The organism is Mesorhizobium mediterraneum, from assembly GCF_002284565.1.
In the GTDB taxonomy this organism is placed as follows: Bacteria; Pseudomonadota; Alphaproteobacteria; order Rhizobiales; family Rhizobiaceae; genus Mesorhizobium; species Mesorhizobium mediterraneum.
Window position 1 is genome coordinate 789,515 of sequence record NZ_NPKI01000015.1, and the last position, 56,985, is coordinate 846,499.

Sequence of the window (56,985 nt, forward strand, 5' to 3'; positions counted from 1 at the left end):
GATTGGCGAAATTCTTTTCGAAGGCGTCCTTCTCCCCGTCACTATACGGGGAGAAGTGCCCGGCAGGGCGATGAGGGCAGCGCAAACCTGAAGCGATCAGGGAGATGTCCGCCGGGCTTCGAACGGCGTGTCAGACCGTGGCCTTGGGCTTCCTGGTCTTCTTGACGGGCGCCGGCGGGGCGGCCTTACGGCCGAGGCCGATTGCCTTCGCCAGTTGCGAGCGCGAGGCCGCATAGTTGGGGGCAACCATCGGATAGTCGGCCGGCAAGCCCCATTTGGCGCGGTAGGCGTCCGGTGTCAGCCCGAAATGAACACCGATATGGCGCTTCAGGGATTTGAACTTCTTGCCGTCCTCAAGGCAGACGATGTAGTCCGGCGTTACCGATTTCTTTGGGTTGACCGCGGGGATCAGCGGCGCTGCCACCGGAACGGCGGGTTGTCCGAGTCCACCTATCGACGCGCTGACGCTCGCGATGAGATCGCCGAGGCCGGAAGCGGGCAAGCGGTTCTTCTCGACGTAGGCGGACACGATGTGAGCGGTCAGCTCGAGAAGGTCGATGTCCTTGCGGGCCTTGTTGCTGTCGTCGGTCAATCTATTTTCTCCGTCCGTGGGGGTCATAGAGTTCCTAGTCGGCAAATCTGCGTAACGCAATGACGCCGAGCCACGTCGCACATTATTTTGAATAACAATACTAACGGCAGGGTCGGTTCAACAGGTCTGACCCTAAACCGCCATAATATCAGATAATCAGGGATTTGTCGCGCCACAGTCGAAACCCACCTTCGAAGGCGCGTGTGTTGTCGCCGCGCCTGCAACCGGCAGGCAACTCGTCGAGTTCGTCGACATTGCCGCCGCCGATGACCACATAGTCAGGCTGCATGGCGGCGCGAAGCCGCTCGATGACGTCGAAGACGTGCTTGCGCCATTTCTTCCTGCCGCGCTTCTCCAGGCCGCGTTCGCCGACATAGTCCTCGAAACTGCGGCCCTTCTTGTAAGGAAGATGCGCGAGCTCCATCGGCTGGGCGACGTTGTCTACGATCATCGCAGCACCCAGGCCCGTTCCCAGACCCAGGAACAGCATGCGCCCACCCTCGTAGCTGCCGACAGCCTGCATCAACGCGTCGTTGATCACCTTCACCGGCTTGCCGAACTGCGCTGCGAAGTCGCATCCGACCCAGCCCTTTCCGAGATTGGCCGGGTCGGTCAGCGGCCGGTTGTGATGCACCGGGCCGGGATAACCCATCGAGACGACGTCGTAGGGCAAGCCATCGGCGAGTGCCTGCACGGCCGCGATCATCTGCTGCGGCGTCAGCCCGGGTCCGGAATCGGCCTTGCGCTCCTCGCCGCCGGCGCTGGTAAGGATCTTGACATGGGAGCCGCCAATATCGATCGCAAGCACGATCTTTTCGCTGTCCTGTGCCGGCTTTTTCGCCACCTTGGCCATTGCGTCGCCTCTCCAATTCATTTCGCCGGATTGATCCAGCCGTTCGGCGGTCCAAACCCGGCCATCGCATCGGCAGGCCCCCATGTCCCCGGCTCATAAAGCGGGGGCGGCGTGGTGTCGCCAAGCACCGGGCCGACGATCCGCCAGGCAAGCTCGCTGGCGTCTTGGCGGGTGAACAACTGGCCGTTGCCGTTCATGGCATCGCCGATCAGGCGCTCATAGGGCGGCATGTCGTCCTTGCTGTCGTCGAGCGCGGTCAGCTCGACCTGCTCGCCGATCATGTCGTCACCGGCGGCCTTGCGCTGGGCGCCGATCGAGATCGCTACTTGCGGATCGATGCGGAAGCGCACGTGGTTGGCGTCGTCGGGCTTGATCGGGTCGAAGACGTCGAGCGGCGGCCGCTTCAGCCGCACGATTACCTCGGTGGCGTGCACCGGCATCGATTTGCCGGCGCGGATGAAGAAGGGCACGTCCTGCCAGCGCCATGTGTCGACGAAGAAACGCACCGCCGCGAAGGTCTCGACCGGCGAATTCGGCGCCACCCCGGGCTCCTGGAGATAGCCTTTGAATTGGCCGCGCACGACATCGTCTTTGGTCAGTGTCCGGATTGCCCGCAGAACCTGCACCTTCTCGTCGATCAGATCGTCAGCCGAGCGGCCAACGGGCGGTTCCATGGCGAGCAGCAACAGGATGTTGAGCAAATGGTTCTCGATGACGTCGCGGATGCAGCCGACCTCGTCGTAGAAGCGGCCGCGGCCTTCGACGCCGAAATCCTCGGCCATGGTGATCTGCACGCTTTCGACGAAATTGCGGTTCCAGATCGGCTCGAGAAAGGAATTGGCGAAGCGGAAATAGAGCAGGTTCTGGATCGCCTCCTTGCCGAGATAATGGTCGATGCGGAAGATCGACTGCTCATCGAATACCAGATGCAGCACCCGGTTCAGCCAGCGCGCCGATTGCAGATCGTGGCCGAAGGGCTTTTCCACCATCAGGCGCGCACCCTGGGCCGCACCCGACTGCTCCAGCCCCTGGATGACCGTCTCGAACATGGTCGGCGGAACCGCCAGATAGTGCAGGGGATGCTGCGCGGTCCCCAGCACGCTTTTCAGCTTCTCGAATGTCGCAGCGCCACGGTAGTCGCCGCTGACATAGCGAAGCAGCGAGGCGAGTTTCGCGAAGATTTTTTCGTCGACCTTGCCGGTCGCCTTGACGATGCCGTCGCGGGCTCGCGCCTGCAACTGCTGCAGGTCCCAGGCGTCGAAAGCGACGCCGATCACCGGCTCGGTGAGCGTTCCCTTGGCGACCATGGCGTAAAGTGCGGGGAAGATCTTCTTGTGGGCGAGATCGCCGGTTGCCCCGAAAAGCACCAGCGTATCGGACCGTTCCAGGCTCATGAGCGTGTCTCCCCCGTCACGAGCCGGCCTTCGGCTTTTCGACATGGCCGCCGAAAGCGTAACGCATGGCGGATAGCAGCTTGTCGGCGAACTCGGATTCGCCTTGCGAGGAGAAGCGGTCGAACAGGGCTGAGGACAGAACCGGCGCCGGCACGCCGGTGTCGATGGCTGCCTTCAGCGTCCAGCGGCCTTCGCCAGAATCCGAAACCCGGCCGCCGAACTGCGTCAGCCCCGAATCGGCCTTCAACACGCCCGCCGTCAGATCGAGCAGCCAGGAGCCGATGACGCTGCCATGCCGCCAGACCTCGGCCACCTCAGCGATATCGATGTCGAACTGGTAATATTGGGGATTTTCCAATGGACTGGTTTCAGCATCGGCCGTCCGCTGCCGCTTGCCCGCATTGGCCGACTTCAAAATGTTCATGCCCTCGGCATAGGCGGCCATGACGCCGTATTCGATGCCGTTGTGGACCATCTTGACGAAGTGGCCGGCGCCGCTTGGTCCGCAGTGGAGATAACCGAACGGGGCCGTTCCGGCATCCTTTCCCGGAGCAAGTGCCCCGGCATCGGTGCCCGGCGCCAGGGTCGCGAAGACCGGGTCGAGATGCTGGACCGCGCTGTCGGGGCCGCCGATCATTAGGCAATAGCCGCGCTCGAGGCCCCAGACGCCGCCGCTGGTGCCGACATCGACATAGCTCAGGCCTTTCAAGGCCAGACGCGCTGCATGGTCGACAGCCTCGTGATAATAGGAATTGCCGCCATCGATGATGATGTCGCCCGGCTCCATCAATGCGGCCACCTGATCGACGATTCGGCCGGTGATCGCCGCCGGCAGCATCAGCCAGGCGCTGCGCGGCTTGGTCAGCTTGCCGACGAACTCCTCCATCGACGCCGCTCCGATCGCGCCTGCCGTCACAAGGGCTGCGACGCTGGCCGGGTTGATGTCGTAGACCACGCATTCGTGACCATCGCGCAGCAGGCGCCGCACCATATTGGCGCCCATCCTGCCCAGTCCCATCATTCCGATCTGCATGTTTCTCGTCCTGATTCTTGAGGGATAGAAAACCTATTGGCTCTATTGTTGGAGCATGATCTTTTCCGAAAACCGGGTTCCACTTTTCGGGATCATGCTCTAATCCAGCTTGTCGATACCGATAGAAAAGTCGACATTCTCCCAACGGCCGGCATCGGACCAGAAAAAAGTAAAGACGATCGTATTGCCCGGCGAAACATCGGCAACCGGCAGATCCGTGAGATGGATGCCGAAGGCATTCTCGGTCGTCTCGGCGTCATGGGCGGTCGCCCAATTGTCGCTGCTCCAATGCACCACCGCTCGGGCCAGCAGCTCGACGCGCAGCATCTTGCCGGCGGGCAGGATGCGGACCTTGTGGTTGAAGCGCCATGTCCGGCGCGGCGACACGGTCCTGTCCTCCATGTAGCGCTTCACGCCTTGCGGCGGCATGTCGAAGACGGCGCCGTCGCTCAGCGAACGCAGCAGCTTGATGTGCTCCGAATGCGCCCAGACCAGCGGCATGGCGCTGCCCGATGGTCGGCCGCGCCACAATTCCCTTTCCGGCATGTCGGGACCGTCCCAGACCTGCTCGGGCAGCAGGCCGCCAGACCCGGCCGAGGCCTCGAACGTCTTCAGCAGGCTCGCCGCTCTGTCCTTGCGCCCCGCCGCCAGCTCGTAATGCGCGCGCTCGCCGGTGAGCAGCGGCCAAGCGCGACCCTGCCCGGTCCCGTCGAAGGGCGCGCCGTCGGCGTGTTCGCCATAGCCGTCGCCGCTATAGCGATACCAGACAGGCCCCTGCGGCAGGTCGCAGCGCAGCCGCGCATCGATGACCTTGACCGTGTCGACGACGCGCGGATCGTCGGCGGCCCTGAGGCCGAAGCGGACGAGCGCCAGCGCATCCGGGCTGACGATCGCCTCGGCCGGCCGGTCCGTATCGGCGGGCGGTCGGTTCTTGATCGGGACATAACCGTGTTTCGGCGACGCCGCGCCGGCGGTGTCGGGCGGCGCAATACGGACGTAGTAGCCTGCGACGCCAACCTCTTCGCACAGTGGAGTGCCAGTGACATAGGTCCAGCGCTCGATCTGGTCGTTCCAGACATCGGCGGTTTCACGCAGATAATTTGCCGGCTCTGCTTTGCCGCAAACACCGAACATGTCGGCCGCCGCAAGCAGCGCTGCGATCTCGACGGCAAGCGTGAACGGGCTGTAGCCGGCGTCCTCCTCCCAGCGGTCCTCGCCGGTGACCGGACCATTGCGCACGACATAGGAAGCGGCGCGCTCGATCATCGGCATGAAGGCGAGCAGCTTGGCGTGCGGCAGGTGCCCGGCCCGGCGCAGCGCGTCGGCGAGCAGCAGCGGAAAGGCGCATTCGTCCATCTGAATGCCGGGCCAATAGGCTGACCCGTCGAGCCAGGCATTCTGCGGCCAATGGCCGTCAGGCTGCTGGATGGAACGGAGATAGGCGAGAATCTCAAGCGCTTGCGCCGGATCGCCGGCGGCCAGGAAGCCGCCCGCGGTTTCGACCAGGTCGCGCGGCCAGACCAGGTGATAGCCGCCGAGATCGTCGTCGCCCATGCTGAAGCCCCATGGGATCGACAGGCTGGCGACGGCTGCGCCGGATTTCGCGGACGACCGGTGCGCTGCCAAAACAGCCGTGCTGACGCGATAGGTGTTGATCCCGGATACTGCATGCCGGTCGAGCGGAAGCAACCCTTTCTGCCATTTGCACCATTTTTCGACATAGACCTCGGCAGCGGCATCGAAGCCTTGCTTCAAGCTGGCGGAAGCAACCCCCGCCGCCTCTTGCGGTGTTGCCCCAAAACCCAGCGCCAGCAAGACTTTTGGGTTCTCGGCCGAAAAGCCAATCTCCCCTGTCAGCGCTACATTGCCGTTCTCTGCCCTTTGATAAGCCGGATCGAACCGGCCGTCACAATGGAGTTGCTGCCACCCGTCGGAGGCGCCGACATAGCCGGCCGAGCAGGCTCCCCAAGGCAGCGACGAGGCGAGCGCCAAGTAAACACCACGCCCCGATGCAAACAGGACAGGCTTTCCCTCGTAGTCGTCGACCCAGGCGGTATTGCCCATGCCGGCGTTGACCAGATGCGGCGCCAGCAGCGCGTAGACGCGGTGATCGGCAACCGTGCCTCTCAGCAGCGTGAAGCTGATTTCCTGCAGCAAAACGGGACGTTCCGGATCCGTAATGATCCGCTTTTCGATCCGGTAGGTGCCATCAGCCGCGGTGTTGACCAACCTGTAGGCGGGCACGCCGTCCTCGAACGGCTCGATGCTGTGTTCGGCATCGCGCTTCTCTTCCGAGAAATAGCCGCCCGGTCCCGTGACGACCAACCCCATGTCGCGCGTGCAGGCGCTGTCCAGGTGGGGATAGTAGATCTCGTTGAGGATGCCGTGGCTGATCGTGAACCAGACGCGGCTAGCCAGTGAAAGCGCGGTGCCGACACCGCTCTTGGCGCTCGAGGTCCAGCGCGCCGCAATTCCGGGTGCGCCCGGCGCATCAGTCGGCGTCACTGCCATTCGATTTGGGCCTCCAGACCCTTCCCTAGCCCATGAACCAAAGGCTTTTCAATCATGCACCGCAAGTTGATCGCCAACTCTGCGCGGATTGCAGTTGACAGCTTGCGAGCCATCTGCATTTGTCTGACAATAGATAAAAAACAGGGACGCGAATTTAACAACCATCAGCAGTCAACAAAAGATCAGCAACTCAGGGAGGAGTATGACATGAAGAAAATGCTCATTTTGGGGGCATTCGCGGCGATGCTCGCGTCAGGCACCGCACTGGCCGATACCAGCGACAAGAAGATCGCCTTCTCCAACAATTATGCCGGCAATTCGTGGCGCCAGGCGATGCTCGACAGCTATGCCATCGTGACCAAGAAGGCGGTCGCGGACGGGGTGGTGGCAGCCGCGGACATCTTCACGACGGCCGACAAGGAGGTGCCGACCCAGGCGGCCCAAGTCCAGAACCTGATCCTGCAAGGCTATGACGCGATCGTCATCAACGCCGCCTCGCCGGATGCGCTCAACGGCGCCGTCAAGCAGGCCTGCGATGCCGGCATTGTCGTCGTCTCCTTCGACGGCATTGTCACCGAGCCTTGCGCCTACCGCGTGGTCGTCGACTTCAAGGACATGGGCAAGCAGGAAGTCGAGCAGATGGCCAAGTTCCAGCCCAAGGGCGGCAATCTGCTGGAAATCCGCGGCCTTGCCGGCACGTCGATCGATGACGCCATCCATGCCGGAATTCTGGAAGGCGTCGCCGCTCATCCCGAGTTCAAGATCGTCGGTTCGGTGACCGGCGACTGGGATCAGACCACAGCACAGAAGGCGGTCGCGACGATCCTGCCGTCGCTGCCGGAAATCGTCGGCGTCGTCGATCAGGGCGGCGACGGCTATGGCGCGGCACAAGCCTTCGCCGCCGCCGGCAAGCCGCGCCCGACCATCATCATGGGCAATCGTCAGGACGAGCTGCAATGGTGGAAGGAACAAAAGGACAAGGACGGCTACCAGACCTGGTCGGCCTCCATCGCGCCGGGCGTATCGTCGCTGGCCTTCTGGGTAGCGCAGCAGGTGCTCGACGGCCGCACCGACATCCCGCATGATCTTTTGGTGCCATACCTCGCGTTCACCCAAGATGATTTCGAGGCCGCGCTGCCGAAAATCCCCAAGGGTGGTGTCGCCAGCCACGAATACACACAGGAAGACGCCATCGCGGCGATCAAAGCCAACATCAAGTGAGCATGGCACATCCAATGCCGCACGCGTTGCCGACCGGATATCGCTAGGGATGCCCGAGGCCGGCGCAGACATCATCCGGCTGGACGGCGCCGAAAAACATTTTGGCGCCGTCCGTGCCCTCGCCGGCGTCGATTTCCACGTCGGTGCCGGTGAATGCGTTGGTCTCGTCGGCCACAATGGTGCGGGCAAGTCGACGCTCATGCATATGGTGGCGGGCACGCTAGTGCCCGACAGCGGCCAGATCGCAGTGCGTGGCGGCATCGAGAACAATTATTCGGTGCCGCGCGCCCAACAGCTCGGCATACGCTGCGTGTTCCAGGAACTCTCGCTCTGCCCGAACCTCAGCGTTGCCGAGAACACGCGTATCAACCACCCGGCATTGCGCGGCCTCGGCTGGCGACGCAAGGCTGCCGATCTCATCACGGCCAAGCTCGACGAGATCTTCCCGGACCACAGCATCTCCGCCTCCGATATCGCCGGCGACCTCTCCATCGGCAGGCGGCAGATGGTCGAGGTGGCGCGTGCCTTCACTGTGACGCAGGATCCGCTCGAACTGGTCATCCTCGACGAGCCGACATCGTCGCTCGACGCGCATACGGCCGGCCAGCTGCTGGCATTCGTCCGGCGCTTTGTCGCCGAAGGCAAGAGCTGCATCCTGATCTCGCATGTCCTTGGCGAGGTGCTCGGGAATGCCGACCGCATCGTGGTGATGCGCGACGGCAAGGTCGTTGCGTCAGATGCGGCAACGGCTTTCGATCGCGACAGGCTGGTGACGACCATGGGTGGGGCGGAAGCGCGTGAGAAGATCGCGGCCGAAATTGCGACCCAAAAGCCGGAGACCGGCCCGTTGCGGGTCCGGGCCCGCCCAGCGCGGCAGCAGGACGGCAACGAGCTTGTCGCGCATGCGGGCGAGATCATCGGCCTTGCCGGGCTGGCCGGCCATGGGCAAACCGACCTGCTGCTGGCGATCTTCGCCGCTGCGGCGCGCTCTAAAACCGGCATAGAGGTCACCGCGCCGGTAGCGCTAGTGGCCGGTGACCGGCAGTCGGACGGGATTTTCCCGCAATGGTCGATTGCGCAAAACATCGGCATCCGCTCGCTGAAGCGATTGCGCAACGGCCTGCTGATCTCGCCGCAGCGCGAAGCCGAGCTCGCCGACTTCTGGCGAGGGAAAATCGGCATCCGCACTCCGGACATGAACAACAACATCTTCTCGCTGTCCGGCGGCAACCAGCAGAAGGCCTTGTTTGCCCGGGCGCTCGGCTCCGACGCGAAGATCGTGCTGATGGACGACCCGATGCGGGGGGTCGATATCGGCACCAAGCTCGAGGTCTACGACCTCGTGCGCGAAGAAGCTGGCCGCGGCCGCACCTTCCTCTGGTACACCACGGAAACCGAAGAGCTCGACAATTGCCACCATATCTACGTCTTCAAGAACGGCCGGATCGTCGCCAATCTTGGGCGCGACGAGCTGACGGAGGAAAAGATCATCCAGTCCTCGTTCGGCGACGCGGCCTGAGATGACGGCAGCACCTGTCGAGACCGGCCTCAAAGGTTCCGCCGAGCGTGACAGGCTAGCGCGGGCGCGCCTGTTGCGCAGCCTGCTGCCGGCTTTATCGCTGGTGCTTGTGCTGCTGGCGATCGCGTGGCTCAACCCGCGCGCCATCAGCTATTTCGGCTTCAGCCTGATGCTCAATTTGGCGATCCCGATCGCCCTGGCGACGATCGCGCAGATGTTCGTCATCGCCGGCAACGAGCTCGACCTGTCGATCGGCACCTTCGTCGGTTTCGTCGGCTGCGTCACGGCGACGTGGCTGAAGGACGCGCCACTGGTCGGCATCTTGATCCTGCTCGGCTCGATCGGTGTCTACGCGCTGCTCGGCGCGCTGATCCATCTGCGCAACCTGCCTTCGATCGTGGTGACGCTCGGCATGAGTTTTGTCTGGCAGGGGCTCGCCATCCTCATCCTGCCGAAGCCCGGCGGCAAGGCGCCGGACTGGTTGCTGTCGCTCATGGCTTTCAAGCCGCCTTTCATTCCCTTTCCGATCATTGCCGCGCTGCTGATCGCGGCGGTCGTTTATTTCGGACTGATGCGCACCTCCTATGGCGTGATCCTGCGCGGATCGGGCGGCAATGCCGCGGCACTCAGCCGTGCCGGCTGGTCGCTGCTCAAGACCAAGATCATCCTGTTTGCACTCGCCGGCCTGTTCGGAGTGCTGTCCGGCATGGCCTTGATCGGCATCACCACCTCGGCCGACGCCAATATCGGCAATGGCTACACGCTGCTTTCGATCGCCGGCGTCATCCTCGGTGGCGGCGAATTCGTCGGCGGCCGGGTGTCGCCGATCGGCGCGGTGATCGGCGCGCTGACGCTGGCGCTGGCCGCGTCGCCACTGCTGACCTTCATGCACATTCCGCCCGATTGGCAGGTGGCCGCCAATGGCGCCATCCTGATCATCGTGCTGGCGGCCCGGGTGCTGATCAGCCGCAGGGAGAGGTGAGCGATGGCATCGTTGCGATTGCTGCTCGCCAAACCGTGGATCTGGTCCTTCATCGGCGCGCTGCTGGTGTGGTTGGCGACGATTGCCTTCACCGGCGGATATGGCGGCGGCGGCATGATCACGGCAGCACTTTCGCTCGCCGTCTTCACCGTCATCGTCGGTGTCGGCCAGATGTTCGTCATCACGCTCGGGCCGGGCAATGTCGACCTGTCGCTGCCGGCCAATATCGGCCTCGCCAGCGCCGTCGCCATGAAGGTGATGGACGGCAATGATGCGATGATCGCCGTCGGGCTGCTGGCGGCGGTGGCCTGCGGCATGGCGGTCGGCGCGGCCAACTATCTCTTGATCTGGGCGCTGCGCATTCCGCCGATCATCGCCACATTGTCGGCGAGCTTCATTATCCAGTCGATCGACATCAGCTATGGTCGCGGCTTGCAGATCAAGCCGCCGCCGGGCTTCGCCAGTTTTACCAACTGGCAGATTCTGGGCATTCCGATCCTGGCGATCCTCACCGTGCTGTTCACCATCGGCGCTGCCATCGCGCTACAGCGCATGATCTATGGCCGCTCTGTGCTGGCGATCGGCCAGAACATCCGCGCCGCGTGGTTTGCCGGCATCAATGTTGGCCGCATCCGCTTCCTCACCTACACGCTGTCGGGCGCGCTCGGCGGCCTCGACGGGGCGCTGCTTGCCGGCTATTTCCGCGGCGCCAATGTCGATATCGGCAACGAGTACCTGCTGGCCTCAATCGCCGTCGTCGTCATCGGCGGCACGTCGGTGGCCGGCGGCAAGGCCAATGTGCCGGGTGTCTGGGGCGCGGCGCTGTTCCTGGTCCTGCTCCTGACCATGCTCAACACGTTCGGCGTCAGCGCCGGCGTCCGGCTGCTGCTGACCGGACTGATCATCGTCGGCGTCATCACCGCCGCGGGCGGCCAGAAAGCGCTGCGCTAGTTCTTTCGCCAGGCGGTGCAGAATCTTTTGATGCCGGCGGGACAGCGCCCCCCTCTGCCCTGCCGGGCATCTCCCCCACTTGGGGGGAGATTGCGCACACAGCCGCTTTCGCCAATCGCAAACGCCTCAGCAGTAAGAACGCCGACGTTGCAGGGCGAGCGGTGCGGGCGAAGCAGCCGACCTCCCCACTTGTGGGGGAGATGCCCGGCAGGGCAGAGGGGGGCGCGAAGGATCACCACAACAGCCTGGAGCCTTTCCGCGAAAACGGTTCCCATCCGGGCATCGGCCCTTTAAATCGTTCGGCGAACATCATTTTGCGAGAGGTTGCGTGCCCAATTTCGTGAGCGTTACAAGGGACGGCCGCATTGCGGTCGTGACCATCGACAATCCGCCGGTCAACGCGCTTAGCTTCCATGTTCGCGAGCCGCTGATGCAGGCGCTTTTCTCCTTGCGGGAAGAGCCAGATGTCGCGGCCATCGTCATCGCTTGCGCCGGGCGGACCTTTGTCGCCGGCGCCGACATCACCGAATTCGGCAAGCCGGTGCAGCAGCCGGATTTGCGCGCCATCATTGCCGTGCTGGAAACCATCGCCAAGCCGACGGTTGCCGCCATTCACGGCACCGCGTTGGGGGGTGGCCTGGAACTGGCGCTTGGTTGCCATTTTCGCGTTGCGGATACCGGCGCCAAGCTCGGCCTGCCGGAAGTCAAGCTCGGCTTGCTGCCGGGCGGTGGCGGCACGGTTCGGCTGCCGCGTCTCGTCGGCGCGCTGAAGGCGCTCAGCATGATCGTTTCGGGCACGCCGATCGGTGCGGCAGAGGCGCTCGCCGCCGGGCTGGTGGACGCCGTCTTCGAGGATGGCCTGACTGCGCAGGCAGTTCGTTTCGCTAGCGAAATGGTTGGCAGGGGCGGACCGTTCACGCCGGTGCGCCACCGTGACGGCCGTCTCGACCGGGCGGAATTGCCTGAATTCGACAAGCAAGCGGCGGAGCTTGCCAAAAAGGCGCGCGGGCTCGAAGCGCCGATCGCCTGCGCGCAGTCGGTTCGCAACGCCATCACGCTGCCGTTCGACGAGGCGCTGGCGGCGGAACGCGAACTGTTCGTCAAACTCGTTGCTGGTGACCAATCGCGCGCTCAGCGCCATCTGTTCTTCGCCGAGCGCGAGGCGGCGAAGGTTGGGGCTAAAGATATCGTCAGGCGCAAGATCGCGCGGGTCGGCGTCATCGGCGCCGGCACGATGGGCGGCGGCATCGCCATGGCGTTCGCCAATGGCGGCTACCCCGTGACCTTGCTGGAATCAACGCAGGAAGCGCTGCAACGCGGGCTGGCGACGATCGAGAAGAATTATGCCGTCTCGGTCGCGCGCGGTTCGCTGAGCGAAGACGCCAAGCGTCAGCGGCTCGGCCTGTTCGAGGGTTCCACCGACTATGGCGACCTCGCCGATTGCGACCTGATCGTCGAGGCCGTGTTCGAGGAGATGGCGGTCAAGCGCGAGGTGTTCGGCAGGCTAGACGCGGTGGCCAAACCGGGCGCGATCCTCGCCACCAACACCTCCTATCTCGACGTCAACGAAATCGCCGCCTCGACGTCGCGCCCGCAGGATGTCGTCGGCATGCATTTCTTTTCGCCGGCCAACGTCATGAAGCTGCTGGAGATCGTGCGCGCCGAGAAGACCGCGCCCGATGCGCTGGCGACAATCGTCGAGCTGGCACGGCGGATCGGTAAGGTGCCGGTCGTCGTCGGCGTCTGCCACGGCTTCGTCGGCAACCGAATGCTGGCCGCGCGCGGTTCGGAATCCGAGGCGCTTTTGCTGGAAGGTGCAACGCCACAGCAGATCGACCAGGCGTTCACCGATTTCGGCTGGCCGACGGGGCCGTTCCAGATGGGCGATCTCGCCGGCCTCGACATAGGCTGGCGCAACCGCAAGGCGCGCGGCCAGACGGCAATAATCGCCGACACACTGTGCGAACAGGGGCATTTCGGCCAGAAGACCGGCAGCGGTTTCTACCGCTACGAGAATGGCTCACGCACACCGGCTCCCAATCCGCACGTCGAAGCGCTGATCCGCGACAAGGCTGCCGAGAAGGGTATCGCGCCGCGCACGATTGGTGTTGACGAGATCATCGAGCGGACGCTCTATCCCATGGTCAATGAAGGGGCCAAGATCCTCGAGGAGAAAATTGCCGCCCGCGCCTCCGACATCGATGTCGTCTGGGTCAACGGCTATGGCTTTCCGGTAGGCAAGGGCGGGCCGATGTTCTGGGCCGGTCTCGAAGGGATCGACAAGATCATCGGGCGGCTCGACCACTGGCACGAGCGGACCGGCAAGGATGTTTTCAAGCCGGCGCCCCTGCTCAGGCGGATGGCTGAAACCGGCTCCTGGGAAAGCGCTGCCAGCTAAACTGCTTGAGCGAGGCCATTTCGAAATCGTGGATTACCGAATCCGCGCGTCGATGATCTCGACGAAACGCGCGAAGAGACCAGCCTGCGATTTGATCTTGAGCTTGCGATAGATGTTGCGGCGGTGGACCTTTACGGTTCCCGGCACGATGCGCATCGCCCTGGCTATCGATTCCGTCGAATGGCCCTGAAGCACCAGATCGACGACATGCTTTTCGCGCGGCGTGAGCGAAAGGCTCTTCCAGATATGAGCACGCTCGAACTCGTTGACCGGCGCAATCGCCTCGTCCTGCTTCGTCGCTGCCGGTTGGTCGGCCGGAAGGGCCGGCCAGCGCAGCCTGGCGAGACCGATCACCGCCGGCGCCATGTCACGCAGCAACCTGGCGTCGGCGGTTCCGAATGGTCCCGAAGCGTGCAATCGCATCAGCGAGACCACCAGCGCGTCCTTTCCCTTAAGCGGCACGAAGAAGCCGACCTCCTCGGCCAGCTTGGTCTGGCTATAGTAGGAGCGATAATATTCGCTGGCATAGAAGCGGTCCGGCGCCAGCTCGCGCATGCGCCAAAAACCTTCCTTTCGCTCGACCGCTGCGTGATGGAACGGGTCGAGCAGATAAGGCCCTTCCTGATAGAGCGCGACGAAGACGTGGCTTTCGGCCGGCGAGAACGTCTCGAACAGCAGCGGCGGGCGCGAGGCGCCGCGATAGCCGAAGATCACACAGTGATCGAAGCTGACATGCCGCCGGAGCCAGGCGACCATCGCCTTGCCGAAAAGCTCGCCGCTCGTCTCCCGTGTCGCCGCGATGAGCGCAGCGAGCTGATTGTATTCGTCGCCGCGCGATCCGCTCAATTTATACCCCTTTAAACGAGAAAATAGACCAAATATACCACCTGCGAGGTATATACTAGTCACCGTTGGCTCTGATAGCGTCTTGAAAATCGCCTTCGCTGGAGCCCGCAGCTTTGACCGCAGTGCCAGATATCGAGTTTCGCGGGGTCACCAAACGCTACGGCAGCGTGACTGCGGTCAGCGGCATCGATCTAGCCATCCCGCCGTCTGCCTTTGTCGCCTTGCTCGGGCCGTCCGGCTGCGGCAAGACAACCTGCCTGCGCATGATCGGCGGCTTCGAACAGCCGAGCGAAGGCGCGGTCTTCATCCGCGGCCGCGACATGGCCGGCACGCCGCCCTACCGGCGGCCGGTCAACATGGTGTTCCAGCAATATGCGCTGTTTCCGCATCTGGATGTCGAGGACAACATCGCCTACGGGCTGCGCCAGGCAAGGCCGCGGCTGTCGTCGCGGGAGATCAGCCTGAGAGCAGGCGAGGCGCTCGCCATGGTGCGGCTTGCCGGCTACGGCCGCCGCAAGATCCACGAGCTTTCCGGCGGCCAGCAGCAGCGTGTCGCCCTGGCGCGGGCGCTGGTCAACAAGCCGGCGGTGCTGCTGCTCGACGAGCCGCTGGCGGCGCTCGACAAGAAGCTGCGCACCGACATGCAGATAGAGCTGCAGAACCTGCAGCGCGAGATCGGCATCACCTTCGTCCTTGTCACGCACGACCAGGAAGAAGCACTGTCGATGAGCGATTTCGTCTGCGTCATGAATGGCGGGCGCATCGTCCAGCTCGGGCAGCCAAGCGAAATCTATGACGAGCCCGCCGACCTCTTCGTCGCCGACTTCGTCGGCAAGACCAATCTGTTGAGCGGCAAGGTCGCCGGGCACTCGGGCGACCTCGTCGAGGTGGCGCTTGCCGACGGCACCGTCATTGCCGCGCGCAAACGGACTTCGCTGCGCCAGGACGAAGCCGTTGCCGTCAGCCTGCGTCCTGAAGCCCTAAGCCTCGGCGCGCCGGGAAGCGGTCGGCTGAACGGCATTGTCCGCAACCGGATCTTTCTTGGCTCGACCGCGGAATATGCGATCGAGGTCGGCGGTATCGGAACGCTGCTCGCCAAGGCCGATCACCTGATCGGCGGTCGAAATCTCTTCAAGCCGGGTGAACCCGTCGCCATCGGCTTTACATCAGGAACGCCGCTCGCGTTCCCGGACCCCAAGAACAACGGGACCAACCAGAGGGAAAACAAACATGTCGAAATCATATCGTGACGGACTGCCGATAAACCCCGAAAAATTCGTCGACCATTTGATGCGCCTCAAGCGCGGTTCGATCGGCCGCCGTGAGTTCCTTGGCCTCACCGGTCTTGGCGTGGCAACGGCGGTGATGGCCCGCGAACTCGGCATCATGCCCTCGCCCGCCTTCGCCCAGGAGGGTCTTGGCGACCGCATGTCGATCGCCACCTGGCCCAATTATCATGACCCGGCGACGTTCGAGAATTTCAAGGCGGAGACCGGCGTTGCTGTCGAGGTCAATGTGTTCGGGTCAAACGAGGAGATGCTGGCCAAGCTGCAGGCTGGCGCCTCGGGCTGGAGCCTTTTCGTGCCGACCAACTACACGATCTCCACCTACAAGAAGCTCGACATCATCGAAACGCTCGACATGGCCAAGCTTGCCAATTTCGACGGCTCGCAACAGGACCCGCGCTTCACTGGGGAAGGCACGATCGACGGCGCGACCTACGCTGTGCCGAAGAACTGGGGCACCACCGGATTTGCAGTCAACACCAAGAAGCTCACCAAGCCGATCACGAGCTGGAAGGAATTCTGGGACACGGCCATGGCGGACGGCGACGGCCGGACCATGGTCCATGACTACCAGCTCACCACGATCGGCAATGCGCTGAAATATTACGGCTTCTCGTTCAACTCACTGAAGCAGGACGAACTCGCCAAGGCGGAGGAACTGCTGCTGAAGGTCAAGCCGCACCTGTTTGCCGTTTCCAGCGATTACCAGCCGTCGATGCGTGCCGGCGACGCCTGGATGACGATGTGCTGGACCAATGACGGGGCGCAGCTCCACCGCGACATTCCCGAGATCGCTTATGTGCTTGGCAAGGAGGGCGGCGAGATCTGGACCGACTTCTACGCCATTCCGAAGGACGCGCCCAATAAGCCCGCCGGCTATGCCCTGCTCAACTACCTGATGGACCCGAAGGTCGCGGTCAAGGAGCACCTGGCCAATGGTGCGCCTTCCACCGACGCGCGGGTCAACGCGCTGCTGCCCAAGGAGGTGCTGGACAATCCGATCCTCTACCCCGCGGCGGAACTGTTGACTCCGCTGGAATTCGGTGCGGCTGCAACGCTGACCGATCCGGCCCGCGCCGAACTGATGGCACGCTTCAAGTCGGCTTGAACCGGCCATAGGTCCGATGCAGGCAACTCACCCGGCGGGCAGATGTCCGCCGGCACCGGGGCGATTTTTCAATGCGCAGAAATGTCCTTCGTCATAATCTGCTGACCGCGCTGCTGCTCGGTCCAGCAACCGCTTGGCTGGTGGTGTTTCTGGTCCTGCCATTCGTCGCGATCGCCGTCTTCAGCGTCGGCGAGCGGGCGCCTGAAGGCGGCTATCAGGCTGCTTTCACGCTCACGCAATATGCCAATCTTCCGGCACGGGCGACCGCCTTCTGGAACACGATGGTGCTGGCGCCAGCGGGCGCCTTGGCCTGTCTGCTCGTCGCCTATCCGGTCGCCTATTACCTCGCCTTGCGGGCGCCGGAGCGATGGCGGCTTATCCTGCTTGCGCTCGTCGTCATTCCGTTCTGGACCAGCCTGCTGATGCGAACCTACGCCTGGATGTATGTTCTGGGCGGGCGCGGCATTCCGGCATTACTGGCCTATGTCGGGTTCGACGACGTGCGGCTGATCAACACGCCGGGCGCGGTCCTGCTCGGCATTGTCTACGGCTATCTGCCGCTGATGATCCTGCCGATCTATGTCAGCCTCGAGCGGCTCGATCGCCGGCTGCTGGAAGCCTCCGCCGATCTCGGTGCAACGCCGATCTCGACCTTCCTTGGCGTGACGCTCAGGTTGTCGCTGCCAGGTGTGATGACCGGCTTCTCGCTGGTCATGATCCTGCTGCTTGGCGAATATCTGATCCCGACGCTGCTCGGCGGCGGCAAGGTCTTCTTCATCGGCAACGCGCTGGTCGATCTGTTCCTGCAATCGCGCAACTGGCCGTTCGGATCGGCAATCGCGATCACGCTGGTTCTGGTTTCGGTGGTGGTGCTGCTTGTCGCCAACCGCATTTCGACCCGGCTTTCGGGTGCCCGCCGGGTGGACCTGATCTGATGCGCGCCTTCGTCGTCGCGGTCTTCGCATTTCTCTACCTGCCGATCGCGCTGGTGGTGCTGTTCTCCTTCAATGCGGGCCGCCACGCCAGCGAGTTCACCGGCTTCTCGGTGCAATGGTATGGCAAGGCGCTGTCGAACCCGTTCCTGATCGAAGCGCTGAAGAACAGCCTGTTCATTGCCACCACCAGCGCCTTGCTCGCAGCACTGTGCGGCACGGCGGCGGCGCTTGGCTTGGCGCGTGTCGGCGCGCGGACACGAGCCATCTTCGACGCACTTCTCGGCGCTGCGATCGTCGTTCCAGGCGTCGTCATCGGCATCTCCACGCTGGTCGCGCTCGTGCAACTGTTTGGGGTCGTCAATCCGTTTCTCGCTTCGCTGTGGCCGAACGACCAGCCGCCACGCCTGGCGCTCGGCTACGGCTCGATCATCGCCGCGCACGGCCTGTTTTCGATGGCGCTGGTGGCGATGATCGTCGGCACACGGCTCGGCAGCCTCGACCGCAATCTGGTCGAGGCCTCGAGCGATCTTTACGCCACCCCGCTGACGACATTCCGCTCGATCGTGTTGCCGCAGATCATGCCGGCGGTGATCGCCGGCTTCCTGCTCGCCTTCACCTTCTCCTTCGACGATTTCATCGTCGCCTTCTTCGTCGCCGGCGCGCAGACGACGTTGCCGATCTACGTCTTTGCCTCGATCCGGCGCGGCGTGACGCCGGAAATCAAAGCCATCGCGACGATCGTCCTCGTCGCCTCCGTTCTGCTTGTGGTGCTTGCCCAATGGCAATTGCGCCAACGCAAACCATCAAACTGAAAGTCGCATCATGATTCTGAAAGATCGCATCGCCGTGGTGACCGGCGCCGGGTCGGGCATCGGGCGCGCCGGTGCCATGATCATGGCCAGGGAAGGCGCGGTGGTGGTGATCGCCGACAGGGATCAGGCTGCCGGCGAAGCCACGGCTTCCGATATCCGTGCCGCCGGTGGACGGGCCGAGGCGGTCGCGACCGATGTCGGCGACGACGCGGCGGTCGAGCAGCTCATCGCTGGAGCGCTCGACAATTATGGTCGGATCGATATCCTGCACAATCATGCCGGGGTCCAGGTCGGCGGCACGCTGACCGAAGTCGGCCTCGACGGCATGGATGCCTCGTGGCGGATCAATGTGCGGGCGCAGTTCCTCGCCGCCAGGCTCGTCATGCCGGCGATGATCGAACAGGGCGGCGGTGTCATCCTGAATACCGCTTCGAATTCGGGTGTGTTCTACGACCGCGAGATGATCGCCTACGCAACCTCAAAGCATGCCGTGGTGGCGATGACCCGGCAGATGTCGCTCGACTATGCCAAGCACAATGTCCGCGTCAACGCACTCTGTCCGGGCTGGGTCGACACGCCCTTCAACGAGCCGTTCATCGCCCAGATGGGCGGGCGCGACGCGATCGAAAATTATGTCCGCACCAAGATCCCCATGCAGCGCTGGGCCGCGGCGGAAGAGATAGCCGAAGCGATCCTGTTCCTCGTCTCCGATCGCTCGTCCTTCATGACCGGCCAGGCGCTGGTGATTGACGGCGGCGAGAGCATCGGCTGACGCAGCCGTTCGCACCTCATACGTGCTTGCGTCCGCCGGCCTCGCGGAACCAGCTGTCGGGATAAGGATACCACCAGTCCTGGATCGCCGGCTTGTGGTCGATGATCACCATCTTCGAACGGCGGAAGGCATCGAGCCCCTGGCGTCCAAGCTCGCGGCCAAGGCCCGATGCCTTCCAGCCGCCGAAAGGCAGCGCGTCATTGTCGATCAGCGGATTGTTGACCCAGACCATGCCGGCTTCGAGCCGCTCCGCAGCCTCATGCGCCTCGGCAAGGTCGCTGGTGAAGACCGAGGCGCCGAGCCCGAACGGGCTGTCATTGGCAAGCTTTATCGCCTCGTCGAAATCCTTGACCCGGCAGATCGCGGCGACCGGTCCGAAACACTCTTCGCGCACGATCGCCATATCGGGGGTGACGCCGGTCAGGATCGTCGGCTCGTAGAACCAGCCGACATTGTGCGCCGGCGGAATGCGCCCGCCGGTGACCGCCTTGGCGCCGTTACGGATCGCATCGTCGACCAGCCGCATGACTTTTGCCCGCGCCGCCTCGCTGACCAGCGGTCCGATCTCGGTCTTGTCGAGGCCGTTGCCGATGCGCAGCGCACGTGTCTTCTCGGCAAACAGCTCGACAAAGCGATCGTGAACGGCATCGACGACGAAAAAGCGTTCGGCCGAGGTGCAGACCTGGCCCGTAAGATGGAATGCGGCAGTGACGCTGCCGGCGGCTGCGACGTCCAGCAGGGCGTGTTGGCTGATGATCATCGGGTCGCTGCCACCCGCCTCGATGACGCAGGGTTTCATGCGTTCGGCGCAGGCGACGGCGACAGCCTTGCCGGCGGCGACCGAACCGGTGAAGGCGACCGCGTGGGTACGGTCCGAAGCGATCAGCGCCTGCGCGGTGGCCGCCCCGCCGGGCAGGCAGGAAACCAAGCCATCAGGCAGGGAGCGGAACACGGTCATGTAATCCAGCGTCGACAATGTCGTCGCTTCAGCCGGCTTGATCACGCAGGCATTGCCGGCGGCAAGCGAGGCGGCGACGGTCCAGCACATCAGCAGGATCGGGAAATTGTAGGGCATGATGTGCACCGACGTGCCGTAGGGCTCGTAGCGCGCATACTGGAACGAACCGGCCTGCGTCGTGCCAGCAATCTTGCCGGCATCGTCGCGCGCCATCTCGGCGTAGTAGCGGAAGATCGGCGCGCAATTGGCGATCTCGCCAATCGCTTCCGGATAGGGCTTGCCCATCTCGCGCACCATCAGCTCGGCGCAACGCGTGAAATCGGCCGCCTCGATGGCATTGGCTACTGCATGCAGATGCTTGGCACGGCTCTTGGCGTCGAGTTTTTTCCAAGCCGCTTGCGCCTTGGTCGCCGCGGTGAGCACAGCGTCGATCTCGCCATCGGCTGCGGCAGCGATGGCGCCCACGGTTTCGAGCGTCGCCGGATCGATCACCGGTTTTGCTGCACCGGTCATCGGCCGATAATCCGGATTGACGAAGAAAGCCGGCCGGTCAGCGAAGAATTCCATGGTCTTCCTTTCAAACCCGCTCAGCGGATCATGTAGACCTTCTTGATCGTCTCATGGACGGTGCAGACGCCTTTCCAGTCCTGCGGAAAGTATGCCGCCGTGTCCGGCTCGATCTCGATCACCTCGCCGGATTCATGCACATAGGTGCAGCGGCCCTCGAGGAAGTGGCAGAACTCGTCGCGGGTGACGTGGCAGTGCCATTTGCCCGGGGTGCAGACCCACAGCCCGCATTCGGAGCGACCGTCCGGCCCCTTGTGCAGCAGCTTGCCGGAGGTGCGGGATTCGCCCTCGATCATGGTGGGAATGACGCCCCAGTCGACGAGGTCGGTGATGGCGAGCGGCGATTTCATGATTGGCGTTGGCATTTCGTGAAGCTCCAGTGCGGCAGGCGTGAGTCAGGCCAGCATGTAGACGTTGCGGATGGTCTCATGGACGGTGCATTCGCCGGTCCAACCGGCCGGGAACATGACAAGCGTGGCGGCGGAGATTTCTATCACCTCGCCGTCGTCCGATCTGTAGGTCGCGCGGCCGGCAACGAAATGGCACAATTCGTCGCGCGGAATCGCCAGACGCCAGCGGCCGGGCGTGCAGACCCAAATGCCGGATTCCGGCTGGTTGTTCGGTCCCTTGTGGGCGAGCCTGCCGGTGGAGTGGGACGCGCCTTCCAGCGCGTCGGGCTGGGCGCCCCAGTCGACAAGGTCGGTGCGGGTCGAGGCCTGGTGGAGATGCGGCGCGGAGGAGGTCATGCGGGTGCTCCGGTTCGACGCTCATTTTCGAGATGGCTTCGCTCTACGGCGCCCCCCTCTGTCCTGCCGGACATCTCCCCCTCAAGGGGGGAGATTAGCAGCTTCGGCGCCCTGTTCACTCCTGCGATGTTGGTGATTGGCGAAAGCCGAGGTGACATCCAATCTCCCCCCTTGAGGGGGAGATGGCCGGCAGGCCAGAGGGGGGTGCCTTGGCTCCGCACGTCAAACATCGCGCTCATAGAAGTTGCTCCAACAGCCCCGCCGCTTTCTCCGGGCCGTTCTGCGACTGCATCTGCGCCGAGGTTTTCGCCAGCTTGGCCTTCATCTTGGGGTCCGTCAGGCAGGTTTCGATCTTCGCGATCAGCGCGGCGTCGCTCCAGTCGTAGCGCGGCATGCCGAAGCCGTGGCCGGTTTCCTCGACCCGCGTCGCGTTGTCGTGGCCGTCCCAGACATAGGGCATGATGATCGCCGGCTTGCCGAAATAGAGGCACTCGGTGAATGAGTTGTTGCCGCCATGGTGGATCACCGCATCGACCTGCGGGATGACCGAGGGCTGTGGAAACCAGCTCTCGACGATGACGTTTTCGGGCACTTGTGCGTACTGGTCCTTGTAGCCGCCGACATTGACCAGCGCCCGGTAGCGCGTCTTGCCTAGCGTCGCGATAATGCGCTTCAGGAGGTCGACATCACCGGCGCCAAGGCTGCCGAAGGAAACGTAGAGCAGCGGCCCGTAGTTATTCTTCGTAAAAGTCGGCACCGTGTAGGGTTTCTCCTGCCGCACGCAGCCTTCCAGGTACTGGAATTTTGCCGGGTCGAGCGGATGGCGGCGCTTGAACTTTGCCGCCTCGGGATAGAGCAGCAAATTGAGGTAGGGCGAGGCCTCGAAGAACTGGCCGATTGGATAAGGCGCTTCGTTGTTAGCAATCAGGAACGCGTTGAAGTCGTCGTGGATCGGCTTGATGACCGTGTTGAAATGGTCGCGATAGCGCTGATGGCAGGCGTGGTCGTTCTCGCCGCAGCCGGACAGATGCGGCGGGATATCCTCGTCCTCGATCTCGTTCTCCGAGCAGGAGATGACGCGCACCCATGGCTTGCCATACTGCTTGATCGCCGGGAACAGGATGACGTTGTCGACGCAGATGACGTCGGGCTTGATCGTCGCAAGCACACCGGGCAGGTCCTTCTCAGCCCATTTGGCGCTGTCGACGATCGCCGTCCAGCAATCCTTCACGTAATTGTCGACCTGGTCGTAGGGCGATTTGCGGAAGTTCGGGATGTGGCCGTTGATGAAGTCTTCCCAGAACTTGGCCATCTGTTCGGGCGGCATCGGTTCGGACAGGTTCACCGGATGAGCCTCGAAGCCGTAGCCCTTGTAGACGTCGACAAAGCCGGGATCCGACAGGAACACCGCTCTGTGGCCGCGTGCCTCGACCGCCTGGGCGATGCCGACGGAATTGAGCGCCGGGCCATAGGCCGCTTCCGGAAAAAACGCGATCGTCTTCTGCGCCATGACAGCTTCTCCTTCAATCAATCTGCGAAAATTCTGACGTCGGCGGCGTCCCAGCCGAGCTCGACCGCATCACCTGACGCAACTGGGCGTCGGTCGGCGGCGTCGGCGGTAACGCGCACCAGGAACGGCTTTGGCGACAGGGCGGTGCGGACATGCAGCTGCAGGTCGAGCCCCTGATAGGCCAACGCCTCGACGGTGCCGGCAACACGGTTGGCCGTTTCTGGCGACGGGAACAGCCGGATGCGTTCGGGCCGCACTGATGCGACCGCCGCAGCGCCGGGGATAAGTGTTGCGGGAACCCGGCCTGATATCCGCGCGCCGTTGGCCGCCAGCACGCCGTCGCCGGCAGCCTTGCCCGGCACGAAATTCATCACGCCGATGAAGTCGGCAACGAAACGATCGGCCGGATACTCGTATACCGCGTGCGGTGTATCGCATTGCAGCAGCTTGCCGTCCCTGAGCACGGCCATGCGGTCGGCCATGACAAGCGATTCTTCCTGGTCATGGGTGACGATGACGAAGGTGATGCCGACCTCGTGCTGCAGGCGCTTCAACTCGAGCTGCATGGCGCCGCGCAATTTCTTGTCGAGCGCGCCGAGCGGCTCGTCGAGCAGCAGCAGCCGGGGACGCTTGACCAGCGCGCGGGCAAGCGCAACCCGCTGCTTCTGGCCGCCCGACAATTGCTCCGGCTTGCGGTCGGCGAAGGCAACGAGCTCGGTCGTCGCCAGGATGGCGTCGACACGGGAGCGGATTTCCTTTGCCGGCAAGCGTTCCATTTCGAGGCCGTAGGAAACATTGGCCCTGACGCTCATATGCGGAAACAGCGCATAGGACTGGAACATCAGATTGACCGGCCGCTTGTTGGGCGGGGTCCTGGCGATGTCGCGGCCGTCGAGCAGGATGCGGCCGTCATTGGGCGTCTCAAAGCCGGCCAGCATGCGCAGCAGCGTGGTCTTGCCGCAGCCCGAAGGTCCGAGCAGGGCGAAGAACTCGTTCTCGCGGATGTCGAGCGATATGCCGTCGACGGCGGTCACCCGGCCGAAGTTCTTCGACACCTTGTCGATCGCCAGCAGCGTGCGCGGCTCGCTCATTGGCCGATCACCCCACGGTTGAGCCGCTGCGACAGGGTCAGCGCTGTGATACTGACCGCCATGACGATGGTCGCCAATGCGTTGATCTCCGGCGTGATGCCGAAGCGGATCATCGAATAGATCTGCATCGGCAGCGTGGTCGAGGCGCGGCCGGCGCCTGATGTGAAGAAGGCGATGATGAATTCGTCGACCGAGAGCGTGAAGGCGAGCAGCGCACCAGCGACCACCGCCGGCAGGATGACCGGCAATGTCACCCGCCTGAAGGTGGTGAGCGCGGAAGCGCCGAGATCGGCGGAGGCCTCGACGATCGACCAGTCGAAGCTTTTCAGCCGGGCGCGCACCACCGAGCAGACGAAGGCGAGGTTGAACACGACATGGGCGAGGATGATGGTGTGCAGGCCCAGGGTGAAATCGAGCATGGAGAAGAAGCTGAGCAGCGCGATCGCCAGCACGATGTCGGGAATGATCATCGGCGCGAAGATCAGCGCCTCAAGGCCTCTCCCATACTGCCGGCGCATTTCGACGCCGATCGCCAGCAGCGTGCCGAGCAGCGTGGCGATTGCGGTCGAGACAAGCGCCACGATCAGCGTGTTGAGGGCGGCGGACAGGATCGCGGAATTGCCGGCGAGCGAGGCATACCATTTCAGCGAAAAGCCCGACCAAACGGTCGGCAGCCCGCCTTGGTTGAAGGATAGCGCCACCAGCACGGCGATCGGAATGTAGAGGAAGGCGAAGACGAGCGAAAGCGCGAGCCAGAGCATGCGCCGCGTGGCGGGGGACCGCTCAGCCATTGACGCGTCCTTTCGCTTCGGCGATACGGCCCGAGGCGCGATCGGCGGCTAGGGCCTGCGCCGTCAGCACCAGCAGCATGATAGCGATCAGCGCCATCGCCAGCGCCGCGCCGAAGGGCCAGTCATTGGCGGTCAGGAACTGGTCGTAGACGAGATTGCCGATCATCTGGAAGCGACCGCCGCCGAGCAGCGCCGGCGTGACGAAATTGCCGATCGACAGCACGAAGACGAAAACCGCCCCGGCGGCGATACCCGGCACCGTCAACGGCAGAATGACCCGGCGAAATGTTGTCATGGCCGAAGCGCCAAGGTCGCGCGAGGCTTCAGCGAGCTCCGGGTTGAGCCGCGACAGCGGCGCGTAGCAGGCCAGGATGACGAAGGGCAAATAATTGTAAACCAGACCGGCGATGACGGCGCCTTCGGTATAAAGCATCGACGGCGGCTCGCCGGTGTAGCCAAGCCAGCGCAAGAGCTGGGTGATCAGGCCCTCGCGGTTGAGCAGCACGATCCAGGCATAGGTGCGGATCAGGTAGTTCGACCAGAACGGCAGCACGGCGAAGAACAAGAACACCGGCTGCCACCGGCGGGGTGCTGCCGCGATCGCATAGGCCGCGGCATAGCCGATCACCACCGCGATCAGCGTTGCCGTGCCGGCGATGCGTGCCGAATTGAGAAAGATGCCGGCATAGAGCGGATCGAACACCAGCCCGAAATTCTCCAGCGTGAAGGTGTATTCTATGCCGCCATAGATGCCGCGCCGGAAGAAGGCGAGCGCCAGCACCAGCGCACATGGCACCACCATCAAGGCAGTGAGCCAGGCCAGCGCAGGCACCATCAGCAAGGAGGAGCGGGAAGGTTGCGTCAAGTCGCGCCCCCCTCTGGCCTGCCGGCCATCTCCCCCTCAAGGGGGGAGATTAGCAGTTCCAACCTCTCGCTTACCTTCAAATATTGAAGATTGGCGAAAGCGACGCCACAGCCAATCTCCCCCCTTGAGGGGGAGATGGCCGGCAGGCCAGAGGGGGGCGTGAAGGAACGCAAGTTGACTTCCAGTAATCGATTTTACTGCGCGGCCTTGATCTCGCTGACGATCTTTGAATAGTCGCGCTGGGCGTCGCCGACGTCACGCAACTGCTCGAACTTGACGAGCTCGGCCACCGGCATGCCCATATTGGGANCTGCGCGGCCTTGATCTCGCTGACGATCTTTGAATAGTCGCGCTGGGCGTCGCCGACGTCACGCAACTGCTCGAACTTGACGAGCTCGGCCACCGGCATGCCCATATTGGGAAACTTGGCAAGGAAATCGGCCGGCAGGCTTTCCATGGCCGGCTTGTTCGGCACCTTGTAGTCGATGTTCTGGGCCGCCCAGGCGTGGTTCTTGGCGTCCAGCATGAAGTTGATGAATTGGAACGCGGCGTCCTTGTTGGCTGACGCCTTCATCACCACCATCGTGTCGACCCACAGGTCCGAACCCTCCTTGGGGATGACGTATTTGATCTCAGGCTTCTCGGCGATGCCATAATTGCACCAGCCATCCCATGCCTGCACCATCAGCGCCTCGCCCGAGACCAGCTTCGAATAGAAGGTGGTATCGTCATAGGCGAGCAAGGTCTTCTTGGCCGAGATCAACAGGTCCTTGACCTCGGCGAGCTTGGCTGGATCGGTCTCGTTGACCGAATAGCCCTTGGCGAGCTGGCCGGCGGCAAGCAGCCAGCGGTCTGTCGCCAGCATGGTGGTCTTGCCCTTGAGCGCGTCGGATGGGGCGAGAAGATCGTTCCAGCTGGTCGGCTCGGTCTTGACCAGATCCGAGCGGTAGCAAAGGCCGGTCGTGCCCCAGGTGTAAGGCACGGAGAAATTGTTGCCGGCGTCGTGCGGCAGCTTCGCCGCCTCGGGATAAAGATTGGCGAGGTTGGGGATCTTGGCGTGGTCGATCGTCTCGATCAGGCCGAGCTTGTTCAGCACTTCGGCGAAGGGCGAGGAGACGAAGACCACGTCATAGCCCTTGCCGCCCGAAGCGACGAGCTTGCCCATGATCTCCTCATTGGTGGCGTGGACGACGACCTCACCGGAAACGCCGGTCGCGGCCTTGAAGGCGGCCATGGCATCCGGCGCCATGTAGCCATCCCAGTTGGAAATGACGAGGTCGGCGGCAGAAGCCGGCGCCGACAGCGCCAGGGCGAGGCCAAGCGCAATCGAAGATATCTTTAACGGATGGCGCAGGCGGGTTGAGGCGGTCATGACAGACTCCCATTCTGGTTGATCGTCGAATTCAATCAATCGTTGGACCAGCGCTTGCGACCATGCCGCCGCTTCGATCCTGTTCCCCGGTCTTTTTATTGCCGATTGACCTGACAGTACTATTGCAGAAAAAAGTACGTCAATCCATAATTTGGAAAATCGCTGCGAAACCTGGCCGATTGTGTCTGCAAGGGCGATCGGTCAAGCCGCAGCGGTCAAGTCCGTTCATGAGAAATCGCCATGCAAGTCGCTGCCAGACGACCGCGCACCAACCATCTCGATCTCGCTCAGCGCATCCTGGATGTGGCCCGGCAACGCGGCTTCGAAGCCGGTGCTCATCTTCCGGAACAGCAGATCGCGTCTCTCTGCAACGTTTCGCGGACTCCGGTGCGGGCCGCATTGCGCCTGCTCACCGAAAAAGGCGTCGTGCGCTGGGAGGCTGAATCGGGCTACCGCCTTGCGGTGGACCTAACCAGCCAGGCGACTCTTGCCACCGATCTGCCTGTTACCGAGGAGGACGAGCTCGCGGAGATGATCCTGCGTGATCGGTCGGCGCGCCGGCTGGATCAGACGGTGACCATCGGCGCGCTGATGCGGCGGTATGATGCCGAGCGGAAGACGGTACTAAAAGCGTTAAAGAAACTGACAGATGAAAATCTTCTGGACCGCGCGCCGGGTCAGTCCTGGCTGTTCAGGCGGGCGCCCGATGATCCGGAGGCACAAGGGGAAAGCTACGAGTTCCGCCTGCTGCTCGAACCTGCCGCCATTCTGGCGCCTGGCTTCCGGCTGGACGGGACCCGCGCGGCGGCATTGCGCCAGGGCATGGAAGCACTGCTGTCGCTGCCCGATGCCGCATTCGACACCAAAGAGTTCCAGCGCCTGGACATCGACTTTCACGGCCTAATCGCCGATGGCGCCGCCAACCGGTTCGTCACCGACGCGCTGTCCGACCATCTCAGGCTGCGCCGGCTGCCAGGGACCTATGCCGGCGTCAACGTCTTCCGGCTGAAGCAGTCGCTGCGCGAGCACCTGACCATACTCGACCAATTGGAAAGCCGGCAGTATGAGGTTGCGGCCGACCTGCTTCGCGTCCACTTGCGGCTTTCCCGCAGCCAGCGGCCGCAGGCGGCCAGTCGCGGGGCCCCCGCATTGTTCGGCATGATCAGCCGGCCGGCTTGACGAGGACCATAGTGACGCGCAAAGCCAGCCCGACCATCGCGCTGTTTCCCGAAGCGAGCTTTGGCGCGGCGCTCAATTGCGTCGGCATCGCGCAGGCCTTGCGCGCTCGTGGCGCCCGGCCGGTGTTCATCTGCCATGCCGGCTTCTCCGGCGTGTTTGCCGACTATGGTTTTCAGGAATACCAGTTGCCGACCGACGAGCCGCTGACCGACAGCGAACGCCAGAGCTATTGGCAGGCTTTCGTGCGCCGGCATCTGCCGCATTTCAGGCTGAGCCCGATCGACCAGCTCGAGACCTACGTCGCCCCGACCTGGGAAGCGATTGTCGACACCGCCGTCAATGCCGAGGCGCCGCTGCGCCAATTGCTGGCGCGGCTGAAGCCGGACGCGGTCGTGCTCGACAATGTCATCATGTTTCCGGCGCTGGCTTCCGCCGGCTGCCCATGGGTGCGCGTCGTCTCCTGCGCCGAGACCGAGTTGCCCGACCCCGATGTACCGCCTTATCTTTCCGGTCTCGCCGCCGACGACCCGAGCCGCGCAGCCTTCGAGGCGCGTTACCTGGCAGCGGTCGCCCCGGCCCACGACCGCTTCAACCGGCTTCGGGCGGATGCCGGTCTTGCGTCCTTGCCGAAGGGTCTTTTTCTCGAAGCTTCGCCCGACCTCAATTTGCTGCTGACGCCGACGATCGTGCGCAGGGAGCGGGCAGAGCCGCTCGACCCGGCCCGCTTCGTCTATCTCGAAGGCTGTGTCCGTTCGGAAGGGCCGTTCGACGTGCCGGTCTTTCCGCGCAATGACGGGCCGCTGGTCTATCTCAGCTTCGGCAGCCTGGGCGCCATGGATGTCGGCCTGATCGAGCGCATGCTCGCCGTGTTCGACCGGCTTCCGGCTCGCTTCATCGTCAATGTCGGCGGTCTGCGTGACACCTATCGCGCGGTTCCGGACAATGTCTATCTCGATGCCTGGTTTCCGCAGCCATCGGTCGTTGCGAAATCCGACCTCTTCATCCATCACGGCGGCAACAACAGCTTTTGCGAAGCTCTGCGTTTCGGCGTGCCGTCGCTGATCATGCCCTATTGCTGGGACGGGCACGACAATGCGCAACGTGCCGAGGAAACCGGCGTCGGCCGTCACCTCAGCCGCGATGGCTGGAGCGACGATGAACTGGAAAACGCCATCCTTGGCCTAATGGCCGACGGCGAAATGCGCTTTCGTCTCAAGGAGAATGCGGCCACCATGGCACGGGCGCCGGGAACGGACGCCGCCGCCGAAGCCATTCTCGCCCTCGCAAGGACGTGACCTGATGCTCAAGACCACAACAACGGATGCACCTGAAATGACCCCAATGGACGATCCGAAAGGATGGCTGGAGCAGCAGGGGATCAGGGAAGTCGAGTGCCTGGTGCCGGACGTGAACGGCGTGTTGCGCGGCAAGACCTTGCCGACGGCCAAGTTCCTGAAGTCGCTCGAGGATCGCGCGCTCTACCTGCCGAGCAGCGCCTTCCTGGTCTGCATCGACGGCCGCTATTCCGGTTCCAACGACGAGGGTTTTGGCTATCAGGACCCCGATATGCGGATGGTGCCGGATGTCGCGACGCTCTGCCTTGCGCCCGGCGCCGGAGCAGGCAGGGCCTATGTCTTTGCCGATGCGTTTTACATGGACGATCGGCCGTGGATGGCCTCGCCGCGTCATGTCCTAAGGGCCGTGCTTGATCTCTATCGCCAGCGCGGATGGCGGGCGGTGGTGGCGCCGGAGCTCGAATTCTACCTGACCGCTCCCAATCCCGATCCCGATCGGCCGCTGACAGCTCCGGTCGGGCGCAATGGCCGCTCCGAAACCGTGCAGCATCCCTATGACATGGCGGCGCTGGAGGAGTTCGAGCCGGTGATCCAGCGGCTCTACGACTACGCGGCAAAGGCCGGGCTGCCGCTCGACACGTTGATCCATGAGTCGGGCACGGCGCAGCTCGAGATCAATTTCCTGCATGGCGACGCGCTGCCGCTGGCCGACAAGGTGCTGCTGTTCAAGCGAATGACGCGCCAGGCCGCGCAGGAATACGGCATGCACGCAACCTTCATGGCCAAGCCGATCGCAGCACAAGCCGGCAGCTCCATGCATCTCCACATGTCGGTCATCGACGAGGCCGGGAACACGCTGTTTGCCGGGCGTGACGATGCCGACACCGAGATGTTCGGGCATTTCATCGGCGGCCTGCAGAAGTACATTCCCGAGGTGATGCCGCTGTTTGCGCCGAACGTGAACTCGTTCCGCCGCATCCGGCCGAACCACAGCGCGCCGGCCAACATCGAGTGGTCGCATGACAACCGCTCCTGCGGCCTGCGCGTGCCGGCCGGCGGGCGCGCCGCGCGGCGGGTGGAAAACCGGCTGCCCGGCGCCGATTCCAATCCCTATCTGGCGATGGCCGGCTCTCTGCTCTGCGGCTATCTCGGCGTCGAGGAAAAGCTCTCGCGCTCGCCCGAGGCATCGGGCAACGCATATCGCAGCAAGAGCACGCTGCCGAAAACCATGGAGGAGGCGCTCGACCGTTTCGCCGCGTGCAGTCCGGTCCGGGAGTTGCTCGGCGAGGATTTCTTCCAGACCTATCTGCGCGTCAAGAGCGTCGAGCTCGACCTGTTCCAAAGCGTCGTCACGAGCTGGGAACGCGATCATCTGCTGCTCAAGGTGTGATGATGGGCTTCAATTCCGGCCTGGATATCGGCAAGTCCTACTACGTCGCGACGGCCAATCCGGCGCCCGATCATCCGGCGCTGCAAGGCGACGTTGACGCCGATCTGGTGGTGGTCGGCGGCGGCTGCACCGGCCTGTCCGCGGCTCTTCATGCCGCCGAGCGCGGGCTGAAGGTCGTGCTCTTGGAAGGCGGCAAGATCGGATGGGGAGCGTCCGGGCGCAATGGCGGCCAGATCATCCCCGGCCTGCGCAAGGGCGCCAAGGGTCTGGTCAAGCTTTATGGGCCCGAACGGGCGCGGGCGCTGTTCGACCTCGCCTTCGAGGCGCGCGGGCTGGTGCTCGACCTGATCGAGCGCCACGCCATCGATTGCGACCTCCGGCTGACCGGCCACCTCGCCGGTGCGGTCAATAGCTCCGACCTGCGCGACCTCGAAGAAGAGGCCGAGTGCCTTGCCACCGTGATGAATTTTCATGACATCGAGATGCTGTCGGCAGCGCAGGCGCGCGGAATGGTAAACACGCCCTATCACGGCGCGATGTACGAGAAGCTCGGCGGCCATATGCATTCGCTGAACTATACGCTGGGTCTTGCCCGCGCGGCGGCAGCGGCGGGCGTCACCATCCACGAAAATTCGGTGGCGCTGCGGCTGGAGCGGCAACCTTCCATCCGGGTTTCGACGGCCAAGGGCTCGGTCCGGGCTAGGCATGTCGTGCTGGCTGGCGACGCCCTGCTCCAGGGGCTCGAGCCGCGCGTCAACAGCCGCATCATGCCGGTCGGCAACTACATCATCGCGACCGAGCCGCTGGACGACACGAGCGACGTCATCCCAAGCAATGTGGCCGTTTCCGACACGCGCTTCGTGGTCAACTACTACCGGCTGTCGGCGGATGGCCGCCTGCTGTTCGGTGGCGGCGAGCGCTACACGCCGTCGCCGCCAGCCGACATTGCTGGTTTCGTGCGGCCGCATATGGAAAACACTTTTCCGCAATTGCGCGGTCGCCGCATCGACCATGCCTGGGGCGGGCTCGTCTCGGTGACGACATCGCGCCTGCCTGATGTCGGCCACTATGGCGAGGTCTATTTCGCGCATGGCTATTCCGGCAAGGGCGTGATCCTGTCGACGCTGTCGGGAAAGCTGCTCGCCGAGGCGATCACCGGCGATACGTCGGGGCTCGACCTGTTTTCGACACTGAGGCCAATGCCGTTTCCCGGCGGCACCGCCCTGCGCGGTCCGCTGTATGTGCTCGGCATGCTTTGGTACGCCATGCGCGATCGCATCAAGCATTGAGGATCGGCAAGTGAGTCCGCACCAGGGAAACGCAAAAGAGAAAGCTGCATAGATGGCCGAAGCCTACATCTGCGACTACATCCGCACGCCGATCGGGCGCTTTGGTGGGCAGTTGGCATCGGTCCGCGCCGACGATCTTGGCGCGATACCCCTGAGGGCGCTGGTCGAGCGCAATCCCAGCATCGACTGGGCTGATATCGATGACGTCATGTATGGCTGCGCCAACCAGGCTGGCGAGGACAACCGCAATGTGGCGCGCATGGCGCTGCTGCTCGCCGGACTGCCCAAGGAGATTTCCGGCTCGACCGTCAATCGCCTCTGCGGTTCGGGTATGGACGCCGTGATCATCGCCGCGCGCGCCATCAAATCAGGCGAGGCAGAGCTGATGATAGCGGGCGGCGTTGAATCGATGAGCCGCGCGCCCTTCGTCATGCCCAAGGCGGAGACCGCGTTTTCGCGCAATGCCGAGATCTACGACACCACCATCGGCTGGCGTTTCGTCAATCCGCTGATGAAGCAGCAGTACGGCATCGATTCGATGCCGGAGACCGGCGAGAATGTCGCAGAAGAGTATGCCATCTCTCGCGCGGACCAGGATGCCTTTGCCGTGCGCAGTCAGGACAAGGCGGTCGCCGCACAAGCCAGCGGCCGGCTGGCGAAGGAGATCACGCCCGTAACGATTCCGCAGCGCAAGGGCGATCCGGTGGTTGTCAGCAAGGATGAACACCCGCGCGCGGGCACGACGATCGAGGCGCTGGCGAAATTGCCGACGCCGTTCCGGCAAGGCGGCACGGTCACCGCCGGCAACGCGTCGGGCGTCAATGACGGCGCCGCGGCGCTGATCGTCGCCTCGGAAGCGGCCGTGAAGAAATATGGCCTGACGCCGATCGCCCGCATCCTCGGCGGTGCGGCCGCCGGCGTGGCGCCGCGCATCATGGGCATCGGCCCGGTGCCGGCGACGCAGAAACTGTGTGCGCGGCTTGGTCTGAAGCCGACAGACTTCGACGTCATCGAGCTCAATGAAGCCTTTGCCTCCCAAGGCATCGCCGTGCTTCGCCAACTCGGCGTTGCCGAGGACGCGGAGCACGTCAACCCGAATGGCGGCGCCATCGCGCTCGGCCACCCGCTCGGCATGTCGGGTGCGCGCATATCAGGCACTGCGGCGCTCGAACTTCGCGAACGCGGCGGGCGCTATGCGCTCGCCACCATGTGCATCGGCGTCGGCCAAGGCATCGCCGTGGCGCTGGAGGGGCTATAAAACAAGATCAGGCGCCGGCCGCGGCTTGCCATGACGGGCGGCCGGCTGCAGCTTCCCGGCAAATTTGACCATGTGGACAAAGGTCGGACGCCGTTCCATAGTTCCCTCGCTGATAATTCAAAGAAACAGCCGGCTCGACACGGCGTCAATCAGAGGGGCATGCAATGGAAAATGGGAAGAGCAAAATCCAATCGAAACGCGAAGGACTTTCGCGACGCAATTTGCTGGAACTGGGCGCGCTCGGCCTGGCGGCAGCCATGCTGCCGGGCCAAGCCTTGGCGCAGGACAAGAAGCTGAAGGTGGCGGCGATCTTCGCCACGCCGATCGAGGAGCCATGGGACCACCAGATCCATGTCGCCCTGCAGAGGGCCGAGAAGGAACTCGGCATCGAGTACAAATGGTCGGAGAAGGTGCAATCGGCCGATTTCAGCCGGGTCATGCGCGAATATGCGCAAGGCGGCTATGAGCTGGTTCTCGGCGATGCTTTCGCCGCCGAGCGCGAATCCCGCCGAACCGCCAAGCAGTTCCCGAAGGTCGCCTTCCTGTTCGGCTCCGGCGCCGGGCCGGCCGAGCCGAATTTCGCAGTCTTCGACAACTGGATCCACGAGCCGGCCTATCTCTCCGGCCTGATCGCCGGAAAGATGTCGAAATCAGGCACGATCGGCGCCGTCGCGGCAATGGGCATTCCGGAAGTGAACCGGCTGGTCAACGCCTTCTTTGCCGGTGCCAGGGAGGTCAATCCTGATATCAAGAGGAAGGTCGCTTTCATCGGCTCCTTCTTCGATCCGCCGAAGGCAAAGGAAGCGGCGATCGCCCAGATCGACGCCGGCGTCGACGTGATCTATGCCGAACGCTTCGGCGTCATCGAAGCGGCGGTCGAGAGGAAAATCCTCGCCATCTCCAACATGTCCGACCAGTCGAGCCTCGGCCCGGACACGGTGATCACCGGCCCGGTCTGGGACATGTATCCGACGGTCGAGCACGCGATCAAGCTGGTCAAGGCGGGTGTCTTCACCGCGCAGGATTACGGCGATTTCTCGCGCATGGCCAAGGGCGGCTCCTTTCTGGCGCCCTACCACAAGTTCGACAAGACGCTGCCTGCTGACGTCAAGGAGCTGGTCGAGAAGAGGAAGGCCGAAATCCTAGACGGCAATTTCCGCGTCGATGTCGACGAGAACACGCCGGTTTCGGATTAGAGCGCTGTCTTTTTTGGGGATCTGGCGCTTGTCGCACCCCCCTCTGGCCTGCCGGCCATCTCCCCCTCAAGGGGGGAGATTTGCAGCTTCGCCGACAGCGCCTTTTCTTCAGCGTTGACGATTTGCGAAAGCCGAAGTGACATCCAATCTCCCCCCTTGAGGGGGAGATGGCCGGCAGGCCAGAGGGGGGCGCATCCGTCGATCAAAGCTGAATCGTAGAGCCAATTCCGATCAGGAGCACCCGTGCCGAGGCCCGCCCCACTCATCGAAATGCGCGGCATCTCCAAGAGCTTCGGCGCCGTCAAGGCAAACGAAGCCGTCGATCTGAGCGTGGCACCCGGTGAAATTCTCGGGCTGCTGGGTGAAAACGGCGCCGGCAAGACGACGCTGATGAACGTGCTGTTCGGCGCCTATGCGCCCGATGCCGGCGAGATCCTGGTTCAGGGCCGTCCGGTGACGATCAACAGTTCGGCCGATGCGCTTGCCGCCGGCATCGGCATGGTGCACCAGCACTTCCATCTGGCGCCGCGGCTTTCGGTGCTGGAAAACCTGCTGATCGGCATTCCCGGAAAGTCGGGCCGGATCGATCGCGCCGGCGGGCTGGCGCGGCTGGGGGAGATCGGCCGGCAGCACGGGCTCACGCTCGATCCGGACCTTCCCGTCTCGGCACTCTCGGTCGGCGAGCAGCAGCGTCTCGAAATCGTCAAGGCGCTGTTTCGCGGCGCAAGGCTGCTGATCCTCGACGAGCCGACGGCGGTGCTGGCGCCGACAGAGGTCGACGGGCTGTTTTCGGCACTGCGGTCGATGGCGGCCCAGGGCCTCGGCATCATCTTCATCTCGCACAAGCTCAACGAGGTCAGGGCGCTGACCCATCGCTGCGTGGTGCTGCGGCATGGCCGCGTTGCCGGCCGTGTCGACGCGCCTGCCAGCACGACGTCCTCGGAGATGGCGCGGCTGATGTGCGGCCACGAGATCGTTCCGCCGGCCAGGGGACCATCGACGCCGGGTGCCGCGGTGCTGACGCTCGACGATATCTCGACGTCGCGGCATTCCGGCATGGCGCTGCGTGACGTGTCGCTTGCTGTGCGTGCCGGTGAGATCCTTGGCATTGCCGGTGTCTCGGGCAATGGCCAGCGGGCGCTGGCCGAGGTGATCTCCGGCGTTCGTGCGCCCGATGCCGGCCGGATGACCATAGCCGGCAAAATTGTCTCGCGGTTCTCGCCGCGCGAGGTGCAGGCGCTCGGTCTCGGGCGCATTCCGGAAGACCGCATGACGACCGGGCTGGTCACCAACCTGCCGCTCGCCGATTCGATGGTGCTGCCGCGCATCGGCACCGACGCGTTCAGCCGCAACGGCCTGCTCAGGCCCGACGCGATCCGCGCCTTCGCCGAGGCGCAGATCAAGGCCTATGACATACGCTGCCCCGGGCCGATGACACGGGCCGGAGCGCTGTCCGGCGGCAATCTGCAAAAGGCGCTGCTGGCGCGCGAGCTCGCCTTCGACCCAAAGGTGCTGATCGTGTCGCAGCCGACGCGCGGTCTCGACATCGGCGCGGCGCGCTTCATCCACGAAAAGTTCCTCGACATGCGCGCCAAGGGCTGCGGTATCATCGTCCTCGGCGAGGATCTCGAAGAGCTGCTCATGCTCTGCGACCGCATCGCGGTAATGTACGAGGGACGCATCGTCGGCACGCTCGCCAGCGCCGACGCCACCATCGCGCGGCTCGGCCTGATGATGACCGGGGCGGAGGGTCACGGCTGATGTTCCGCTTGGAAGCCCGCACCAACACGCCCGCCTGGTTCAATCTCGCTCTGCCGCTGCTGGCGATCGGGGCAGCGCTGGTGCTATGCAGCGGTCTGATCGCGCTGGCCGGCGCCGGCGTGATCGAGGCCTATGGCGTGATGTTTTCGGCGTCGCTCGGCGACAGCTATGCGATCACCGAAACGCTGGTGCGCGCAACGCCGATGATCTTCACCGGACTTGCCGTCGCCGTCGCCTTCCGCGCCAAATTCTGGAACATCGGCGCCGAGGGGCAGTTGCTTGCCGGCGCGGTGGCGAGCTGCGCGGTCGGCGCCATTCCGATGCCGGGGCCGCTCGCCATACTTCTCATGGCAGTGGCGGGTGCTGCAGCCGGCGCTGCGGTCGCCTTGGTGCCGGCGACGCTGCGCGTAAAATTCAGGGTTGATGACGTGGTCAGCTCACTGCTGCTCAATTCGGTCATCTTCTACGCCCTGATGGCGCTGATCGAAGGCCCGTGGAAAGACAGTTTCAGCGGCTACCCGATCTCACCGCCGATCGAGGATTCAGCGAATTTCCCGGTGCTGCTCGAAGGCACGCGGCTGCATCTCGGCGTCGTGGCGGCGTTCCTTGCCGCGCCGGTCATCTGGTTCCTGGTGATGCGCACGACGCTCGGCTTCAGGATCAGGATCATCGGCGAGAACCCCGAAGCGGCGCGCTATGGCGGTATCCATGTCGAGCGCGTGCTGATCTCGACAGCGCTGCTGTCGGGCGCGCTCGCCGGCCTTGCCGGCGTCGGCGAGGTCGGCGGCGTGCATTTCCAGGTGATGAGCGACATCTCGCCGGGCTATGGCTATTCCGGCATCGTCGTCGCCATGCTGGCGAGGCTCAATCCGCTCGGCGTGGTGCCGGCGGCGCTCTTCCTCGCCGCCGTCATGACCGGGGCCGAAGCGATGTCGCGGGCCACCGGCGTTCCGGCCTTCCTCAGCGACGTCATCCAGGGAACCGCGCTGCTCGCCATGCTGGTGGCGCTGCTGTTCACCGCCTACCGCATCCGCCGCGTGGGGACAGCCAAATGAGCGTGGTGCTCGAACAGATTTTTCAGGTCGGCTTCCTCGCCGCGATCATCCGCATCGCCACGCCTTTGGCTTTTGCGACGCTGGGCGAGATGTTCTCCGAGCGGGCCGGCGTGCTCAATCTCGGCATCGAAGGCATCATGCTGTTGTCGGCGATGACCGGCTTCACCGCGACCAACCTCAGCGGCAGCCTGTGGCTCGGCGTGCTGGCGGCAGTTGTCACCGGTGCGCTGATGGGTGCCCTGCATGCATTGTTCACGGTGGCGCTCGGCCTCAGCCAGCATGTCTGCGGCATCGGTGTCACGCTGTTCTCATCGGGGCTTGCCTATTTCCTCTACCGGCTGATCTTCGGCCAGCAATCGGTGCCGCCGAGCATCAAGAGTTTCGAAACGCTGCCGATCCCTGTTCTCTCCGACATCCCGGTGCTCGGGCCGGCGGTGTTCAATCAATTTTCGCTGGTCTACATGGCGATCCTTGCGGTTCCCTTGGCCGCCTTCGTGCTCTACCGGACACCATGGGGCCTGTCGGTGCGCATGGTAGGCGAAAATCCGCGCGCCGCCGATTCGGCAGGCGTCGGCGTCATTGCGACACGCTTCCAAGCGGTGATTCTCGGCGGCGCCTTGATGGGGCTGGCCGGCGCCTTCCTGTCGATGGCGCAGTTCAACGCCTTCACCTTCGGCCTCGTCTCAGGGCGTGGCTGGGTGGCGATCGCGCTCGTCGTCTTCGGCCGCTGGGACCCCTGGCGTTCGGCGGGGGCCGCCTTGCTGTTCGCCTTCGTCGATGCCTTGCAATTGCGCATGCAGGCGAGCGGACTCGGCCATATCCCCTATGAGGCGTTCCTGATGCTGCCCTTCATCTTCACCATCGTCGCCATGGCGGTGATGTCTCGCAACGCCGTCGCTCCTTCGGCGTTGCTCAAACCGTTTCGCCGGGAGGAACGCTGACAGCCAAGCGAAATGCCGGGTCCTTAGCTGGCGACTGCGGGCTTCAGTACTTCCTCGCACCATTGGCGGAAGCTGGTGGGTGTGGTGGACTCAGGAGTACGCGGCTCGGCGGTATCGAGGTCTTCGTTCTTGGCCTCCAGCATGTCGACCATGGCCTGCGCGAAAGCCTCGGAGGCGCCGCGTTCGATGAAACCCGCTCTGAATGCCTCGAAGGAGACCTGCTCAAAGCGTACTGGTTTTCCCAGCACCTGCGACATGATCTGCGCCATGTCGTTGAAGGACAGGTCCTCTGGGCCGAGGATTGGGACACGGTCTTGTCCGCTCCAGGTGGGGTCGAGCAGCAGCTTGGCGGCGGCAGCGGCGATGTCCCGGGTGGCGCAGGTCGGGAGCTTGCGGTCCCCGGAGATTGGCCCGAAGAACATGCCCTGGTTCCTGATCGGCTCCATCTGGCGCAGGATGTTGTCCATGAACGAAGGCATTGTCAGCGCCCGGTAGCTCACGCCCGTGCTCGCGATCAGATCGTCCATCTTCAGCGACGCCGACACATGCCCAGCCTTCGCGGCCACAGCCGTCCCGCGGCCAAGGGCCGACACCGCGACCACCCGTTTCACTCCCTGGCTCTTGATCGCGTCGCATGCCGGCCGGCTGAAATCCACATAGGCTGCCTCGACGTTTTCGACGCGGACGTTCGGGGGCACCAGCCAGAACACGGCGTCGGCGTCAGCGAACGCCTGGTTGACGACCTCGATGTCGCAATGCGACCCCTGCACCACCTCGACGCGCTCGCGTGTGTGCGAGGACAGACGGGAAGGGTCGCGCGCGATCACCCGGATAGGCTCGCCGCTGCCGAGGAGAGCATCGAGGACTTGGTGGCCGATACTGCCTGTGGGTGTGGTGACGACGATCATATGGATCTCTCACTTCGTGTCGTGACCGCATTTCGCGATCGACGGGAATAGATAGCTCTCGCGTTCCCCGTCCGATGGCGGTCGCTTGAATCATCCAGACGACCGCCATGAGCGCAACGAGGCGAGGGTGAGCACCTCCCAATTCAGGCGTTGAGCGCCGCCAGCACGCGCTCCGGCAGGAACGGATAGTGCCGGAGCCGCACGCCGCCGGTGAGCCGCGCCACCGCGTTGGCGATCGCCGGACCAATCGGCGGCAGCCCGACCTGGCCGATGCCCCCGATCGGTCCCTCGGGCGTTGGAATCACGGTGACCTTGATGTCGGGCGCCTCGGACATGCGTATCACCCGATAGGTGTCGAAGTTCGTTTCCTGCACCTCGCCATCGACGATGTTGATCTGCTCGAACAACGCATGGCTGGCGCCGCCTGTGATCCCGGTAATCATCAGCGCTTCGATGTTGCGTGGTTGTACGGCTATTCCCGGATCGACGGCGCACCACACGGTGTGCACGCGGATCTCGCCGGTCTCGCGGTCAAGCGAGACCTCGGCGATCTCAGCGCAGTGGGAGCCAAAGGCATCGGAATAGGCGACGCCCAGCGCCCACCCGTCGCGTTGGCGGTCCCATTCCGCCATCTGGGCGACGGTCTCGATGACCTTGCGCGCCCGCGGCTGGTCTTTCAGGAGCTCCAGCCGAAGCGCCACAGGATCGACCCCCTTGGCGGTCGCGATTTCGTCGATGACACATTCGATGCCGAACCTGGTGTAGCCAACCCCGACCCCGAACCAGAAGCCTATGTCCAGGCCGTTATCCCTACGGATGTACTCGATCTGATGCGCAGGGACGGCATAGTTGAAATGGGCGCCCTCGGTCACCACACTGTCGTGGCCGCCTTCGCTCTCGAACAGTTGAGGCATTGTGCGGGCAAAAATGGAATCCGCCACGATGCGGTGCCGCCAGCCGATAATGTTGCCGTCGCCGTCGAGCCCGACCTGCACATGTTGCGCTTCGAGCGGCCGGTACTTGCCATGCTGGACGTCGTCTTCGCGGCTCCAGATGACCTTGACCGGGCGGCCCTGCACCGCCTTGGCGAGCGACACTGCATCGATGATGAAGTCGGCCTCGGCTTTGCGGCCAAAACCGCCGCCGAGCAGGGTGGTGTTCACCTTGACCTTGTCAGGGGTGGTGCCGGCCACCTCCGCGGCAAAGCCCTGGGTGCCTGTTGGGCCTTGCGTCGGAGCCCAGATTTCGACCGTATCGCCCGCCACGAGCGCCGTGGCGTTCATCGGCTCCATCGTCGCATGGTGAACATGGTCGCTCATGTAATCGACCGCGATGACCGTTGCGGCCTTCGAGATCGCGGTCTGTGCATCTCCTTCCGTGGCAGCGCTGACGCCGCTTTGGGCGAGGTCGCGGCCAATGCGGCGATACTCTTCCAAAAGCCGATCGCTGGTGTAATTGCGGATCCGCGACGACGTGGTCCACACGATTTTGAGCAGACCCTTGGCCCGCTTCGTCGCCTCGACCGTTTCGCCGATGATGCCGACGCCGTAAGGCAGCGGCACGATGTGCGTGATGCCCGGCACGGTCCTGGCTTCGGCATCGTCGATGATTGCCGGCTGCTCGCCCTGAACGGGCGCCCGCAGCACCGCTCCGTACAGCATGTCCGGAAGCTGCACGTCGATGCCGAAGATCGCGGTGCCGTCGACCTTCGAGGGTATGTCGATACGCGGCACCGTCAGATTTCCGATATAGCGCCACTGATCGCTCGGCTTCAGATCGGCGTCGGTCGCCTGCGGCAGCGGATCCGGAAGCGCGCCGGCCGCGGCGACCTCGCCATACTCCAGCGAGCGGCCCGACCGCGCGTGCACGACTCGGTTGGGCTCCGTGGTGAGTTCGCTCACCGGAACGTTGAGCATGTCGGCGGCACTTGCCAGTATGATCTTGCGGGTCTGGGCGCCGACCAGGCGCAACATTTTGTAATAGCCCCGCGTGGATTCGCTGCCGCCGGTGAGCTGCACGCCGTAAAAGCCAGGGTTGCCGTACTTTTCCGCGTCGGACGGGGCCTGGACGACGCGAACCTTGTGCCAATCGGCATCCATGTCCTCGGCGATGAGCAGCGGCAGCGTCGTCATGATACCCTGCCCCATCTCGGATGCGGGTGACACGATGGTCACGGTGCCGTCGGCAGCGATGGCCAGCCAGGCGTTCGGCCGGTAATTGCCCTCGAGCGCCGGCGCAACGCTGGCGCTCGAGGCATCCTGGAGCAGGCCTCCGAACGCAACTGCGATGCCGGTGGCGCCAACGGTGATGAGGAAGCTGCGCCGCGACAACGTTCTGGTATGCAGCTGCAATGTCTCGGTCATGGCTCAGGCCTCCCGAGCGGCGCGTTGAATGGCGCTGATGATTCGCACATAGGTCCCGCAGCGGCAGATGTTGCCGTCCATGTGTTCGACGATCTGATCGCGGGTGGGGTTGGGGTTGCTCTTGAGGAGCGCCGCCGCCTGCATGATCTGCCCGGACTGGCAGTAGCCGCATTGCGGCACCTGCTCGGCGATCCAGGCCTGCTGTAGCGGATGGCTGGCATCCGGCGACAGGCCTTCGATTGTCGTCACCTCCATTCCGGCCACGTCCTGAAGCAGCGTTATGCAGGAGCGCGTCGGCTCGCCGTCGACGTGAACGGTGCAGGCGCCACATTGCGCGATGCCGCAGCCGAATTTGGTGCCGGTGAGTTTCAGATGCTCCCGTATCACCCATAGAAGCGGCGTATCTGGCTCGGCGGCGAGATCCACCGCCCGTCCATTGATCGTGAACGCTGTCATGGCTATTGTTCCCTTAACCGGCGCAATCATCGGATTTCTTCCAGTGATGATGGCAACGTTATCCGCTCTATCCGTAGACATTTCTGTACTATCCACGACTATGCCATCATGAATATTTTAAGAATTTTATTATTACTTCAGACGTTTCCACATTGTCGGAGACGTTGTTATAAAGTAGCCGGTTGATGAAATGCGATCTATGCTGTAAAGTCCGTATTATCTTCGCAATCGTCCGGGAGGCCCATGGATCCGCTCTCAGATGTGCTGTCGCTGCTTAAGCCACGCAGTTATGTGTCCGCCGGCTTCGATGCAGGGGGAAACTGGTCAATCCAGTTCTCCGATCAGCACGAACTTATCAAATGCTACGCTGTGGTTTCCGGCGGGTGCTGGCTCACAGTGGAAGGTGTTGCCGATGCGGTGCGCCTGGAGAAGGGGGACTGCTTCGTGCTGCCGAGCGGGCGGCCTTTCCGCCTCGCAAGCGACATGACTTTGACGCCTGTCGAAGCCGGCACGATTTTTCCCCCCGCGCGCGCCGGCGGTGTCGTGACGTATAATGGCGGCGGTGATTTCTTTCTTGTCGGTAGCCGTTTTGCCGTCAGCGGCAATCACGCCGGCATCCTGCTGGGCATGCTGCCGCCCATCGTGCATATCCGGAAAGAAACCGATCAGGCGGCGCTGCGCTGGTCGGTGGAGCGGATGATGCAGGAGCTGCACGAGCCGCAGCCGGGCGGCTTCCTGGTCGCGCAGCACCTCGCCCACATGATGCTGGTTCAGGCCTTGCGCCTGCATCTGGCGGAAGGGCTGGGAGGTGGCGTTGGATGGTTCTTCGCGCTGGCAGATAGACAGATGGCTGCTGCGATCAACGCCATGCACGACGATCCGGCGCATCGCTGGACATTGCAGGAGCTGGCGGCGCGTGCCGGCATGTCGCGATCGACCTTTGCCCTGAAATTCAAGGAGATGGTTGGGACGTCGCCGATGGAATACCTGACGAACTGGCGAATGCTGCTGGCGGGAGACAGGCTGGCGAATTCCAGCGACCCAATTTCCGTCATTGCCCTGTCGCTCGGCTACGAATCCGAAAGCGCCTTCAGCACGGCCTTCAAGAGGGTCATGAACTGCACACCACGGCAATATGGCCGTGGCCGGAACCCCGCTTCCCCTTCAACGTTCAACACGCGCCCAGAGGACACGGCCGCTGCCCGCTGGCTGAAAGCCGGTTGATCCGGCCCGAGCCGAAGGGAAATCTCAGCCGCCGCTTAGCGCCCGCACCACATTCGGCAGCGCCGGCAGCGTCAACAAAACCGTGCCGGCAAGCCAGATAGACGAAACGACGATGCTTCTGGGCTGCGCCGACCAGCGCTCATAGAGCGCGGCCGGCACGCCGGCGAGCATGATGGTCATCGTCGACAGGATCAGCGCACTTGCCATGTAGACGATCTGACTTAGGGGGGGCGCCCAGGCCGGATACCAAACCGGATAGAACAGGAACACCATCAGCACCCAAGGCGAAAAGATACCGTTGACGATTGCGACCGCCATGACAGGCACAAGAGCGTTTCTGTCCATCGCCTCAACCCCCCTGTGAAGTCATCGGCGCGATGCCGAAATTGATCAGCAAGACGAGATAGCTGATGCGCAAGGCCATAAGCCAGAGCACGCTGAAGACGATCACAACCGGCTGGGTCAGGATCGACGGCGTGACGGTCCGCACGATCCGCAGGAATGGGTCGGTGACGGTCTTGAAGAAGCGCCAGATGTAGTTATCCCAGCTTTCGGGCACGAAGAGGCCGAGCAGGAGACGCCCCATCAGCGTGTACATCACCGCGGCAAGGATGAAATTCGGTAGGTGGAAATACCAGTAAGACCAGAAATCGTTCATGTGGATTTTCCAAGGAGCGGCGGCGCCGCGTTATGCCAGCGACGCCCCCGAAATGAAAGCGGGGTCCGTCGCCGGACCCCGCCTCGAGCGCCGATCGCTATGCGAGATCAGGCGATCTTTTCTTCCATCATCTGCTTGCCGCGAGGCACACGGATTTCCTCGATGAAATCCTGCATATCCCGGGACGGCGCCTTGGTGAGAAGGCTGACGATGATCATCACGGCGAAGCCCACCGGCAGACCAAAGGCCGCCGACGAAATGTTCTTCACGCCCCACCACAGTTCCATATTGGGCGTCGCCTTGTCGAAGTCGGCGCCGTACTGCGTCATGACGAGATAGAAGATGGTGATGCCGAAGCCAGCGATCATGCCGGCGACAGCGCCAGCCGAATTGGCCCGCTTCCACCAAACGCCGAGCACCAGGGCTGGGAAGAGCCCGCCGGCTGCAAGCGAGAACGCCCACGACACCATCGACAGGATGTCCGACGGCTTGGTCGATGCGACGTAAGCAGCCAGCACCGCGACCATAACCAGCAAGATGCGCGACACGATCAGACGCCGCGACGTCGGCGCGTTCTGGTCGATCATCTTGTAGTAGATGTCGTGGCTGAGCGCGTTGGCGATGGCCAGCAGCAGGCCGTCCGCCGTCGACAGCGCGGCGGCAAGACCACCGGCGGCGACGAGGCCCGAGATGACGTAAGGCATGCCGGCCATTTCCGGCGTGGCCAGCACGATCATGTCGGCGTTGAGGTTGATATCGGCAAACGAAAGTGCCGTCACGCCCTTTTCGGCGCAGGCCGCGACGATCGCCGCGGTGTCTGTCGCCGCCTTGCCGCAGATCTGCACGAGCGTATTGTCGGCGGCGGCCCAGCGCATCATCCATCCGGCTTTCTCGCCGATGTTTTCAGGCGTCAGGCCCGACGCCACCAGGTCGAGCATCGTCCACTTGGCGAACGCCGCATAGGCGGGCGCCGTGAAGTAGAGGATGAAGATGAACAGCAGCGACCAAGCGACCGAGACGCGCGCCTCACGCACCGACGGGGTGGTGAAGTATCGCATCAGGACGTGCGGCAGTGACGCCGTTCCGACCATCAGGCAGAGGATCAGCAGGAAGTAGTTCTTGGCATCATAGCCACCATGCACGAATGGCGTGATGTGGTGCACCGTGATGCCCTGCGCCGTCTCAAGCGCGGTGATGTTCGCCAGCGCCTGGCCCTGCATCAATTGCGGGATCGGCACGCCGGTCTTCACCGTCGACATCCAGATGACAGGGATGAGATAGGCGATGATCAGCACGATGTACTGTGCGACCTGCGTCCAGGTGACGGCGCGCATGCCGCCGAGCATCGAGCAGACCAGAATGCCGGCGAGGCCGACATAGACTGCGACGTTGAAGTCGATTCCCAGGAAGCGGGCCGAGATCAGCCCGGTGCCGAAAATCTGCGCGACCACATAGGTGAACGAGCAGGAGAACAGAACGACCACGCCGATCAGACGGGCAAGATTGCCGCCATAGCGCGCCGACAGGAAGTCGGGAACCGTGTAGGCGCCGAACTTGCGCAGATAGGGTGCAACGAGGATGGCCACGAGCACGTAGCCGCCGGTCCAGCCGAGCACGAAGCCGAGGCCGTCATAGCCGAGCAGGTAGAGCGAACCGGCCATACCGATGAAGGAAGCCGCCGACATCCAATCGGCGCCGGTCGCCATGCCGTTGTAGAGCGCCGGCACGCGACGCCCGGCGACGTAATATTCGCCGACATGCATGGTGCGGCTCAGGACGCCGATCACCGCATAGATGACGATGGTAAAGCCCATGAACAGGTAGCCGATTACAACGTTTTCGACACCCAGGGCGCTCAAGATAGCCATCAGGATGATGAAGGCTATGAAGCCGCCGGTGTAGATGCCGTAGATGCGGCCGAGGTTGGAGGTGAAATCGCCTCCGCCTGCCGTAGTCGCTGTCGTGTTAGCCATTGAAGTCCCCCCAATCATTCTTCATTGACATGATGCTCTTCGTCGATCGCGTTCTGGCGCCGTGCGAACCAGAACAGCATGACGACGAAGGCGATGAGCGAGCCCTGAGCGGCCATGTAGAAACCGAGCGGAAAGCCAAAAATGACGATGGTGTTGAGTTGCTCCACGAACATGTGGATGACGTAACCGAAGAACACCCACAGTCCCAGCATGACGAACATGAGACTCTTGGTCTTGTTCCAATAACTTACGCGGTCTGGCGTCGCCATAGCGTTGAACCTCCCTTGGTTGGCAGCTTGCGAACCGTCTCGAGCGCAAGGCGCCGTTTAAAGCTTGCCTCTTCCGCTAGCGCGGAAGTCCTCCGGCATATGTTGCGGCCAGGTATAGAAACAGCCGACCGTAACTTTATAGGAGTAACACTTCTTGCCGCTGCTGTTCATACGACTTTAGAATCGGTGGGAGGACTGGAGAATCGGTGAGAGGAACTTGGTGCGTAAGAGGGCTGGCGGTGCGGCGTGGCGGAGGCTAAACGGTTAACATCGGTTGGAAACAAAACCGAAGGGAGAGCGCCATGGGCCTGCTGAACGATTTGTTGCCCGAGTTCCTGCGCAAGCCGCAGCCGATCGGCAGCGTCGGCGAACTGGCTGACTTCATGGATTCGCGCGCCGCCTTCCTGGCGCAGAAAAGCATCGTCGAGTTCTGCCGCGTCAGGGCAGGGGTCTACTGGCAGAAGCTGTTCAGCGAGAAGGAGTTCCAGGCGGCGCTCAACCATTCACGCTGGCGCGCCTACCCTGCGTGCTATGCCATCGTGGCGGAAATGGTGGAGGGCGCGCTGCGCGAAACTGCCGGCTTGCGCCAGCGGGGTCTGCCGGCGGCGCTGGAAAAAGTGGCCCTGGCAAGCTTCTCCAAATATGCCGTTCCGGAGGGCTCGCCCCCCACTTTCTGGGAGGACGCCGCCGAGCTCACACGTCAGCGCCTCGCCGCCACGCAGATCGGCCCGCCGCGGCCGGTGCGCGAAATCCCCGAGCCGCTGGCGCGCACGGTTTTCGAGATGGTCCCGATCCACCCCAATCTCCTGACCAACGACTACGACTACATTTTCAACTTCCTGAGAATGAATCTGCTGCGCGCGAATGAGGATTTCCTTGAGCAGGCTGACCGCAGCGCCCTCGTCGATGAACTGCTTGGCGCCGCGCGCATCTGAGCTTTGTTCCTGCGCCGATATCCAAGGCTTCGCCTTCGGCCTTGCACCGTCCAAGCGCCGGCGGTTATGCGAACATCAGGTCCCGCATCAGGTCGGGTGCCGACTGAAGGCGCTTGATGAGGCTCTTGAGCTCTATTTGCTGCTCGCGCGTCAGGGCATTGATCTCGATGCGGTTGGATACCGGTATACCGGCGTAGATGTCATGCGTCTGCTGGCCGAGCAGCAAGCCGATCAGCATGGCGTGGCCAGCCAGCATCGCCTTCATGTCGCGCTCGCCGCCAATGTCCAGCGCGATCAGTTTCTCGAGCCGGGCACGTGTGCTCCGCTCACGGATGCCGTGGCGAATTGCAAGCGTGCGTGCGGTCGCGACGATCGGAAAAAGGCCATGCGTCTTGATGTCCAGCCGGCCATTTTCAAGCTGAAAGCCGCCAAAAACAGTGAAGGGATTGCCGGTTGTCATCTGCTCGCCGAGAAGCTTCGCGAACACCGGTTCGGCGTGGCCACGCTCATACGCATATTCGATGAACTGCGCGGCCAGCGTCGTGTCGCCGTGAACCGGCCGCAGGTCATAGACGATGTCGACGTTGAGCAGGTCCTCCGGCCGTAGGCGGCGAACCCAATCTTCGACGCGCCCCTTCCAGGTGTCGAGACTTCCGCGGAATGGGGCATTCGCGGCCATTACCCCGCCTTTGCAATACGGCACACCGGAAATGTCGAGCATGTCGGCGAGCTTGGCACCGAGAATTTTGAACCAGCGGTCTTCGGGCCCGTCCGGCTCGCCTTCTGCGAAGACGATTGCGTTGTCCTGGTCCGGGGCCATCAGGCTTTCGCCACGGCCGCCTGAGCCGAGCACGAGCGTGGCATAGGCGCAGGGCGGCGGGCCGTGGCCTTCGATTTGAATCTGCTGTTCCGCAAGCACGGCGGCGCGGCGGGTAAGCGAGCAAAGTTCGTCGCTGATGATTTCCGCCACCACGCGTGGGTCGATCGCTTCGCCGATGAGCGAACGCACCACGCCCGGCAGCATCGACCAGGTGGCCGCCAGTTCGGCGGCGTCCTTGGCATGCTCGATCGTGTCGTCGAGATCGATGGCAGCGGCGGCGCGGAGCCTCAGCAGGTCACGCGACGAAAGCACGCCGACCAGCATGCCGCCGTCATCGCGGACGGCGAGGTGGCGGACTTTCAGCCGATCCATGCGGCCGATCGCCCGATAAGCGAAGGCGGCGGCGCGGATGCTTATCAGCGGTCGCGTTGCGATGCTTGCGACCGGCATGTCAAAGGCGCGCTCGGCGTCGGACGATATGCGGCGCAGCAGGTCACGCTCGGTAACGATGCCATAGTCCTCAATCGGCTGATCCGGCGCTCCTCGGTCGGACACGAGGACCGAACTGATCTTGCGCTTCACCATGAGGTCGATGACCTGCCTTGTCGGCTTAGTCGACTTCACCACGACCGGCGGGCCGCTCATCAGGCTGCCGACGCGATGGCGATAGGCATAGGGATCAACCGGCTGAAACGCGGGAGCCTGGGGTCGCGACACCGGCTCGGCCCAGCCGGCGCGATGGCCGGCTTCGAGAGCGTCCGAAAGGGCAAGGCAGGCGACCTCTGCCTCTCCGAGTGTTCGGATGTTGCGCTTGCGCAACTCCGGAATCAGCGCGGCAAAGATGTCTCCCGCCGCGATCGCATCGCCCAGAGCCGAATGGCGGCCAACTATCTCCAGGCGAAGCCAGGCGGCGATCGTTTCCAGCGAATGGTCTGCCAGATTGGGATTTGCTATGGTTGCAAGAAGCCGGACGCACAGCGCCCGAGGCTTTTTCCAGGGCAAACGGGCGCGTCGGCATTCGCGCTCCCATACCGCCAGATCGAAGCCGATCGAGTGGCCGACGAGGATGCGGTCGCCGACGAACTCCTGGAATTGCGCCCATGCGTCCAGGAAGGTCCCGGCCCCGTCAACATCGGCATCCGTGATGCCGTGGACGAGCGAGACCTCGGACGGAATCGCTTCGCCGGGATCGATGAGGAGATCGAGCTGACGTTCCCGGACGACCTTGCCATGCGCGATGCCGACCGCGCCGATCTGGATCACGCGTGCCTTTGTGGCGTCGGGCCCGGTTGTTTCGGTGTCGACGGCCGCAGCCGCAATTGCTATCAGCGGTGTCGCGCCGGTCGCCGGCTTCAATTTCGTCCCTTTCGGCATAGCCGATAGCATTCCTCTGCCGGATGTCCCGGCTTGCCGAGACAGCGCTCTGTCGATGCCGGAAAGGTCGATCTTGCTTGCCCTGCAGCATAGCCGATCCCGGAGAGAAGCGCTGGCCGCGAAAAGACGTTGAACGCCGCGCAAGTGGAGGGCGGCCGCGATGTCGGCTGTAATGCGCCACAAGCGGTCATTTAGGTCCTCGCCTATCTTCGACTAGCTCGGGCCGGAAGTGGGACCGATCGCTTCCAGCGGTAATCATAGCAGACATTCAGTCGTGCAGGAGCGAAGTTATTGGCTGATCGTTGGGGGCCTTTGCCTTCGCTCAGTAGGAACGTCGCTAAGGGGCGAGACGTGACCCTGGTGGCGGCGCAAGGCGGTGGCTGGCGATCTGCCGGCCTCTGACACTAATCCCGGCCCTGACGGTCAAGAGCTTCTCGACTATGCCAAAGGCGGTCACGAATGCCTTGCGATATGTTCGACAAGGCGAGGTGCTTCCTCGGCGATCGCCAAGATGATGCCTGACTTGCGTGTGGAGGCGAAGTCCAGCCCTGCGAAGTAAAGGCCCGGCAGGGCGGCCACGCCATCCGCGTGAACAGGCTGTCCCGCGCTGTCGAGCGCACCGGGAAGCCTCATCCAACTGAAATCGCCCCTAAAACCCGTGCACCACACCACGCTCGTTACGCCGGAGCGGGAGAGATCGAGCGAACCGATCGTCGGGTTCGGCTGACGCATCGCGACCGTCTCCGCCGGGTCGGGCTCCGCAACGGGTGCATCGATCCCGGCGCGGCTGATATAGTCGTCGACATGGCGTTTGACATTTTCGGAGGCTTCATCCGCAAAGCGGGCATTCGCTTCGAGATCGTCGGCGAACGAGAGGCTGCCGCCATCCTCGATGCCGGTGAGGCGCCCAAGAAGCACGACACCCTGGGCGCTCAGCGCCTGAAGGCTTATCGTATGCATCGACCCGAGCACACCACGCGGCGGGATGCGTCCCGCAAATCGAATGACTTCCTCCCGGCGCACGTCGAGAAACCCGCTTTCGAGCAGCCAGACCATGATGTCGCGACCCCGGTAGCGCCGTGGGAGCCGTCCGACACGACTGGTCGCAAGGAAGACCGTTCGACCCACGTCCGCCAATTCCTCCGCGATCTGAACACCAGATTGGCCGCCTCCGACCACCAGCACCGCTCCATCGGGCAGATCGGCAGCGCTGCGGTAGCCGGAGGCGTCGATCTGGTGGAGAGCTGGCGACAACGCGGTGGCCCAGACTGGGCGCACCGGACAATTCAGGCTGCCGCTTGCGACGATCACATTGCGCGCCCAAAGCGTGCCGTGTGAGGTGGTCAGCCGATAGGCGCCATTCTCGTGCGTGAGTTCGCTTACCGCAGTATCCGGTTCGATCGGCAGCGCGTTGCGCCCGGCGAAATCCTCAAGGAGAGTAACGAACTGATCGCGCGTCAGAGCACCATCCGGATCCGGACCGTCATAGCAATCACCCGGCATGACGGTCTGGACGTTGGGAGTATTCATCCGAAATGAATCCCATCGCTGTGTGCGCCAGGTCTCTCCTATGCGGCCCCGCTCCAATACGGCGTGGCGCAGGCCCCGTCGCGCCAGCCAATAGCTGACACCCAGGCCGGCCCAGCCGGCCCCGATGACGACAGCATCGAGAACATCGCCGCCGTCAGTCATTTGCTGCGGTGATCTCATAATCGCCCCCCGGCAATCTCGCCAGCCCCGCGCAGCATTAAGCCCTGTCCATGGCAATGAGTCCAGCACCGCCGATTTCCGCCGCCGGCCGCGTCGATGGCCAAATTTTAGGCTGTGGCGCTCGCAAAGTGCGCCGGTCGGTCCGGAGCTGCGCCCGCACGTCCATCCGAATCCCGGAGGTTCACCCGTCCAGGCGGCATATTCGCCTTAAAGTGATTTGATACGGTCGAAGCGCTCGCACATTGTCGGCCAGTTTGTTGCCGAGGCAGCCGATGGACGAGATCAGGCGGGTTGCTGTGGGATGCATCGGGCGCGCCGTTATGTTCGGATCGCTTGCCATCGGCTGTGTCATGATCGGCTTCTCCTTCAACCCGGTATCCGCCTTCCGCGCCGGCGCGTTCCTCACGCTGACCATGGTTCTGGCGTTGATGTGGAAAGCCACGACCGCAGGCAGCTTCCTGGTGTCGCTCGTGCTGATGCTGTTCGGTCTGGAAGCTTACAGGCCGCCCAGCAGATAGGAGGCCGCTCCGCCCATCCCCGTCCCTCCGCCTGCAGGAGCCCGGGGTTTTTATCACTTGGCCGATCAGGCTCGGAAGCATAGCTCTAAGCAGAAAACAAACCAAATTATCATCATAATTGAGAAAAACATTCTAATAATCGCTGGAAAATAGCACTCGACAAAGTCTACTGATTTTATAGATTAACCGCCGAAGACGGAGGTCGATATGTCCTATTTCCAGAACGCCCGGACTGCCCGCAAAGGCCAAAGGCTTGGTTCTGACCAGACTTGGCGGCCGGCCTATGCAGGCGCCTTTGCCTATCTCGTTTTTGCCCTTGCGTTTGTGTTCACCGGAGCGGTTGTTCTGGGCCTTATCCCTTGACCATGAAGTCCCGAGCCGTCGGGCCCTGAATGATCAGGGGGTAGCGACCTGCCGCTTTCAGAATACCGGAGTTGAATGAACCGAATTCAGGTGCGCTTTTGCGCGCCCGTGATCCCAACGTGATGGAGGAGATGGCAATGCCGATCGAGTTCACGCATGTTCCCGGTAAAACTCACCCCGCCGACTCAACCGTGCCGTTTTTCTACGATTTCGCGGAAACCGCGACAAAGCTGTCGCTGGTCGAGGACATCGGTTTCCAAAAGATCGTCGTCGACGATCCGGCTGGGCTGCTGACCAATATGGATATTGCCGCCCAGGCGCTGAGCCGCACCTCATCTCTGGAGGTCGTTCTCGCACATTGGGCGGGTGTGATCGAGCCGACGGTGGCGGCGCGGCAATTGGCAGCCCTCGACGCAGAAAGTGGCGGTCGGCTGTCGCTCAGGATGCTCAGCGAGCCGCTGAGCGACGACGATGCCGAGGCACGTCCGGTCGGCCATACGGTCGTCTGGCAGCGGATCGACGAATATCTGGTGCTGCTGAAGCGGTTATGGTCGAACGACAGGCCGTTCGATCATGAAGGCGCCTTCTACAGCGTCAGGTCCGGGTATGTGCCGCGCAAGGGACCGCATGGCGCCGACATGACCATCCGCATGGGCGGACAGTCCGGAACGGCCCTCAGGGTCGCCGGGCGGCATGCCGATGTCTTCGAGCTGACGCCAGGTTCGCTCGACGAGATCCGGCAGCTGATGGAGCGGGTGCGCAGTGCCGCCGCCGAACACGGCCGGGCCGGCAAGCTGCGTTTCGCGCTTCCCGTCAGGATCCGTTCGGAGGACAACGCCGCCTGTCAGAAGGCGGTCGAAATTGCCGGGCCTCCGGCGCAGGTCGCGCTGGCGCTGCTTCCTTACGCGGCCTTGGGAATCCAGGAATTCATGATCGTTGGCGTCGACAGGCCACGCGAAATCGCGACGGCTGGCCGCGAGGTGATCGCGCTGTTGCGCAACTCGGTGGCGCGTCGCGAGGCCGATGCCCCGCAGCCCGAGGCGTTTGCGTCCCGCGTGGTCCGGGAAACACGTGCCGCAGGCTGAACGCTGGTTATTTCAGGACGCGTTCGACAATGTCGCCGAAGGTCGGTGGGTCGAACGCCGGCAGAATGAGAGGCTCGACGAAGCCGTCGCGCCGGGCCGTCAGCACATACTGCATCATGGCCTCGTTATCAGGCATTTCAAAAACCTGAACGAAGTCATAGGCGCCGAGCGTGGCATAGAAGGCGACGGATTTGCCGCCAAGGGCTGCAACCCGCTCCTCGCTGATTTTCCGGCGATTGGGGCTGCCGGCAAGCTCAGCCAGCCCCTTGTCGGTCAACCGCATCAGCGAGACGTAAAGCCGGCCGGTCTTGGCTGCGGCGGGTGTGTCGGCAGTATCTTCGGGCATATCAGTGCGCCTTGCCGGAGAGTAGCGACAGCGCCGCGATAACGGCGCTTGAATCGGTCAGCGCGCCGAAAATCCCATTTTCGACCGTCACCATGTGGAGTGCAGCCTCATGCGCATATCTGTCGCCGCTGGCGCAAGCATCCGTGATCGTCAGGCACTGGAAATTCCGGTCGCAGGCCTCGCGCAAGGTCGTGTGCACGCAGACATCGGTCGTGCATCCTGAAAACAGCAGATGCGTGATGCCCTGCGCGCGCAGCACGTGCTCGAAATCGGTGTAGGTGAAAGCGCCATTGCAGGTCTTGTCGACGATGATGTCCTCAGGCGCGACGTCGATCTCGGGAACGATCTGGAAGCCGGGGCTCGAACGCAGCAGGATGTCGGTACCCTCAAGGCCGGCCCGTTTGCGGCGCCATTTCTCATAAGGCGTCATGTCGGCCATGTCGGCCCGGTAGCCTTGCCTGGTGTGGATGATTTTCAGGCCTGCCGCGCGGGCGGCCGCGATCAGGCGGTTGACCGTCGGCAGGATGGCTCGCAGCGGGCTCGGATCGTATCCCTGCTTGGCGAAATAGCCAGATGTCGACAGGAAATCGCCCTGCAGGTCGATGACGACAAGAGCAGTATGTCCAGGCACCAGCCTGCCGTCATAGGGGAAATCGAAAGGTGTCGCCTTGATCATTTTTCTCTCTTCTCCAGCGAGATATGTTTCGTCGGCTCAAGACCCCCGGGTTTCGTTCGGCAGGACGCCGATAGCGGACGGGTCAATGCGGCAGTCGATGACTTGTCCGGGAACGGCCGCGACGGCTGCTTCCGAGCGCAGCGTCGCAACCATCTGTTCGCCGGTCGCCGTCTTGAGCAGGATGCGTTCCAGCGCGCCGACAAAGGAATTCTCGACGACCGTCGCGCGAAAGCCGATCTCGTCGTCCGTTGCCTGCCCGATGCGGATGTCCTCGGGGCGCACCCAGACAGTGAGTGTGTCGCCGGGGCGCTCACGGCGGCCCTTGACGGGGGCAGAACCGAAGCGCGTGCCGAACGCCTCGACCATCGTCTCGTCATCATCGGCACGATGGCCGGACAGGAAATTGTTCTCGCCGAGAAAACCGGCGACGAAGCGCGTCGACGGTTTTTTGTAGAGGTCGCGGGGCAGCCCGATTTCGACGATGCGGCCATGATTGAACACCGCGATGCGATCGGACATGGCGATCGCCTCCTCCTGATCGTGGGTAACGTAGACGAAGGTCACCCCGGTCTCGCGATGCAGCCGTTTCAGTTCCTTCTGCATGGATTCGCGCAGCATGCGGTCGAGCGCCGAAAGCGGCTCGTCGAGCAAAAGGATGCGCGGCCCGAAGGCCAGGGCGCGGGCGATGGCAACGCGCTGCTGCTGGCCGCCCGACAATTCGCGCGGCTTGCGCTCGGCCAGATTGTCGAGGCCGACCAGCGACAGCATTTCGGCCACCCGCGCGGCGATCTTCGGCTTCTCCCATTTGCGGACGCGGAGGGAGAAGGCGATGTTGTTGGCGACGGAGAGATGCGGGAACAGCGCATAACCCTGGAAGACGAAGCCGAAATTGCGGTCCTCGGGGTCGACATGGGTGATGTCCTTGCCGTCGAGGCGGATCGTCCCCTTGCTCGGCGTGGTGAAGCCGGCCAGCGACATCAGCAAGGTCGTCTTGCCGGACCCCGAGGGCCCGAGCAAGGTGACGAACTCTCCCGCCTCGACCGAGAGGTCGATCCCGGTCAAGGCGGTGACCTTGTCATAAGTCTTTTCGAGATCGTCGATGACCAGCAATGCCATCAGTTCGAGACCATATCAGATCGGGTCCCTGATCAGCGGTGCGGTCGAGCAATGCAGGCCGCCGCCGCCGAGTTCGACCGTCTCGTAATTGCAGGTCAGCAAGGTGATCCCGGCCGCGTCGAGCCTGTCGGCCAGGCGCTTCGAGCGGCTGCCATGCATGATCACCCGGCCGGGCGCGACGGCCAGGCAGTTGAGCGACATGGCGCTGTCCTCGGGAGGCAGTTCGATCATCTTGATGCCGCGCTTCTCCAGATATTCAATGAACGGGTAGGGCAGTTCGTTGACATTGACGATCGCCGTCTCGACGTCGACCATAATGAAAGCGCCGTCGATGTGAATACGGTATCCGGGCATCGGCACCTTGATCAGCGTCACGCCGAGGCCGGCGAGGATGCTCTCGACCTGCCGCACGCCTTCCGGGTTGCAGGCGATTGAGACCGTGCAGACGGCGGTCTTGGCATCGATGAAGGCAAAGCCGCCGCCTTCGAAGACGGCCGATCCGTGGATGGTGCCGAGGATCGGGCATCCGGCCTTGGCCAGCGCCCGTGTCACCGGCAGTTCCTCGCCGCGGCGCACCCGCCGCGCCAGGCGGGTGACGATGGCGCCGCCCGGAATGCCGATGACGCTGTCGCGCGTGTAGATCTGCTTCATCGCGCCGGGAGCGGCCTTGTCGACGAGAATGACGTCGACGCCTTCCGAACGCAGCAAACCGGTGAATTCGTCGTGGGCGCGCTGCATGGCGGGCAGGTCGGGCATGGTGCGGCCCATCCAGTACCAGCCTTTTTCCGGATCGCCGAAGCCGCCGACTTCGGGCATCGGCTTGTTCTCGACGACGGAAAGCTCGTCGCCGGGGCGATGCATCAGGACGGCGCGCAGCTTGCCGACATCGTTCGAGCAGCCCCAATGGCGGCCCCATACCGGGATCTGCTCCTCAGCGGTGTCGAAGCCCGGTTCCGGAACGGAGCCGAAGATGCTGAAGAACTTGTTCTCACGGTATTCGTTGTCGCTCATCGCGGTGCTCATGGGTATTCCTTTCCTTTCGATCTGTTTCCGAGGTGTTTGAATTTAGAATTTCCGTTGCCGTTGCCTGCGTTCGATCAGCGCTCGTGCGACCAGCGCCAGCACGGTGACGACGAGCAGGACGGTGGCGATCGCCGCCAGCGCCGGGTCGACGGCATCCTGGATGCTCGTCCAGATGCGGCGCGGCAGCGTGACGACGGCGCGTCCGGTGATGAACAGCGTCACCGTGATCTCGTCCCAGGACGCGACAAAGGCGAGCAGGGCGCCGGCGGCAACGCCGGGAACGATATTCGGCAGGATCACCTTGCCGAACACGGTCATCGGCCTGGCGCCGAGGCTTCTCGCCGCCTGCACCAGCCGCTGGTCGAGGTTGGAGAGCGACGCGCCGATGGCCAGCACGGTCAGCGGCAGGGCCAGCACGACATGCACCAGGACGACGCCGGTGTAGCTGTCGAGCAGCGACAGCCGCGCCCAGAGCTTGACCATGCCGACCGCGTAGATGATCGGCGGCACGATCATCGGCGACAGCAGGAGGATGCGCATCAGGGACGGCCACCAGCCGCCCGCCGCCCAGGCGCCGACGGCGAAGGCGACGCCGAGAGCCGTGGCGATCGCGGCGCAGGCCAGCGCGATGCCGGCGCTGGTCAGCATGCTTGGCAGCCAGCCCTTGCTCCAGTCGGTCAGTGCCGCGAAA

At 63.5% G+C, this 56,985-nt stretch carries 50 protein-coding genes and 1 pseudogene (1 of these 51 running past the window's edge); 23 read left to right on the forward strand and 28 right to left on the reverse strand.

The window, feature by feature from the left end; all coding sequences use genetic code 11:
- Positions 1–130: 130 nt before the first annotated feature.
- From CIT25_RS13345 to CIT25_RS13365, 5 genes are all read right to left on the reverse strand, one after another.
- A complete protein-coding gene (locus tag CIT25_RS13345) occupies positions 131–592 on the reverse strand; it encodes a Ros/MucR family transcriptional regulator (RefSeq protein WP_095485124.1) in 462 nt (153 codons plus the stop codon).
- 148 nt (positions 593–740) lie between these two features.
- Positions 741–1,445, reverse strand: a complete 705-nt coding sequence (locus CIT25_RS13350; RefSeq protein ID WP_095484947.1) for an ROK family protein — start codon at positions 1,443–1,445, stop codon at positions 741–743.
- Positions 1,446–1,462: 17 nt separating this feature from the next.
- Entirely contained in the window at positions 1,463–2,839 is a 1,377-nt protein-coding gene (gene zwf, locus CIT25_RS13355) for a glucose-6-phosphate dehydrogenase (protein ID WP_095484948.1), read from the reverse strand.
- Positions 2,840–2,855: 16 nt separating this feature from the next.
- On the reverse strand, positions 2,856–3,872 hold the full coding sequence (gnd, locus tag CIT25_RS13360) for a phosphogluconate dehydrogenase (NAD(+)-dependent, decarboxylating) (RefSeq protein WP_095484949.1): 1,017 nt from the start codon (positions 3,870–3,872) through the stop codon (positions 2,856–2,858).
- Between the two features lie 99 nt (positions 3,873–3,971).
- Positions 3,972–6,383 carry a glucan 1,4-alpha-glucosidase gene (locus CIT25_RS13365; RefSeq protein ID WP_095484950.1) on the reverse strand — a complete coding sequence of 804 codons (2,412 nt, stop codon included), beginning with the start codon at positions 6,381–6,383 and terminating at the stop codon, positions 3,972–3,974.
- A 207-nt stretch (positions 6,384–6,590) separates the two neighbouring features.
- On the opposite strand from CIT25_RS13365, the gene CIT25_RS13370 reads away from it, so the two are divergent.
- The 5 genes from CIT25_RS13370 (at position 6,591) to CIT25_RS13395 (ending at position 13,454) form a co-directional block, all read left to right on the forward strand.
- Positions 6,591–7,604, forward strand: a complete 1,014-nt coding sequence (locus CIT25_RS13370) for a substrate-binding domain-containing protein (protein WP_095484951.1) — start codon at positions 6,591–6,593, stop codon at positions 7,602–7,604.
- Positions 7,605–7,653: 49 nt separating this feature from the next.
- The gene (locus tag CIT25_RS13375; protein ID WP_095484952.1) at positions 7,654–9,123 is read left to right on the forward strand and encodes a sugar ABC transporter ATP-binding protein; all 1,470 of its coding nucleotides are present in this window, start codon (positions 7,654–7,656) and stop codon (positions 9,121–9,123) included.
- A gap of 1 nt (position 9,124) precedes the next feature.
- On the forward strand, positions 9,125–10,105 hold the full coding sequence (locus CIT25_RS13380) for an ABC transporter permease (protein ID WP_095484953.1): 981 nt from the start codon (positions 9,125–9,127) through the stop codon (positions 10,103–10,105).
- A 3-nt stretch (positions 10,106–10,108) separates the two neighbouring features.
- The gene (locus CIT25_RS13385) at positions 10,109–11,056 is read left to right on the forward strand and encodes an ABC transporter permease (protein WP_095484954.1); all 948 of its coding nucleotides are present in this window, start codon (positions 10,109–10,111) and stop codon (positions 11,054–11,056) included.
- A gap of 328 nt (positions 11,057–11,384) precedes the next feature.
- Positions 11,385–13,454 (forward strand): 3-hydroxyacyl-CoA dehydrogenase NAD-binding domain-containing protein, encoded by a 2,070-nt coding sequence (locus tag CIT25_RS13395; RefSeq protein ID WP_095484955.1) that lies wholly within the window; start codon positions 11,385–11,387, stop codon positions 13,452–13,454.
- Between the two features lie 33 nt (positions 13,455–13,487).
- Here the strand turns inward: CIT25_RS13395 and CIT25_RS13400 are convergent, their stop codons facing one another.
- Positions 13,488–14,300, reverse strand: a complete 813-nt coding sequence (locus CIT25_RS13400) for a response regulator transcription factor (RefSeq protein ID WP_095484956.1) — start codon at positions 14,298–14,300, stop codon at positions 13,488–13,490.
- Between the two features lie 113 nt (positions 14,301–14,413).
- Between CIT25_RS13400 and CIT25_RS13405 the strand changes: the two genes are divergently transcribed.
- From CIT25_RS13405 to CIT25_RS13425, 5 genes are all read left to right on the forward strand, one after another.
- A complete protein-coding gene (locus tag CIT25_RS13405; protein WP_095484957.1) occupies positions 14,414–15,550 on the forward strand; it encodes an ABC transporter ATP-binding protein in 1,137 nt (378 codons plus the stop codon).
- Positions 15,531–16,694 (forward strand): ABC transporter substrate-binding protein, encoded by a 1,164-nt coding sequence (locus tag CIT25_RS13410; RefSeq protein WP_095484958.1) that lies wholly within the window; start codon positions 15,531–15,533, stop codon positions 16,692–16,694. The genes CIT25_RS13405 and CIT25_RS13410 overlap by 20 nt, the downstream gene beginning before the upstream one ends.
- A gap of 71 nt (positions 16,695–16,765) precedes the next feature.
- On the forward strand, positions 16,766–17,629 hold the full coding sequence (locus CIT25_RS13415) for an ABC transporter permease (protein ID WP_095484959.1): 864 nt from the start codon (positions 16,766–16,768) through the stop codon (positions 17,627–17,629).
- Positions 17,629–18,441, forward strand: a complete 813-nt coding sequence (locus CIT25_RS13420) for an ABC transporter permease (RefSeq protein ID WP_095484960.1) — start codon at positions 17,629–17,631, stop codon at positions 18,439–18,441. Before CIT25_RS13415 ends, CIT25_RS13420 begins: the two co-directional genes overlap by 1 nt.
- 10 nt (positions 18,442–18,451) lie before the next feature.
- Positions 18,452–19,213 carry an SDR family NAD(P)-dependent oxidoreductase gene (locus tag CIT25_RS13425; protein ID WP_095484961.1) on the forward strand — a complete coding sequence of 254 codons (762 nt, stop codon included), beginning with the start codon at positions 18,452–18,454 and terminating at the stop codon, positions 19,211–19,213.
- Positions 19,214–19,229: 16 nt separating this feature from the next.
- On the opposite strand, the gene CIT25_RS13430 is transcribed toward CIT25_RS13425, so the two are convergent.
- The 8 genes and pseudogenes from CIT25_RS13430 to CIT25_RS13475 all read right to left on the reverse strand — a co-directional run.
- Complete coding sequence (locus tag CIT25_RS13430; protein WP_095484962.1) at positions 19,230–20,738, reverse strand: aldehyde dehydrogenase family protein; 1,509 nt, start codon at positions 20,736–20,738, stop codon at positions 19,230–19,232.
- Positions 20,739–20,758: 20 nt separating this feature from the next.
- On the reverse strand, positions 20,759–21,103 hold the full coding sequence (locus CIT25_RS13435) for a cupin domain-containing protein (protein ID WP_095484963.1): 345 nt from the start codon (positions 21,101–21,103) through the stop codon (positions 20,759–20,761).
- A 30-nt stretch (positions 21,104–21,133) separates the two neighbouring features.
- Entirely contained in the window at positions 21,134–21,484 is a 351-nt protein-coding gene (locus CIT25_RS13440) for a cupin domain-containing protein (protein ID WP_095484964.1), read from the reverse strand.
- Between the two features lie 235 nt (positions 21,485–21,719).
- A complete protein-coding gene (locus CIT25_RS13450; RefSeq protein ID WP_095484965.1) occupies positions 21,720–22,994 on the reverse strand; it encodes a glycosyltransferase in 1,275 nt (424 codons plus the stop codon).
- Positions 22,995–23,011: 17 nt separating this feature from the next.
- On the reverse strand, positions 23,012–24,085 hold the full coding sequence (locus CIT25_RS13455; RefSeq protein WP_095484966.1) for an ABC transporter ATP-binding protein: 1,074 nt from the start codon (positions 24,083–24,085) through the stop codon (positions 23,012–23,014).
- The gene (locus CIT25_RS13460; protein ID WP_095484967.1) at positions 24,082–24,876 is read right to left on the reverse strand and encodes an ABC transporter permease; all 795 of its coding nucleotides are present in this window, start codon (positions 24,874–24,876) and stop codon (positions 24,082–24,084) included. Before CIT25_RS13460 ends, CIT25_RS13455 begins: the two co-directional genes overlap by 4 nt.
- Positions 24,869–25,711 (reverse strand): ABC transporter permease, encoded by an 843-nt coding sequence (locus CIT25_RS13465; RefSeq protein WP_095484968.1) that lies wholly within the window; start codon positions 25,709–25,711, stop codon positions 24,869–24,871. The genes CIT25_RS13460 and CIT25_RS13465 overlap by 8 nt, the downstream gene beginning before the upstream one ends.
- A gap of 340 nt (positions 25,712–26,051) precedes the next feature.
- Positions 26,052–27,113 (reverse strand): annotated as a pseudogene (locus CIT25_RS13475) (polyamine ABC transporter substrate-binding protein); the annotation flags it as partial.
- Positions 27,114–27,353: 240 nt separating this feature from the next.
- Here CIT25_RS13475 and CIT25_RS13480 point away from each other — a divergent pair.
- From CIT25_RS13480 to CIT25_RS13525, 9 genes are all read left to right on the forward strand, one after another.
- Positions 27,354–28,292 (forward strand): GntR family transcriptional regulator, encoded by a 939-nt coding sequence (locus tag CIT25_RS13480; RefSeq protein ID WP_095484970.1) that lies wholly within the window; start codon positions 27,354–27,356, stop codon positions 28,290–28,292.
- Positions 28,293–28,303: 11 nt separating this feature from the next.
- Positions 28,304–29,587, forward strand: coding sequence for a glycosyltransferase (locus tag CIT25_RS13485; protein WP_095485126.1), 1,284 nt, complete (start codon positions 28,304–28,306; stop codon positions 29,585–29,587).
- A 4-nt stretch (positions 29,588–29,591) separates the two neighbouring features.
- Positions 29,592–30,977, forward strand: a complete 1,386-nt coding sequence (locus tag CIT25_RS13490; protein ID WP_167391051.1) for a glutamine synthetase family protein — start codon at positions 29,592–29,594, stop codon at positions 30,975–30,977.
- Positions 30,977–32,266, forward strand: a complete 1,290-nt coding sequence (locus CIT25_RS13495; protein ID WP_095484971.1) for an NAD(P)/FAD-dependent oxidoreductase — start codon at positions 30,977–30,979, stop codon at positions 32,264–32,266. Before CIT25_RS13490 ends, CIT25_RS13495 begins: the two co-directional genes overlap by 1 nt.
- 52 nt (positions 32,267–32,318) lie before the next feature.
- Positions 32,319–33,524, forward strand: coding sequence for a 3-oxoadipyl-CoA thiolase (gene pcaF / locus CIT25_RS13500; protein ID WP_095484972.1), 1,206 nt, complete (start codon positions 32,319–32,321; stop codon positions 33,522–33,524).
- Positions 33,525–33,688: 164 nt separating this feature from the next.
- Positions 33,689–34,720, forward strand: a complete 1,032-nt coding sequence (locus tag CIT25_RS13505) for a BMP family protein (RefSeq protein WP_095484973.1) — start codon at positions 33,689–33,691, stop codon at positions 34,718–34,720.
- A gap of 270 nt (positions 34,721–34,990) precedes the next feature.
- The gene (locus tag CIT25_RS13515; protein WP_095484974.1) at positions 34,991–36,481 is read left to right on the forward strand and encodes an ABC transporter ATP-binding protein; all 1,491 of its coding nucleotides are present in this window, start codon (positions 34,991–34,993) and stop codon (positions 36,479–36,481) included.
- Complete coding sequence (locus CIT25_RS13520) at positions 36,481–37,536, forward strand: ABC transporter permease (protein ID WP_095484975.1); 1,056 nt, start codon at positions 36,481–36,483, stop codon at positions 37,534–37,536. Before CIT25_RS13515 ends, CIT25_RS13520 begins: the two co-directional genes overlap by 1 nt.
- Positions 37,533–38,477: an ABC transporter permease gene (locus CIT25_RS13525; protein ID WP_095484976.1), complete on the forward strand. Its 945-nt coding sequence runs from the start codon at positions 37,533–37,535 to the stop codon at positions 38,475–38,477. Before CIT25_RS13520 ends, CIT25_RS13525 begins: the two co-directional genes overlap by 4 nt.
- A 23-nt stretch (positions 38,478–38,500) precedes the next feature.
- Here the strand turns inward: CIT25_RS13525 and CIT25_RS13530 are convergent, their stop codons facing one another.
- The 3 genes from CIT25_RS13530 to CIT25_RS13540 all read right to left on the reverse strand — a co-directional run bounded on the left by CIT25_RS13530 (position 38,501) and on the right by CIT25_RS13540 (position 42,204).
- A complete protein-coding gene (locus CIT25_RS13530) occupies positions 38,501–39,385 on the reverse strand; it encodes an NmrA family NAD(P)-binding protein (RefSeq protein ID WP_095484977.1) in 885 nt (294 codons plus the stop codon).
- A 143-nt stretch (positions 39,386–39,528) separates the two neighbouring features.
- The gene (locus CIT25_RS13535; protein ID WP_095484978.1) at positions 39,529–41,748 is read right to left on the reverse strand and encodes a xanthine dehydrogenase family protein molybdopterin-binding subunit; all 2,220 of its coding nucleotides are present in this window, start codon (positions 41,746–41,748) and stop codon (positions 39,529–39,531) included.
- A 3-nt stretch (positions 41,749–41,751) separates the two neighbouring features.
- Positions 41,752–42,204, reverse strand: coding sequence for a (2Fe-2S)-binding protein (locus CIT25_RS13540; RefSeq protein WP_095484979.1), 453 nt, complete (start codon positions 42,202–42,204; stop codon positions 41,752–41,754).
- A gap of 243 nt (positions 42,205–42,447) precedes the next feature.
- Here CIT25_RS13540 and CIT25_RS13545 point away from each other — a divergent pair, with 243 nt between their 5' ends.
- The gene (locus tag CIT25_RS13545) at positions 42,448–43,428 is read left to right on the forward strand and encodes an AraC family transcriptional regulator (RefSeq protein WP_095484980.1); all 981 of its coding nucleotides are present in this window, start codon (positions 42,448–42,450) and stop codon (positions 43,426–43,428) included.
- A 24-nt stretch (positions 43,429–43,452) separates the two neighbouring features.
- On the opposite strand, the gene CIT25_RS13550 is transcribed toward CIT25_RS13545, so the two are convergent.
- From CIT25_RS13550 to CIT25_RS13565, 4 genes are all read right to left on the reverse strand, one after another.
- Positions 43,453–43,773 carry a hypothetical protein gene (locus tag CIT25_RS13550; RefSeq protein WP_095484981.1) on the reverse strand — a complete coding sequence of 107 codons (321 nt, stop codon included), beginning with the start codon at positions 43,771–43,773 and terminating at the stop codon, positions 43,453–43,455.
- Between the two features lie 4 nt (positions 43,774–43,777).
- Positions 43,778–44,086, reverse strand: a complete 309-nt coding sequence (locus tag CIT25_RS13555) for a YggT family protein (protein ID WP_095484982.1) — start codon at positions 44,084–44,086, stop codon at positions 43,778–43,780.
- Positions 44,087–44,193: 107 nt separating this feature from the next.
- The gene (locus tag CIT25_RS13560; protein ID WP_095484983.1) at positions 44,194–46,059 is read right to left on the reverse strand and encodes a sodium:solute symporter family protein; all 1,866 of its coding nucleotides are present in this window, start codon (positions 46,057–46,059) and stop codon (positions 44,194–44,196) included.
- 14 nt (positions 46,060–46,073) lie between these two features.
- Positions 46,074–46,328 (reverse strand): DUF4212 domain-containing protein, encoded by a 255-nt coding sequence (locus CIT25_RS13565; protein ID WP_095484984.1) that lies wholly within the window; start codon positions 46,326–46,328, stop codon positions 46,074–46,076.
- Positions 46,329–46,630: 302 nt separating this feature from the next.
- Between CIT25_RS13565 and CIT25_RS13570 the strand changes: the two genes are divergently transcribed.
- Complete coding sequence (locus CIT25_RS13570; protein ID WP_095484985.1) at positions 46,631–47,263, forward strand: hypothetical protein; 633 nt, start codon at positions 46,631–46,633, stop codon at positions 47,261–47,263.
- Positions 47,264–47,327: 64 nt separating this feature from the next.
- On the opposite strand, the gene CIT25_RS13575 is transcribed toward CIT25_RS13570, so the two are convergent.
- Both CIT25_RS13575 and CIT25_RS13580 read right to left on the reverse strand, forming a co-directional pair.
- Positions 47,328–49,457, reverse strand: a complete 2,130-nt coding sequence (locus CIT25_RS13575) for a DUF294 nucleotidyltransferase-like domain-containing protein (RefSeq protein WP_245329835.1) — start codon at positions 49,455–49,457, stop codon at positions 47,328–47,330.
- Positions 49,458–49,910: 453 nt separating this feature from the next.
- On the reverse strand, positions 49,911–51,149 hold the full coding sequence (locus tag CIT25_RS13580) for a flavin-containing monooxygenase (RefSeq protein ID WP_095484986.1): 1,239 nt from the start codon (positions 51,147–51,149) through the stop codon (positions 49,911–49,913).
- Between the two features lie 290 nt (positions 51,150–51,439).
- On the opposite strand from CIT25_RS13580, the gene CIT25_RS13585 reads away from it, so the two are divergent.
- Together CIT25_RS13585 and CIT25_RS13595 are read left to right on the forward strand one after the other, a co-directional pair.
- On the forward strand, positions 51,440–51,685 hold the full coding sequence (locus CIT25_RS13585; protein WP_095484987.1) for a hypothetical protein: 246 nt from the start codon (positions 51,440–51,442) through the stop codon (positions 51,683–51,685).
- 500 nt (positions 51,686–52,185) lie between these two features.
- The gene (locus CIT25_RS13595) at positions 52,186–53,133 is read left to right on the forward strand and encodes an LLM class flavin-dependent oxidoreductase (protein WP_095485130.1); all 948 of its coding nucleotides are present in this window, start codon (positions 52,186–52,188) and stop codon (positions 53,131–53,133) included.
- Between the two features lie 7 nt (positions 53,134–53,140).
- On the opposite strand, the gene CIT25_RS13600 is transcribed toward CIT25_RS13595, so the two are convergent.
- The 5 genes in view from CIT25_RS13600 to CIT25_RS13620 are tightly spaced (at most 42 nt apart) and all read right to left on the reverse strand, a layout consistent with a single transcriptional unit that may run on beyond the window.
- Positions 53,141–53,479, reverse strand: coding sequence for a GYD domain-containing protein (locus tag CIT25_RS13600; RefSeq protein WP_095484988.1), 339 nt, complete (start codon positions 53,477–53,479; stop codon positions 53,141–53,143).
- A 1-nt stretch (position 53,480) separates the two neighbouring features.
- The gene (locus CIT25_RS13605; RefSeq protein ID WP_095484989.1) at positions 53,481–54,155 is read right to left on the reverse strand and encodes a cysteine hydrolase family protein; all 675 of its coding nucleotides are present in this window, start codon (positions 54,153–54,155) and stop codon (positions 53,481–53,483) included.
- Positions 54,156–54,191: 36 nt separating this feature from the next.
- The gene (locus CIT25_RS13610; RefSeq protein ID WP_095484990.1) at positions 54,192–55,271 is read right to left on the reverse strand and encodes an ABC transporter ATP-binding protein; all 1,080 of its coding nucleotides are present in this window, start codon (positions 55,269–55,271) and stop codon (positions 54,192–54,194) included.
- 15 nt (positions 55,272–55,286) lie between these two features.
- Positions 55,287–56,294 carry a dimethylarginine dimethylaminohydrolase family protein gene (locus CIT25_RS13615; RefSeq protein WP_095484991.1) on the reverse strand — a complete coding sequence of 336 codons (1,008 nt, stop codon included), beginning with the start codon at positions 56,292–56,294 and terminating at the stop codon, positions 55,287–55,289.
- Between the two features lie 42 nt (positions 56,295–56,336).
- Positions 56,337–56,985, reverse strand: partial view of an ABC transporter permease gene (locus tag CIT25_RS13620; RefSeq protein ID WP_095484992.1) — the 3' portion only. The gene runs 155 nt beyond the window's last position; only the last 649 of its 804 coding nucleotides appear in the window; its start codon lies beyond the right edge, outside the window — the gene reads right to left on this strand; it ends in the stop codon at positions 56,337–56,339.

Excerpts from the sequence above, each read along its gene's own strand:
- CIT25_RS13420 (WP_095484960.1), top strand. The coding sequence starts at position 17,629 with ATGCGCGCCTTCGTCGTCGCGGTCTTCGCATTTCTCTACCTGCCGATC.
- CIT25_RS13565 (WP_095484984.1), bottom strand. The coding sequence starts at position 46,328 with ATGGCGACGCCAGACCGCGTAAGTTATTGGAACAAGACCAAGAGTCTC.
- CIT25_RS13490 (WP_167391051.1), top strand. The coding sequence starts at position 29,592 with ATGCTCAAGACCACAACAACGGATGCACCTGAAATGACCCCAATGGAC.
- CIT25_RS13495 (WP_095484971.1), top strand. The coding sequence starts at position 30,977 with ATGATGGGCTTCAATTCCGGCCTGGATATCGGCAAGTCCTACTACGTC.
- CIT25_RS13615 (WP_095484991.1), bottom strand. The coding sequence starts at position 56,294 with ATGAGCACCGCGATGAGCGACAACGAATACCGTGAGAACAAGTTCTTC.
- CIT25_RS13515 (WP_095484974.1), top strand. The coding sequence starts at position 34,991 with ATGCGCGGCATCTCCAAGAGCTTCGGCGCCGTCAAGGCAAACGAAGCC.
- CIT25_RS13425 (WP_095484961.1), top strand. The coding sequence starts at position 18,452 with ATGATTCTGAAAGATCGCATCGCCGTGGTGACCGGCGCCGGGTCGGGC.
- CIT25_RS13550 (WP_095484981.1), bottom strand. The coding sequence starts at position 43,773 with ATGGACAGAAACGCTCTTGTGCCTGTCATGGCGGTCGCAATCGTCAAC.
- CIT25_RS13350 (WP_095484947.1), bottom strand. The coding sequence starts at position 1,445 with ATGGCCAAGGTGGCGAAAAAGCCGGCACAGGACAGCGAAAAGATCGTG.
- CIT25_RS13385 (WP_095484954.1), top strand. The coding sequence starts at position 10,109 with ATGGCATCGTTGCGATTGCTGCTCGCCAAACCGTGGATCTGGTCCTTC.
- gnd (WP_095484949.1), bottom strand. The coding sequence starts at position 3,872 with ATGCAGATCGGAATGATGGGACTGGGCAGGATGGGCGCCAATATGGTG.
- CIT25_RS13605 (WP_095484989.1), bottom strand. The coding sequence starts at position 54,155 with ATGATCAAGGCGACACCTTTCGATTTCCCCTATGACGGCAGGCTGGTG.
- CIT25_RS13460 (WP_095484967.1), bottom strand. The coding sequence starts at position 24,876 with ATGGCTGAGCGGTCCCCCGCCACGCGGCGCATGCTCTGGCTCGCGCTT.
- CIT25_RS13570 (WP_095484985.1), top strand. The coding sequence starts at position 46,631 with ATGGGCCTGCTGAACGATTTGTTGCCCGAGTTCCTGCGCAAGCCGCAG.
- CIT25_RS13450 (WP_095484965.1), bottom strand. The coding sequence starts at position 22,994 with ATGGCGCAGAAGACGATCGCGTTTTTTCCGGAAGCGGCCTATGGCCCG.
- CIT25_RS13595 (WP_095485130.1), top strand. The coding sequence starts at position 52,186 with ATGCCGATCGAGTTCACGCATGTTCCCGGTAAAACTCACCCCGCCGAC.
- CIT25_RS13480 (WP_095484970.1), top strand. The coding sequence starts at position 27,354 with ATGCAAGTCGCTGCCAGACGACCGCGCACCAACCATCTCGATCTCGCT.
- CIT25_RS13585 (WP_095484987.1), top strand. The coding sequence starts at position 51,440 with ATGGACGAGATCAGGCGGGTTGCTGTGGGATGCATCGGGCGCGCCGTT.
- CIT25_RS13370 (WP_095484951.1), top strand. The coding sequence starts at position 6,591 with ATGAAGAAAATGCTCATTTTGGGGGCATTCGCGGCGATGCTCGCGTCA.
- pcaF (WP_095484972.1), top strand. The coding sequence starts at position 32,319 with ATGGCCGAAGCCTACATCTGCGACTACATCCGCACGCCGATCGGGCGC.
- CIT25_RS13560 (WP_095484983.1), bottom strand. The coding sequence starts at position 46,059 with ATGGCTAACACGACAGCGACTACGGCAGGCGGAGGCGATTTCACCTCC.
- CIT25_RS13600 (WP_095484988.1), bottom strand. The coding sequence starts at position 53,479 with ATGCCCGAAGATACTGCCGACACACCCGCCGCAGCCAAGACCGGCCGG.
- CIT25_RS13440 (WP_095484964.1), bottom strand. The coding sequence starts at position 21,484 with ATGACCTCCTCCGCGCCGCATCTCCACCAGGCCTCGACCCGCACCGAC.
- CIT25_RS13415 (WP_095484959.1), top strand. The coding sequence starts at position 16,766 with ATGCGCAGAAATGTCCTTCGTCATAATCTGCTGACCGCGCTGCTGCTC.
- CIT25_RS13610 (WP_095484990.1), bottom strand. The coding sequence starts at position 55,271 with ATGGCATTGCTGGTCATCGACGATCTCGAAAAGACTTATGACAAGGTC.
- CIT25_RS13545 (WP_095484980.1), top strand. The coding sequence starts at position 42,448 with ATGGATCCGCTCTCAGATGTGCTGTCGCTGCTTAAGCCACGCAGTTAT.
- CIT25_RS13540 (WP_095484979.1), bottom strand. The coding sequence starts at position 42,204 with ATGACAGCGTTCACGATCAATGGACGGGCGGTGGATCTCGCCGCCGAG.
- CIT25_RS13530 (WP_095484977.1), bottom strand. The coding sequence starts at position 39,385 with ATGATCGTCGTCACCACACCCACAGGCAGTATCGGCCACCAAGTCCTC.
- CIT25_RS13520 (WP_095484975.1), top strand. The coding sequence starts at position 36,481 with ATGTTCCGCTTGGAAGCCCGCACCAACACGCCCGCCTGGTTCAATCTC.
- CIT25_RS13525 (WP_095484976.1), top strand. The coding sequence starts at position 37,533 with ATGAGCGTGGTGCTCGAACAGATTTTTCAGGTCGGCTTCCTCGCCGCG.
- CIT25_RS13580 (WP_095484986.1), bottom strand. The coding sequence starts at position 51,149 with ATGACTGACGGCGGCGATGTTCTCGATGCTGTCGTCATCGGGGCCGGC.
- CIT25_RS13410 (WP_095484958.1), top strand. The coding sequence starts at position 15,531 with ATGTCGAAATCATATCGTGACGGACTGCCGATAAACCCCGAAAAATTC.
- CIT25_RS13505 (WP_095484973.1), top strand. The coding sequence starts at position 33,689 with ATGGAAAATGGGAAGAGCAAAATCCAATCGAAACGCGAAGGACTTTCG.
- CIT25_RS13575 (WP_245329835.1), bottom strand. The coding sequence starts at position 49,457 with ATGCCGAAAGGGACGAAATTGAAGCCGGCGACCGGCGCGACACCGCTG.
- CIT25_RS13375 (WP_095484952.1), top strand. The coding sequence starts at position 7,654 with ATGCCCGAGGCCGGCGCAGACATCATCCGGCTGGACGGCGCCGAAAAA.
- CIT25_RS13430 (WP_095484962.1), bottom strand. The coding sequence starts at position 20,738 with ATGGAATTCTTCGCTGACCGGCCGGCTTTCTTCGTCAATCCGGATTAT.
- CIT25_RS13535 (WP_095484978.1), bottom strand. The coding sequence starts at position 41,748 with ATGACCGAGACATTGCAGCTGCATACCAGAACGTTGTCGCGGCGCAGC.
- CIT25_RS13555 (WP_095484982.1), bottom strand. The coding sequence starts at position 44,086 with ATGAACGATTTCTGGTCTTACTGGTATTTCCACCTACCGAATTTCATC.
- CIT25_RS13465 (WP_095484968.1), bottom strand. The coding sequence starts at position 25,711 with ATGGTGCCTGCGCTGGCCTGGCTCACTGCCTTGATGGTGGTGCCATGT.
- CIT25_RS13435 (WP_095484963.1), bottom strand. The coding sequence starts at position 21,103 with ATGCCAACGCCAATCATGAAATCGCCGCTCGCCATCACCGACCTCGTC.
- CIT25_RS13380 (WP_095484953.1), top strand. The coding sequence starts at position 9,125 with ATGACGGCAGCACCTGTCGAGACCGGCCTCAAAGGTTCCGCCGAGCGT.
- CIT25_RS13365 (WP_095484950.1), bottom strand. The coding sequence starts at position 6,383 with ATGGCAGTGACGCCGACTGATGCGCCGGGCGCACCCGGAATTGCGGCG.
- zwf (WP_095484948.1), bottom strand. The coding sequence starts at position 2,839 with ATGAGCCTGGAACGGTCCGATACGCTGGTGCTTTTCGGGGCAACCGGC.
- CIT25_RS13455 (WP_095484966.1), bottom strand. The coding sequence starts at position 24,085 with ATGAGCGAGCCGCGCACGCTGCTGGCGATCGACAAGGTGTCGAAGAAC.